Annotated in this window: 43 protein-coding genes and 1 riboswitch; of the genes, 24 read left to right on the forward strand and 19 right to left on the reverse strand. The window is 73.5% G+C overall.

The window, feature by feature from the left end:
* Positions 1-84 precede the first annotated feature (84 nt).
* Entirely contained in the window at positions 85-2,856 is a 2,772-nt protein-coding gene (locus C3492_RS39950) for an AAA family ATPase (protein WP_103817502.1), read from the reverse strand.
* A 652-nt stretch (positions 2,857-3,508) separates the two neighbouring features.
* Here C3492_RS39950 and C3492_RS39955 point away from each other — a divergent pair.
* Both C3492_RS39955 and C3492_RS39960 read left to right on the forward strand, forming a co-directional pair.
* Positions 3,509-4,705 carry an epoxide hydrolase family protein gene (locus C3492_RS39955; RefSeq protein WP_103817503.1) on the forward strand — a complete coding sequence of 399 codons (1,197 nt, stop codon included), beginning with the start codon at positions 3,509-3,511 and terminating at the stop codon, positions 4,703-4,705.
* 120 nt (positions 4,706-4,825) lie between these two features.
* Entirely contained in the window at positions 4,826-5,134 is a 309-nt protein-coding gene (locus C3492_RS39960) for a hypothetical protein (protein WP_103817504.1), read from the forward strand.
* Positions 5,135-5,274: 140 nt separating this feature from the next.
* Here the strand turns inward: C3492_RS39960 and C3492_RS39965 are convergent, their stop codons facing one another.
* Together C3492_RS39965 and C3492_RS39970 are read right to left on the reverse strand one after the other, a co-directional pair.
* On the reverse strand, positions 5,275-6,639 hold the full coding sequence (locus C3492_RS39965) for an APC family permease (protein ID WP_103817505.1): 1,365 nt from the start codon (positions 6,637-6,639) through the stop codon (positions 5,275-5,277).
* 74 nt (positions 6,640-6,713) lie between these two features.
* A complete protein-coding gene (locus C3492_RS39970; RefSeq protein WP_103817506.1) occupies positions 6,714-7,583 on the reverse strand; it encodes a carbon-nitrogen hydrolase family protein in 870 nt (289 codons plus the stop codon).
* A gap of 80 nt (positions 7,584-7,663) precedes the next feature.
* On the opposite strand from C3492_RS39970, the gene C3492_RS39975 reads away from it, so the two are divergent.
* The gene (locus C3492_RS39975) at positions 7,664-8,476 is read left to right on the forward strand and encodes a FadR/GntR family transcriptional regulator (protein WP_103817507.1); all 813 of its coding nucleotides are present in this window, start codon (positions 7,664-7,666) and stop codon (positions 8,474-8,476) included.
* 1 nt (position 8,477) lies between these two features.
* Here C3492_RS39975 and C3492_RS39980 read toward each other — a convergent pair whose 3' ends face one another.
* The 3 genes from C3492_RS39980 to C3492_RS39990 all read right to left on the reverse strand — a co-directional run bounded on the left by C3492_RS39980 (position 8,478) and on the right by C3492_RS39990 (position 11,923).
* Positions 8,478-10,241 (reverse strand): SpoIIE family protein phosphatase, encoded by a 1,764-nt coding sequence (locus C3492_RS39980; RefSeq protein WP_181140803.1) that lies wholly within the window; start codon positions 10,239-10,241, stop codon positions 8,478-8,480.
* Positions 10,242-10,576: 335 nt separating this feature from the next.
* Positions 10,577-11,347 (reverse strand): SDR family NAD(P)-dependent oxidoreductase, encoded by a 771-nt coding sequence (locus C3492_RS39985; RefSeq protein ID WP_103817508.1) that lies wholly within the window; start codon positions 11,345-11,347, stop codon positions 10,577-10,579.
* Positions 11,348-11,476: 129 nt separating this feature from the next.
* Positions 11,477-11,923: a DUF2267 domain-containing protein gene (locus C3492_RS39990; protein ID WP_103817509.1), complete on the reverse strand. Its 447-nt coding sequence runs from the start codon at positions 11,921-11,923 to the stop codon at positions 11,477-11,479.
* A gap of 204 nt (positions 11,924-12,127) precedes the next feature.
* On the opposite strand from C3492_RS39990, the gene C3492_RS39995 reads away from it, so the two are divergent.
* The 8 genes from C3492_RS39995 (at position 12,128) to C3492_RS40030 (ending at position 19,741) form a co-directional block, all read left to right on the forward strand.
* Positions 12,128-12,559 carry a CBS domain-containing protein gene (locus C3492_RS39995; RefSeq protein WP_181140804.1) on the forward strand — a complete coding sequence of 144 codons (432 nt, stop codon included), beginning with the start codon at positions 12,128-12,130 and terminating at the stop codon, positions 12,557-12,559.
* Between the two features lie 141 nt (positions 12,560-12,700).
* Positions 12,701-14,902, forward strand: a complete 2,202-nt coding sequence (locus tag C3492_RS40000) for an MMPL family transporter (protein WP_103817511.1) — start codon at positions 12,701-12,703, stop codon at positions 14,900-14,902.
* A 5-nt stretch (positions 14,903-14,907) separates the two neighbouring features.
* Entirely contained in the window at positions 14,908-16,107 is a 1,200-nt protein-coding gene (locus C3492_RS40005) for a sensor histidine kinase (protein ID WP_181140805.1), read from the forward strand.
* On the forward strand, positions 16,104-16,742 hold the full coding sequence (locus C3492_RS40010) for a response regulator transcription factor (RefSeq protein WP_103817512.1): 639 nt from the start codon (positions 16,104-16,106) through the stop codon (positions 16,740-16,742). The genes C3492_RS40005 and C3492_RS40010 overlap by 4 nt, the downstream gene beginning before the upstream one ends.
* A 143-nt stretch (positions 16,743-16,885) precedes the next feature.
* Positions 16,886-17,221, forward strand: a complete 336-nt coding sequence (locus C3492_RS40015; RefSeq protein ID WP_103817513.1) for a MerR family transcriptional regulator — start codon at positions 16,886-16,888, stop codon at positions 17,219-17,221.
* 229 nt (positions 17,222-17,450) lie between these two features.
* Positions 17,451-17,654: a cold-shock protein gene (locus C3492_RS40020; RefSeq protein WP_007383480.1), complete on the forward strand. Its 204-nt coding sequence runs from the start codon at positions 17,451-17,453 to the stop codon at positions 17,652-17,654.
* Between the two features lie 178 nt (positions 17,655-17,832).
* Positions 17,833-19,356, forward strand: coding sequence for a DEAD/DEAH box helicase (locus C3492_RS40025; RefSeq protein ID WP_103817514.1), 1,524 nt, complete (start codon positions 17,833-17,835; stop codon positions 19,354-19,356).
* Positions 19,357-19,444: 88 nt separating this feature from the next.
* Entirely contained in the window at positions 19,445-19,741 is a 297-nt protein-coding gene (locus C3492_RS40030; protein WP_103817515.1) for an SCO5918 family protein, read from the forward strand.
* Between the two features lie 288 nt (positions 19,742-20,029).
* On the opposite strand, the gene C3492_RS40035 is transcribed toward C3492_RS40030, so the two are convergent.
* Positions 20,030-21,223: an NAD(P)/FAD-dependent oxidoreductase gene (locus C3492_RS40035; protein WP_103817516.1), complete on the reverse strand. Its 1,194-nt coding sequence runs from the start codon at positions 21,221-21,223 to the stop codon at positions 20,030-20,032.
* Between the two features lie 114 nt (positions 21,224-21,337).
* The gene (gene sigJ / locus C3492_RS40040; RefSeq protein ID WP_103817517.1) at positions 21,338-22,282 is read right to left on the reverse strand and encodes an RNA polymerase sigma factor SigJ; all 945 of its coding nucleotides are present in this window, start codon (positions 22,280-22,282) and stop codon (positions 21,338-21,340) included.
* 99 nt (positions 22,283-22,381) lie between these two features.
* On the opposite strand from sigJ, the gene C3492_RS40045 reads away from it, so the two are divergent.
* The 5 genes from C3492_RS40045 to C3492_RS40065 all read left to right on the forward strand — a co-directional run bounded on the left by C3492_RS40045 (position 22,382) and on the right by C3492_RS40065 (position 26,247).
* Positions 22,382-22,762: a nuclear transport factor 2 family protein gene (locus C3492_RS40045; RefSeq protein WP_103817518.1), complete on the forward strand. Its 381-nt coding sequence runs from the start codon at positions 22,382-22,384 to the stop codon at positions 22,760-22,762.
* A gap of 196 nt (positions 22,763-22,958) precedes the next feature.
* Complete coding sequence (ctaD, locus tag C3492_RS40050) at positions 22,959-24,683, forward strand: cytochrome c oxidase subunit I (RefSeq protein WP_103817519.1); 1,725 nt, start codon at positions 22,959-22,961, stop codon at positions 24,681-24,683.
* Positions 24,684-24,709: 26 nt separating this feature from the next.
* Positions 24,710-25,030, forward strand: a complete 321-nt coding sequence (locus C3492_RS40055; RefSeq protein ID WP_103817520.1) for a cytochrome C oxidase subunit I — start codon at positions 24,710-24,712, stop codon at positions 25,028-25,030.
* A gap of 87 nt (positions 25,031-25,117) precedes the next feature.
* The gene (locus C3492_RS40060; protein ID WP_103817521.1) at positions 25,118-25,528 is read left to right on the forward strand and encodes a hypothetical protein; all 411 of its coding nucleotides are present in this window, start codon (positions 25,118-25,120) and stop codon (positions 25,526-25,528) included.
* An 11-nt stretch (positions 25,529-25,539) separates the two neighbouring features.
* Positions 25,540-26,247, forward strand: coding sequence for a hypothetical protein (locus C3492_RS40065; protein WP_258056182.1), 708 nt, complete (start codon positions 25,540-25,542; stop codon positions 26,245-26,247).
* Here C3492_RS40065 and C3492_RS40070 read toward each other — a convergent pair.
* A complete protein-coding gene (locus tag C3492_RS40070; protein WP_258056183.1) occupies positions 26,129-27,160 on the reverse strand; it encodes a L,D-transpeptidase in 1,032 nt (343 codons plus the stop codon). The genes C3492_RS40065 and C3492_RS40070 overlap by 119 nt on opposite strands.
* A gap of 188 nt (positions 27,161-27,348) precedes the next feature.
* On the opposite strand from C3492_RS40070, the gene C3492_RS40080 reads away from it, so the two are divergent.
* Entirely contained in the window at positions 27,349-27,867 is a 519-nt protein-coding gene (locus tag C3492_RS40080; protein ID WP_103817523.1) for a SigE family RNA polymerase sigma factor, read from the forward strand.
* A complete protein-coding gene (locus C3492_RS40085; protein WP_103817524.1) occupies positions 27,857-28,534 on the forward strand; it encodes a L,D-transpeptidase in 678 nt (225 codons plus the stop codon). Before C3492_RS40080 ends, C3492_RS40085 begins: the two co-directional genes overlap by 11 nt.
* Before the next feature lie 59 nt (positions 28,535-28,593).
* Here the strand turns inward: C3492_RS40085 and C3492_RS40090 are convergent, their stop codons facing one another.
* The gene (locus C3492_RS40090; protein ID WP_103817525.1) at positions 28,594-29,613 is read right to left on the reverse strand and encodes an Lrp/AsnC family transcriptional regulator; all 1,020 of its coding nucleotides are present in this window, start codon (positions 29,611-29,613) and stop codon (positions 28,594-28,596) included.
* A gap of 266 nt (positions 29,614-29,879) precedes the next feature.
* Here C3492_RS40090 and C3492_RS40095 point away from each other — a divergent pair, with 266 nt between their 5' ends.
* The gene (locus tag C3492_RS40095; RefSeq protein ID WP_103817542.1) at positions 29,880-31,361 is read left to right on the forward strand and encodes an MFS transporter; all 1,482 of its coding nucleotides are present in this window, start codon (positions 29,880-29,882) and stop codon (positions 31,359-31,361) included.
* Between the two features lie 108 nt (positions 31,362-31,469).
* On the opposite strand, the gene C3492_RS40100 is transcribed toward C3492_RS40095, so the two are convergent.
* The 3 genes from C3492_RS40100 to C3492_RS40110 all read right to left on the reverse strand — a co-directional run bounded on the left by C3492_RS40100 (position 31,470) and on the right by C3492_RS40110 (position 33,939).
* Positions 31,470-32,417, reverse strand: coding sequence for an MIP/aquaporin family protein (locus tag C3492_RS40100; protein ID WP_103817526.1), 948 nt, complete (start codon positions 32,415-32,417; stop codon positions 31,470-31,472).
* 88 nt (positions 32,418-32,505) lie between these two features.
* On the reverse strand, positions 32,506-33,171 hold the full coding sequence (locus tag C3492_RS40105) for an SDR family NAD(P)-dependent oxidoreductase (protein WP_181140806.1): 666 nt from the start codon (positions 33,169-33,171) through the stop codon (positions 32,506-32,508).
* Between the two features lie 81 nt (positions 33,172-33,252).
* Positions 33,253-33,939 (reverse strand): DUF6445 family protein, encoded by a 687-nt coding sequence (locus tag C3492_RS40110; RefSeq protein WP_103817528.1) that lies wholly within the window; start codon positions 33,937-33,939, stop codon positions 33,253-33,255.
* Between the two features lie 225 nt (positions 33,940-34,164).
* Here C3492_RS40110 and C3492_RS40115 point away from each other — a divergent pair, with 225 nt between their 5' ends.
* Positions 34,165-34,935, forward strand: a complete 771-nt coding sequence (locus C3492_RS40115; protein ID WP_103817529.1) for a DUF4142 domain-containing protein — start codon at positions 34,165-34,167, stop codon at positions 34,933-34,935.
* Here the strand turns inward: C3492_RS40115 and C3492_RS40120 are convergent.
* Together C3492_RS40120 and C3492_RS40125 are read right to left on the reverse strand one after the other, a co-directional pair.
* On the reverse strand, positions 34,932-36,590 hold the full coding sequence (locus C3492_RS40120) for a glycoside hydrolase family 13 protein (RefSeq protein ID WP_103817530.1): 1,659 nt from the start codon (positions 36,588-36,590) through the stop codon (positions 34,932-34,934). The genes C3492_RS40115 and C3492_RS40120 overlap by 4 nt on opposite strands.
* A gap of 79 nt (positions 36,591-36,669) precedes the next feature.
* Positions 36,670-37,020, reverse strand: a complete 351-nt coding sequence (locus tag C3492_RS40125; protein WP_030640383.1) for a metalloregulator ArsR/SmtB family transcription factor — start codon at positions 37,018-37,020, stop codon at positions 36,670-36,672.
* Positions 37,021-37,101: 81 nt separating this feature from the next.
* Positions 37,102-37,285: riboswitch (cobalamin riboswitch) on the forward strand.
* Positions 37,286-37,312: 27 nt separating this feature from the next.
* Between C3492_RS40125 and C3492_RS40130 the strand changes: the two genes are divergently transcribed.
* Positions 37,313-38,395 (forward strand): HoxN/HupN/NixA family nickel/cobalt transporter, encoded by a 1,083-nt coding sequence (locus C3492_RS40130; RefSeq protein WP_258056184.1) that lies wholly within the window; start codon positions 37,313-37,315, stop codon positions 38,393-38,395.
* Positions 38,396-38,397: 2 nt separating this feature from the next.
* Here the strand turns inward: C3492_RS40130 and C3492_RS40135 are convergent, their stop codons facing one another.
* Together C3492_RS40135 and thrS are read right to left on the reverse strand one after the other, a co-directional pair.
* Positions 38,398-39,360, reverse strand: a complete 963-nt coding sequence (locus C3492_RS40135; protein ID WP_103817532.1) for a nucleoside hydrolase — start codon at positions 39,358-39,360, stop codon at positions 38,398-38,400.
* Positions 39,361-39,408: 48 nt separating this feature from the next.
* Positions 39,409-40,635, reverse strand: a complete 1,227-nt coding sequence (gene thrS, locus C3492_RS40140) for a threonine--tRNA ligase (protein ID WP_103817533.1) — start codon at positions 40,633-40,635, stop codon at positions 39,409-39,411.
* A gap of 299 nt (positions 40,636-40,934) precedes the next feature.
* Between thrS and C3492_RS40145 the strand changes: the two genes are divergently transcribed.
* Entirely contained in the window at positions 40,935-41,723 is a 789-nt protein-coding gene (locus tag C3492_RS40145; RefSeq protein ID WP_103817534.1) for a hypothetical protein, read from the forward strand.
* A 4-nt stretch (positions 41,724-41,727) separates the two neighbouring features.
* Here the strand turns inward: C3492_RS40145 and C3492_RS40150 are convergent, their stop codons facing one another.
* The gene (locus tag C3492_RS40150) at positions 41,728-43,071 is read right to left on the reverse strand and encodes a helix-turn-helix domain-containing protein (RefSeq protein WP_103817535.1); all 1,344 of its coding nucleotides are present in this window, start codon (positions 43,069-43,071) and stop codon (positions 41,728-41,730) included.
* A gap of 115 nt (positions 43,072-43,186) precedes the next feature.
* Here C3492_RS40150 and C3492_RS40155 point away from each other — a divergent pair, with 115 nt between their 5' ends.
* On the forward strand, positions 43,187-43,381 hold the full coding sequence (locus tag C3492_RS40155) for a hypothetical protein (protein WP_103817536.1): 195 nt from the start codon (positions 43,187-43,189) through the stop codon (positions 43,379-43,381).
* A 290-nt stretch (positions 43,382-43,671) separates the two neighbouring features.
* The gene (locus C3492_RS40160; RefSeq protein WP_103817537.1) at positions 43,672-45,645 is read left to right on the forward strand and encodes a hypothetical protein; all 1,974 of its coding nucleotides are present in this window, start codon (positions 43,672-43,674) and stop codon (positions 45,643-45,645) included.
* Positions 45,646-45,648: 3 nt separating this feature from the next.
* On the opposite strand, the gene C3492_RS40165 is transcribed toward C3492_RS40160, so the two are convergent.
* Entirely contained in the window at positions 45,649-46,776 is a 1,128-nt protein-coding gene (locus tag C3492_RS40165; RefSeq protein WP_103817538.1) for a hypothetical protein, read from the reverse strand.
* Positions 46,777-47,373 lie beyond the last annotated feature (597 nt).

The following is a 47,373-nucleotide window of genomic DNA, read 5'->3' on the forward strand; positions in this document are numbered from 1 at the left end:
GCTGTCCCGCTGCCTCACCCGCCTGCGCGAGGGAATGCTCAGCACCCGCTGAGGACACCGGGCCGTCGGGCGGACCGGGCCCGGTCACGGGGGCGGCAGCACCGAGCGCAGATGTCTGCGGGAGGGGACGCCGAGCTTGGCGAAGACATTGCCGAGGTGCCACTCCACCGTGCGGGGGCTGATGAACAGCCGGGCGGCGATCTCCCCGTTGGTGTGCCCGGCGCCGGCCAGCCGGGCGATCTGGGCTTCCTGGTGGGTGAGTTCGACGTCGGCGCCCGCGGTTCGCTTGCGTACGGTCTCCCCGGTCGCCAGAAGCTCCCTGCGCGCCCGCTCGGCGAAGCCGTCGGCCCCCATCCGGCTGAACGCCTCGTAGGCGGAGGTCAGCTGGACGCGGCTGTCCTGGCGGCGGCCCCGGCGACGCAGCCACTCGCCGTACAGCAGACGGGCGCGGGCCCGGTGGACGGCGATCCGGGAGCGCCCGAAATGGTCGATCGCCTCCCGGTAGAGCGCGTCGGCGGCCCGGTCGTCGCCGAGCAACGCACGCGAGCAGGCCCCCACGCCCAGGGCCCACTCGGTCCCGCTCGCGCGGGTGCGCCCGGTGAGCTCCTCCAGTGCCGCTCCGGCGGCCTCCGGTCGTCCGCCGCGGGCGGCCGCCTCGACCAGTTCGGCCAGGGCCCAGCCGTAGATGCCGAGATCCTCGTACCCGCACGCGCGCGTCGCGGCGGCCAGCGCGGTGTCGTAGCGGCCGAGGCCGTTGTGCAGCAGTGCGGTGGCGTACTCGGCGAGGCCGAGAGCGCGGCCCTCGCCCCGGACGCGCACTTCCGCGGCAGTGGTCCCGATGAGGTCCCGCGCCTGCGTCTGCCGGCCTCGCCAGGCGGCGAGCAGGAGATCCGTGTGCATCATGGGCGCGCCGCCCGCCGCCTCCGAGATGGCCGTGGCCTCGTCGATCAGTGCCGCGGCGGTGTCGAACGCGCCGGCGTGGACCCGGGAGCAGGCCTGGTAGGTCAGCGCCATGGGCAGGACGGCGAGCGCCCCCGCCTCACGGGCGATCCGCACGGCGCCGGCCGCCAGTTCGTGCCAGGCTTCGTCGTCCCACAGCTCCGCCGCGAGAGGCTCGGGTGTCACCTGGAACGCCAGCAGCAGGCAGCGCAGTTCCGCATCGGTGAAGCCGGACCTCTGCGCCTGCCGGACGGCGCGCAGTGCCCGCCGGACCGCGTGGACACCGGCGGCGTAACCCTCGATGGTCCGCTCGGTCATGCCCTCCAGGAGGGCGTCGACCATGCGCGGTGGCGTCGGCGGCGGGGGTCCGGCGCGCGCCGCCTCGGCCACTTCCCGCTGCCCGGGTCCGTCGCTCAGCCGGCCGGCGAAGATGGCCGCACCGGCCGCTTCCAGCAGGGTGTCACGGGCCAGGGCGGTGTCGAGAGGTGCCAGCCGGTGTGCCGCCGCGAGCAGCAGCCGGGGCGCGTCGCCGCCCCGTACCTGGGAGAAGACCAGCCGGGCGCGGAGCCGTTCGAGCCGGGCGCGGTGCAGGTCGTCGAGCGGGCCTGCCTCCGCCGACGCCAGCAGGGTACGGGCCTGGTCGGCCCCGCCGGCGTCGATGTGGGCCTGCGCGGCGGCCAGGGCGCGGGTGACGCGGTGTGCGGGGTCGGGCGTCAGTTCCGCCGCCCGCCGCAGGAAGGCGGCCGCCGCGGCGGCTCCTCCCCTGCCGTGGGCCCGGCCCGCCGACCGCTCCAGGTCCACGGCGACGCTTTCGTCGGGCCGGGCGGCGGCGTGCGCGCGGTGCCATGCCCTGCGATCGGGGTCGAGGCGGGCGTCGGTGGCCTCCGCCAAGGCCCGGTGCGCCGCCCTGCGGTCCGGCGCGGACGCCCCCCGGTAGACGGCCGAGCGCACCAGCGGGTGGTGGAAGCGCGTCCTGGTGCCGAACTCGACGAGTCCCGCGGCCTCCGCCGGCGCCGCGGCGCTCGCCGGTATCCCCTGCCGGGCGGCCGCGCGCCACAGCAGGCACACGTCTCCGGTCGGCTCGGCCGCGGCGGTCAGCAGAAGCCGCCGGCTGTCCTGCGGGAGTGATCGGAACCGCTGCTGGAAGGCGTCCTCGATGCGGCTCGCCAAGCGGCGCCCGCCGGGAAGCCAGAACCCTCCGGCCAGGTCCGCGGGGGCGCGGGGCAGATGCAGCAGGGCCATCGGGTTGCCGTGGGCCTCGGCGACGATCCGGTCCCGTACCAGCGGGTCGAGGGGCCCTCGGACGGCCGAGGCCAGCAGGGCGCGCGCGTCGGGTTCGCCGAGGCCGTCGACGACCAGCTCCCGCAGACCGGCCAGCTCCCCTTCGTCGCCCTGCTCCCGCAGCGCGAAGACCAACGCCACCGGTTCCGCCACCAGCCGTCTGGCGACGAAGGCCAGGACCCGCCGGGAGCCCTGGTCCAGCCACTGCGCGTCATCGACGAGGCAGGCCAGCGGCTGGGCCTCGGCGGCGCCGGCCAGCAGGCCGAGCACGGCCAGGCCCACCAGGAAACGGTTCGGCACCTCGCCGCCGCGCAGTCCGAACGCGACGGACAGTGCCTCGCGCTGCGGTTCCGGCAGCTCCTGGAGCCGCCCCAGCAGAGGCACGCAGAGCTGGTGAAGGCTCGCGAACGGGAGCTCCATCTCCGACTCGACACCCGCGATGCCGAACGTACGGAAGCCGGCGGCCCGGTCCGCCGCGTAGCCCAGGAGGGCGGTCTTCCCGATCCCCGCCTCGCCGCGAAGGACCAGGACCGCGCTGGTGCCCGCCCGCGCGGTGGCCAGCACCTGGTCCAGCACGGCCAGCTCCCGCCCCCGCCCCAGCAGTCCGACCGGGGTGTCGATGGGATGCGCCCCCATGATCGATCTCCTGATCCGCCGCCTGATGCACCGCCTGATGCGTCCCGCAGGGCTCGCGGCCGCCTGGGGGCCGCCATAGCCACCGTAGTGCGTTCCGGGTGTTCCGGACCTGCCGGCGCACTGCCGCGGGGGTCAGCCACCGGCCGAGGCGACGGGGGTCCGGCTCGGCCGAACCCGGGATCCGTGTACGGGACCGGCCGTGAGGCCCCATGCACGGAAGCACCCCAGGGCCCGGCCCGGACCCACCCAGGGATCCACACGCACCAGCCGCCGGGGCGCCTGCACGGGACCGGCCGTGAGGCCCCATGCACGGAAGCACCCCAGGGCCCGGCCCGGACCCACCCAGGGATCCACACGCACCAGCCGCCGGGGCGCCTGCACGGGACCGGCCGTGAGGCCCCATGCACGAGAGCACCCAGGGCCCGGCCCGGACCCACCCAGGGATCCACACGCACCAGCCGCCGGGGCGCCTGCACGGGACCGCACGCGGCGGCCCACGCACGAGAACCCCAGGGCCCGGCCTGACGACCCCGGGGGTTCACGCACGGGGCCGGCCCCGGGGTTCTCCCGGGGCCGAGTCGACCCCGCTGCGGGCCACCGTGGAGGTGCCGGCAACGCGAGGTCGCCGGCGACAGCAAGGAGAACCACACCCATGTCCACCAACCCCGGAACGTCGGCGATCCGGCCGTTCACCTTCGAGTTCCCCGAGGCGGAGCTCCAGGACCTGCGGGCACGCGTCCTGGCCACGCGGTGGCCCGAGAAGGAGACGGTCGCGGACCAGTCGCAGGGCACACAGCTCGCCACCGTCCAGGAACTCGCGCGCTACTGGGCGTCGGAGTACGACTGGCGCAGGGCCGAGGCGAGGCTGAAGGCCCTGCCGCACTTCATCACCGAGATCGACGGGTTGGACATCCACTTCATCCACGTCCGCTCGAAGCACGAGGACGCGCTGCCGCTGATCGTGACCCACGGGTGGCCCGGCTCGGTCGTCGAGCAGCTGAAGATCGTCGGGCCGCTCACCGACCCCACGAACCACGGCGGGAGCGCGTCGGACGCCTTCCACCTGGTGATCCCCTCCATGCCCGGTTACGGCTTCTCGGGCAAGCCGACCACCACCGGCTGGGGCCCCGAGCGCATCGCGCGCGCCTGGGGAGAGCTGATGAAGCGCCTGGGCTACACCCGGTACGTCGCGCAGGGCGGCGACTGGGGCGCGATCGTGACCGACCTCATGGGCGTGCAGGAGCCCGAGGGCCTGATCGGCATCCACACCAACATGCCCGGCGTCGTCCCGCCCGCCATCGACGCCGCGCTCGCGAAGGGCGACCCGCTGCCCGAGGGGCTGACGCTGTCCGACGAGGAGCAGACGGCGGTCGAGCAGCTCGACTTCGTCTACCGGCACGTCTACTACGCCTACATGATGGGCTCGCGACCGCAGACGCTGACCGGGCTCGCCGACTCCCCCGTCGGCCTGGCCGCCTTCCTGCTCGACCACGACGCGGCCAGCCTCGCCCTGATCTCCCGCGCCTTCGCCGGGCACGCCGAGGGCCTCACCCGCGACGACGTCCTGGACAACATCACGCTGTTCTGGCTGACCAACACCGCGGTCTCCGCCGCCCGCCTCTACGCGGAGAACAGGACCCCGTTCTTCGGCGTCAACGGTGTGCGCCTCCCGGTCGCCGTGAGCGTCTTCCCCGACGAGCTCTACCAGGCCCCGAGGAGCTGGGCGGAGCAGGCGTACCCGAACCTCGTCCACTACAACAGGCTCGACAAGGGCGGCCACTTCGCCGCCTGGGAGCAGCCGGAGCTGCTCGTCCGGGAGATCCGTACGGGCTTCCGCTCGCTGCGGTAGACCACCGTCGGGGCGGGGCGGCCGGGCACTCGACCCGCGGCCGCCCCGCGCCGGCGCACCGGCCCGCTCCCCGTAAGATCGACTTCGACCAACTCAAGCCGTTCACGGGGGAATCACCTCATGACCAAGCGCCTTTCCGCCCTGGCCGTCTCCGCGGCCGTCGTCGGCGGCTTCCTCATCACCTCGGTGCCCGCCCACGCCGCCACGCCGGCCGGCCGGGGCGCGGTCTCCACCAAGGCCGCCATCACCTGCAACAAGAACCAGATGCGGCAGCAGATAGCCGCCCTCAAGGACAAGGCCGCGAGGCTGAAGCAGCTCGGGGAGACCGCGGCGGCCAAGAAGGCGCTGAGCGAGGCTGCCGCCATCCAGAAGAAGCTCGACGCGTGCATCAAGGCCGATGAGGACGCCAGCAAGCCCTTCCCCGGCTGAGTCCCCGCTGCGACGCGCGGCGCCGCCCTGCCCGTTCCCCGGGTGGGTGGCGCCGCGCCCCTTTTCCGGCCCCGTGACGCCGGTTCACCCGGCCGGCCGGCACCGCGGGCACCGCACCGCGCCGCGGCCGGTCCCGGGATTCACACCCGCTCGGTGACGACCGGCTGCTCCTCCTCGAAGGTCAGCTCCGGCGGGGGCGTGCGGAAGCCCCGGGTCAGGTAGGCGAGGTAGCAGATGCCGAGGGTGAGCCAGATGACGCCGAGGACGAGGGCCTTGGTGTCGAGGTGGGTCAGGAGCCAGATGTCCACCGCGGCGCCGATCGCGGGGGCGATCACATGGCCCAGCGGGCCGGGGCGGCGGCCCGCGCGCCGTTCGCGCAGGTACGTGGCGATGACCGAGAAGTTGACGAAGGTGAAGGCGATGAAGGCGCCGAAGTTGATGAAGGAGGTGGAGGTCGCGACGCTCAGCCGCAGGGCGATCAGGCCGACCACGCCGGTGAGGAGGATGTTGAGGACCGGGGTGCGGTAGCGGGGGTGGATGTGGCCGAAGATCCGGCGCGGGAGGACGGAGTCGCGGCCCATGGCGTACAGCAGCCGGGACGTGCTCGCCTGCGCGGCGATGCCGGACGCGAACTGGGCCACCACCAGGCCGGCCAGGAAGACCGACGAGAACAGGTCGCCGCCGATGGTCCGGGCGATCTCGAAGGCGGCCGAGCTGGGGTCGTCGAAGGAGCTGCCGGGATGGGCCAGCTGGGTGGCCCAGGCGACGGCCACGAAGATGCCGCCGCCGATCAGGGCGATCAGCAGGATGGCCCGGGGCATGGTGCGCTGCGGCTCGATGGTCTCCTCGGTGAGCGTGGTGACCGCGTCGAAGCCGAGGAAGGAGTAGGCCGCGATCGCCGCTCCGGCGGAGATGCCCGCCAGGGTGGTGGCGTGGTTGGCGAACGGTGCCGTGCCGGCCAGCGCCCCGGCGCCCCCGACGTGCAGCACGTGCCGCAGGGACAGCGCGACGAAGATGCCGATCACCAGCACCTGGAAGGTCATGAGCAGGTCGTTGGCCCGCTCCGCCGTCTTGATGCCCCGCACGTTCAGGGCGGTGGTCAGCACGATGAAGCCGATGATCCACACCCAGAACGGCACACCGGGGAACTGGGCCTGGAGGTAGGCCCCGCCGATCAGCCAGATGACCATGGGCAGGAAGAAGTAGTCGAGCAGGGTGGCCCAGCCGATCAGGAAGCCCACCCGGGAGTCGATGGCCCTGCGGACGTAGGTGTACGCCGACCCGGCCACGGGGTGCGCGGCGGCCATCTTCCCGTAGCTGTGCGCGGTGAACAGCATGGCGAGCAGGGCCAGCAGATAGGCGGTGGGCACGGTGCCGCCGGTGCTCTCGGCCACGACGCCGAACGTGCCGAGCACGATCAGCGGGGTCATGTAGGCGAGGCCGAACAGGACGACGGATCTGAGCGTCAGCGCACGGGTGAGGCCCTGGGCGGTGGCGTTCTCCATAGCGGGCTCCATAGCGGGCTCCATGACGGGCTCCAGGGGGAGCACCGGGGGGACGGACGAGCGGATGGGGAGGCTCAGCCGGTGGCGGGGCGCCAGCGGCGGGGGTCGATACGGCCGCCGTACAGCGGCAGGTCGATCGGGGTGTCGGCGTCGGTGAACTGGTCCCACATGCGGTTGAGCCCCGCCGTGCCGAAGGTGCGCACGCGCGTGACGTCGTCCAGGTCAAGGACGTCGGTCAGCACGGTGGCGGCCGAGTCGGGGGCCTCGGCGCGCACCCGTCCCTCGGGGTCCACCACCAGGCTGCGGCCGGTGCCGACGGGGCCGGCGGTGTTGACGCTGAGCACGAAGACCTGGTTGGCGATGGCGTTGGCCCGGGCCAGGACGAGTTCCTGGGCGCGGTCGGCGGTGGTGGTCATGACCGGGTTGACGATCACCTCGGCGCCCAGCCAGGCCAGGTGGCGCGCCACCTCCGGGAACCAGGCGTCGTAACAGATCGAGATGCCGATACGGCCGGCGCCGGGCAGGTCCGCCACGACGAAGCGGTCGCCGGGGTCGTACGGCTCGTGCGGCCGCCACGGAAAGATCTTGCGGTACGAGGCGACGAGGCGGCCGTCGGGCGAGTAGACCGGCGCCGTGTTGAACAGCTCACCCCGCTCGCCGCGCTCGCACACGGTGCCCGGTACGAGCCAGATGCCCAGGTCACCGGCGAGCTCGGCGAGCTGCCGGGAGCGGGGGCCGTCCAGCGGCTCGGCGGCCTCCTGGAGCTGCCCGGCCGCCGACGGCGGACCGTCGACGCCGCACAGATGCAGTTCCGGGTACACGGCGAGGCGGGTCTGCGGGAAGCGGGCCAGCAGGTCCTCGACGTCCTCGGCGAATCCGGACAGGGGCGCCGTCGCCGGGCGGGGAGGCGCCTGGACGAGGGCGAGGGGGAGGGGGCGGGACATGGCCAGGAAATTAGCTCAAGGTGAGCTGTTAATCAATAGGCTCATTTTGATCCGTATTCCGGCCTCGCTACATTGACGACATGCCTCACCCCCAGGACGGCCCCGACACGCAGCCGGCCGGTGCGCGGCCGGCCGCCGCGGCGGCCCTGCCGTTCAACGCCCCCGCGCTCGACGGCATACGCCGGCTCACGGCCCTGGACACCGTGCGCGCGCGCATCGGGCTCGCCGTCGACCTGGGGCTGCTCGCCCCGGGCGAGAAGCTTCCGCCGACCGACCGGATCGCCGCGGCGCTCGACGTCGGCGAGATCACCGTCCGCCGCGCCCTGTCCACGCTCTGCCAGGACGGCGTCCTGGAGCGCCGCCGGGGCCGCAACGGAGGCACCCGGGTCGCCGAGCGGCCCGCCCGGGGCGTGGTGGGCGCGATGGACTCCTACCGCGCGCAGAACAGCGAGGTCCATGCGCTCGTCGACCAGCGGCTCGTGCTGGAGTGCGGCCTCGCCCACCTGGCCGCTCGCAACGCCGACGAAGCCGCCCTGGCGCACCTGGAGCGGCTGGCCGACGAGATGGACCAGGTTCCGACCTGGGCGGAGTTCCACGGCTGCGACGAGCGGTTCCACCTCGCCGTCGCCGCCGCCACCGGCGTGCCCGCGGCGGCCGAGGCCTACCGGGGCGTGCTCCAGCGGCTGTACCGCTACTACCTGCCGTACCCGATGGACGCCCTGCGGGAGTCCAACCGGGAGCACCGCGCCCTGGTCGACGCCCTGCGGGCCGGCGACACCGCGGCGGCGGCCGACATCGCGCGCCGGCACGTGGAAGTGCTCCACCGGACCATGTTCGTGGGGCTGCTGGAGACGGCCGAGGGCCGCGGGCACGAGCCGCGCGGGACCGGCTGACTCACCGTCTCCTGGGCGCCGTACGACCCGGGTCGGACTGGGGCGGTGTGCGCAGGGCGAGGAGGGCCACGTCGTCGAGGCCGGGCGGGTGGACGCGGCGCAGGAGCTGGTCGGTGAGGGACGGCAGCGGGCGGTGGGCGAGGGCGGCGGCGTGCTGGCGCAGCCGGTTGAGACCCTCGTCGAGGGTGTGGCCGGGTGCCTCGATGAGGCCGTCGGTGTACAGCAGCAGGGTGCAGCCCGGGGGCAGCAGCACGCTGGCGTCGGGGCGGGGCGCGCGGACCCCCGTTCCCAGCAGGAGGCTGTGGCCTTCGGTGAGGTAGTCGGCCAGGCCGTCGCGGGTGACGAGCAGGGGCGGGGGGTGTCCTGCGTTGGTCCAGGTCAGCTGCCAGTTGCCGTCGCCCGTCCGGGTGAGCCGGGCGAGGACGAGGGTGGCCATCGTGACGTCGGTGATGGGCATGATCGCCTCGTCGAGCCGTTGGACGATACGGCTGGGCGGTTCCTGCTGGGACCAGGCGTAGGCGCGGAGCATGTTGCGCAGCTGGGCCATGCCGGCCGCGGCCTCCAGGTCGTGGCCCACGACGTCCCCGATGGCCAGGGCGGTGGAACCGTCGGACAGGGTGAAGGCGTCGTACCAGTCGCCGCCGACCTGGGAGGCGTCCGGGGCGGGCAGGTAGCGGACGGCCATCTGGAGGCCGGGGACCCGCGGCATCTGCGGCAGCAGGTGGTTCTGCATGGTCTCGGCGACCGCGCGCTGGCGCTGGTAGAGGCGGGCGTTGTCCAGCGCCACGCCGGCGCGGCGGGCGATGTCCTCCAGCAGGGGCAGGTCGGCGCTGGTGAAGTCCCCCGGCTTCTCGGCCCGGCCCAGGGTGAGGGCCCCGAGGACCTCCCGGGTACCGCGGATGGGGGCGATGGCGGCCGAGTGGATGCCCGTGGCCTCGAACAGGCGGCGCTGCTCGACGGCGATGCCGGAATCCGGGGCACGCCGGTACGTGGCCGGCCCGGCCAGGGCGGAGGCCACTCCGCGCAGCGCCCGGGACAGCGGCATCGGCGACTCCTCGGGGACCGGCGGCATCGGCCCTTCGAGGTTCTCGTGGTGCACCAGACGGTCGTCCTCGGCGTGTACCACGGCGGTGCGCCACACCTCGTCGTGCTCGGTGATCAGGTCGATGACGGCCCAGTCCGCCAGCCGGGGCAGCACCAGGGACACCAGCCGGCGCAGTGCCTCGTCGACATCGAGGGTGGAGGTCAGCCGGGTGGTGGTCTCGGCGAGCAGGGCCAGCCGCTCGAAGTCGGTCAGCGACTCGCTGGCCCGCTCCGGGCGCGGCTCGTCGGAGTCCGCCCGCTCGGGGGTGTGGAAGACGACGAGGGTGCCGGTCCGCCGGTCGCCGCCGTCGCCGAGGTCGTACGGGGCGATCATCCAGGAGACGGGCAGCAGGGAACCGTCACCGCGCAGGAAGTGCTCCTCGTGGCCCTGCGCCGGATTTCCGGCGTGGAACGCCTGCCGCATGGCGCACTGTGTCGTGGGCAGTGGCTGGCCCTGCGGCCCGCGGTGCAGCAGGTCATGGGCGTCCTGGCCGAGCAGGTCCGCGGCGGGCCGGCGCAGCAGGCGCTCGGCGGGGGTGTTCGCGGCGAGGATGTGGCCCTGGTCGTCGACGACGTACGCCCCGGCGCCGATGGCTTCCACCGCGTCGGCGAGCCGGGCCCGGGCACGGGGCTCGGCCCGCTGTCGCCGCCGGTCGGTCCCGGTTCTCTCCGCCCCTGCCATGTCGTGGCCTCCTGTGCTCGCGGGTCGCCGCGCGTGTACGTCGTCCGGTGCCTCCGGCGCCTGATCTTCCGTATGCCCCGTCGCGGCCGGGAACCCTCCTGCCCACGGACGCACCGGCCCGGACAGCCGCACGCGCCTGCCGCCCGGGTACCCGCCCCGGCCCACCCGGCGAGGCGGGCGGCCTCTCGTCACGGCTGCCCGGTCCGACTCACCGCTCGGTCCCGGTCCGGCGGAACGCCCGCACCCGGCGACGGGACGCCGACGACACCACCGCCCCGACCAGGGTCCCTCGACCAGCCGGCTGACCGGCTCCTCGGCCAGCCGGCTGACCGGGGCTAGGCGGCGATGACGGCGACGCTCGTCCTGCCCCCGTCGACGTCCACCACGGCTCCGTGCACGAAGGCCGCCTCGTCGCCGGCCAGCCAGACCGCGGCATGGGCGATGGCGTCCGGCGTGCCCGTGCCGCCGGCCGGCGTGCCCTTCATCATGACCTCGCCCGGGTGGGGCTCGCCGCCCTCCGGCGCCGGGGGAGCGATCACGCCCGGTGAGACGGCGTTCACCCGCACGCCCAGCGGGCCGAACTCCGCGGCCCACGCCCGGGTGAGCGTCTCCATGGCTCCCTTGGTCGAGCTGTAGAGCGCGGCGACGGGAACGGCCAGTCGCGTGATCCAGGAGCCGAGGTTGATGATCGCCCCGCCACCGGACTCCGTCATGCCGGGGACGACGGCGGCCGTGAGGAAGAACGGCGCCTTCACGTTCACCCCGTAGACCTCGTCGAACGTCTTCTCGTCGGTGGCGGTGGTGCCGGGGGCGGGGTAGATGCCCGCGTTGTTGACCAGGATGTCGATCCGCCCGCCCAGGGTCTCGCGGGCCCGGGCGGCGAGGTCCCGGGAGGCCTCGGCGCTGCCGTCGAGGTCCGCCGCCAGGAAGTCGGCCCGGCCGCCGGCCGCGCGGATCCCTTCGACGACCTGTGCCCCTCGTTCCCGGTTCCGGCCGGACACGATGACGTGGGCCCCCTCCGCGGCGAACGCCTCCGCGATCGCCTGTCCGATGTTGCTGGTCGATCCCGTGACCAGCGCCGTCTTGTTCCGCAGCCGTCCGCTCATGGTGCGATCTCCCTTGTCTCGCGGTGCGCGGACCACTGTGCGCCGCAGAAAATGGACCAGCAAGTCCATAATGCGCGGCCTACGGCGGGGCCGGGGCGGGCGGCTCAGGTGGGCGGCCCGCCCCGGAGGTCAGCGGTCCGCCGACCGTCCGGGCCGCGGACCGGGTTCGGTGAACAGCGGGCCGAACTCCTCCGGCAGGGCGCCGCGCAGGTCGGCCTCCAGGCCGGTGTCCGCGGCCGTGATCCGGGAGACCACCGTCTGCGCCAGGAACAGCGCCTGCTCCGGGGTGGCGTCCACGGGCCGGGCCACGTCGGCCAGCAACGCGTCGAGCGGGTCGGCCGAGCCGTGCGGCGCCTCGCCACCGCGCCGCTCCCCGGTACCGTTCCGCAGCGCGCCGATTTCCAGCGCGCCACGCTCATGGGGCGGCACGGCCTGCCGCAGGTGCTCCCGGTGCGGTGGGTCGAGACGACTGCTCAGCGCCGCGAGGACGAGGTGCACGGCGGCGTCGGCGGCCTCCTCGTCACCGAGGCGGGCCCGTGACGCCACCTCTTCCACCAGATGCCGATGGCTGATCATGCTTCCTCCCGCTGGTGCGGTCAGGTGTTGCCCGAGGGGTGGGAGTGACTGACGGGTGCCCATGGAGACAGACGCGTACACCGACGTACATATCGCACATATCCCAGCGAAGCAGACATGGATCGCCGTATTCGTGGTAGTCCGGCTAACGCACCGGCACGAACGAGAGCCGACACGACGAGACACGTATTCGGAGGTTCTGCCATGGCGACAGCACACATGGTGCGGGACGTGATGACCGCCCCGCCGGTCGAGGTGAGCCCGCAGGAGTACGTCGCCGACGTCGCCCGCCGTATGCGGGACGAGGACATCGGCGCGGTCCTGGTGACGGAGGAAGGCCACCCGCGGGGCCTGGTGACGGACCGGGACCTGACCGTGCGGATCCTCGCCGAGGGCGGTGACGTCAGCGGTGTGCACGTCGAGGACGCGTGCAGCACCGACCTGACCACGGTCACCCCGGACGACCCGATCGACCGCGCGGTCGGCCTCATGCGGGAGAAGGCGGTGCGCCGCCTGCCGGTGGTCGACCCCGACCGGGACCGCGTGGTCGGCATCGTCTCCCTGGGCGACCTGGCCGTCGAGCGGGACACCGACTCCGCGCTGAGCCAGATCAGCGCGGCGGAGCCCAACACATAGCCGAGTCGGCGACCCCGTCCCGGGGCCGGGCGCCCCGGGACGGGGGCGGGGTGAGCACGCACCCCGTCCACCGATCGGTGGACGGGAAGTTCAACCAGGTACCTCTGTCCGCCGGTTGGGCCCAGCGACAAGCCTTTCCGTATGAATTCACTCACCGTACGGATGGCGCGTTGGAGCGCCCGGCACCCCTGGCGGGCCGTGGTCGGCTGGCTCGTGTTCGTGGGGGTGTGCCTGGGGGTCGGCGGTGCCGTCGGCACGCACAACGCGACAACGGCCGACTACCGGGTCGGGGAGGCCGGGCGGGCGGAGGCGATGGCCGCCGAGGGCCACCTGGAACGGCTCTCGACCGAGCAGGTGCTGATCTCGGCACGGTCGGGTCCTCTCGACCGGGCGGCGGCCCGGGCCGCCGCCGAGGAGCTGACCGCGCGGATGGAGCGGCTTCCCGAAGTCGCCGGTGTGGCCGGTCCGGTGTGGTCCCGGGACGGCCGGACCCTCATGGTCGCGGTGGCCCTGAAGGGCGAGGAACGGGACGCGAAGGACAAGGTCGACGCGCTGGTCGCGCAGACGGAGGCGGTGGGCAGGGCCCGTCCCGCGCTGCTCCTCGAAGAGACCGGGAGTCCCTCCATCAGCAAGGGCGTGGACGAGCAGCGCGGCCACGACCTGGCGCTCTCGGAGAAGATCACCCTTCCCGTCACTCTCATCACCCTGCTGGTCGTCTTCGGGTCCGTGACCATGGCCGGGGTGCCGCTGCTGCTCGCGCTGTCCTCGATCGCGGCGGCCGTCGGCCTGTCGATGGTCGCCTCGCACCTCTCCCCCGACGCCGGGGTCGGCACGAACGTCATCCTGATGATCGGCCTCGCGGTCGGCGTGGACTACACCCTCTTCCACCTCAAGCGGGAGCGTGAGGAGCGCGCCCGCGCGGCCGGCCGGCTGAGCGCCGAGGCGCTGGTGGAACTGGCCGCGGCGACCTCCGGCCGGGCGGTCGTGGTCTCGGGGTTCGCGGTCGTGGCGTCCACCGCGACGCTGTACCTCGCCTCCGACGTCATCTTCTCCTCGCTGGCCACCGGCACGATCGTGGTCGTCCTGGTCGCGGTGGCCAGTTCGCTGACGGCGCTGCCCGCGCTTCTGGTGAAGCTCGGTCAGCGGGCCGAGCGCAGGGCGCTGCGCCGGGCCGGGCGCGGGAAGCCGCCACGCCGGACGCGTGGCGGCGACAGCGGCGGCCGGGTGTGGAACGCCCTGCTGCGTCCGGCGCGCAGGCACCCGCTGGCCACCCTGTGCGTCTCCGTCCTCGCCCTGCTGGCGCTCGCCACCCCGCTGGCCGGGCTGAAGATCACCGAGATGAGCCGGGACACGCACTCCCGGGACATCCCGGCCATGCGGGTCTACGACCGCCTCAACGAGGCCTTCCCGGAGCAGCGGGTGACGCACCAGGTCGTCGTACGCGCCGACGCCGCGCGCTCCGGCGAGGTCGCCGGGGCGCTGCGCGAGCTGGCCCGGCGCGCCGACGCCGACCCGCTGTTCAGCGGGGCCTCGCCCGTCCGGACCTCGGCCGACCACCGGATCAGCGTGCTGGAACTGAGGGTGCCGTACCTGGGCAACTCCGAGCAGGCGTACGACTCCCTCGGCCACCTCCGCGACACGTACCTGCCCGCGACCGTCGGCCGGGTCGGCGGGGCCGAGTTCGCGGTGAGCGGTGACGTGGCCCGGTACACCGACTATCCCGCCCACCAGAACGGCAAGCTCCCGCTGGTCCTCGGCGCGTTGCTGCTCGTGACGTTCGCGATGACCGCGTACGCGTTCCGCTCGCTGGTGCTGGCCCTCATCGGGGTCCTGCTGAACCTGCTCTCCGCGGCGGCCTCGCTCGGGCTGCTCGTCCTCGTCTTCCAGGGGACCTGGGCCGAGGGGGTGCTGGACTTCCACTCCACCGGCTCGATCGGGTCGCGCGTTCCGCTGTTCCTCTTCGTGATCCTCTTCGGACTCTCGATGGACTACCAGGTGTTCGTGGTGAGCCGGATCAGGGAGGCCGTGCTCGCGGGCGTGTCCACGCGGCAGGCCGTGCTCGACGGCATCCGCAGGTCGGCGAGCGTGGTGACCAGCGCGGCGGTGGTGATGACGACCGTCTTCGTGAGTTTCGTCTTCCTGCACATCATCGAGATGAAGCAGATCGGCTTCGTCCTCGCGGTCGCCGTGCTGCTCGACGCGTTCATCGTCCGGATCATGGTGCTGCCGGCCGCGATGCTGCTGCTCGGCGAGGCGAGTTGGTGGCCCGCGCGGACCGCGGGACGCGGCGCCGGGGCCCCGGCGCATCCGGCGGACGGGCGAGCGGTGGTCGACGTACGTTGATCGGTATGACCGCTCTCGCCGACCCCTCGTCCGGTGCCTTCTGGGCCATGTCGCTGCGCCGGTGGAACACGGTGTGCTGGGCGCTGTTCGGGGCGATGGCCGTCGGGCTGGTGGCGACCGCCCCGCCCGGCGGGAGCGCGTACCAGGCGCTCGGACTGCTCGCCTGCGTGGTGCTGTGCTACGCGGCGCTCGACCGCTTCCCGCGCAATCCCGTCGTCCGTCCGCACGTCTACCTCTCGGTGCTCGTGCTCGCGCTCGGCGGGCTGGCGTACCTGGGCAGCAGCTACGCGGCGCTGTTCATGGTGACGCTGCCGCACTACTGGATGTTCGGGCGCACGCCCCGGGTCTCGATGGTCTTCCTCGCTCTGGCCACCGGATCCACGCTGGCCGGGGCCCTGGTCCGGCAGGGCTGGTCGGCGGAGTTCTTCGGCGAGACGGTGGTCTCCACCCTGATCGTGGTCGCGGTGGGCGTGCTGATCGGCCTGTGGGCGCACTCGGTGGTCGAGCAGAGCAGCGAACGGGCCCGGCTCATCGAGGAGTTGGAGCGAACCCAGGCGCAGCTCTCCGAGGCGCACCAGCGGCAGGGCGCGGCGGACGAACGGGAACGCATCGCACGGGACATCCACGACACGCTCGCGCAGGGCTTCGCGTCGATCATCGTGCTCGCGGAGGCGGCACGGGAGGGCATGGCCGGCGATCCGGCGCGCAGCGTCCAGCAGTTGCGGTCGATCGAGTCCACCGCCCGGGAGAACCTGGCCGAGGCCCGGGAGCTGGTCGGCTCGGCCCGGCAGCCCGGTCCGGGCCGGGTAGCGGCCGGCTCGGTGGCGCGGACCCTGCGCCGTACGCTGGACCGCTTCGCGGAGGACACGGGGCTCACCGTGGTCGCCGACCTGGCGGACCTGGAGTGCGACCAGCAGACCCGGATCGCGCTGCTGCGCTGCACCCAGGAGTCCCTGGCCAACGTGCGCAAGCACGCGCGCGCCTCCACCGTCGGGGTGGTGCTGGCCCGGCGTCCGTACGGTGTCGAGCTGGAGGTCACCGACGACGGCACCGGGTTCGTGGTGGAGCAGTCGCGGGGCTTCGGGCTCGACGGCATGCGCAAGCGTCTGGCGGAACTGGGCGGGAGGCTCACGGTGACGAGTTCGGTGGGCGACGGGACGCGGATCCTGGCGGTGGTCCCCCTGACGGGCGAGGTGGAGGCATGAGCACGGGAGCACTGCGGGTCGTCGTGGTGGACGACCACGCCGTCATGCGGGCCGGGGTCCTCGCCCTGCTCGCCGGTGAGGACAGCATCGACATCGTCGGCGAGGCCGGCGACGGGCGCGCCGCGCTCGGCCTCGTGGAGCGGTACGACCCCGACGTGGCCCTGGTCGACCTGCGGATGCCCGTGCTCGACGGGGTGGCGACGACCACCGAGATCGTCGCCCGCCACCCGCGGACCCGGGTGCTGATCCTGACGACGTACGACACCGACGCCGACATCGAGCGCGGGGTGGAGGCCGGTGCCATCGGCTACCTGCTCAAGGACACCACCCGTGAGCAGCTCGTCGACGCCATCCACGCGGCGGCGCGCGGCGAGACGGTCCTCGCTCCCCGGGTCGCCGAGAAGCTGGTCGCACGGATGCGGCGGCCCGTGCACGACCCGCTGACCGACCGGGAGACCGACGTCCTCGACGCCGTCGCGGACGGCCTCACCAACGCCGAGATCGGCAGGCGCCTGATGATCGCCGAGGCCACGGTGAAGACGCATCTGCTGCGCCTGTTCGCCAAGCTCGACGTGAACGACCGGACGAGGGCGGTGGTGGTGGCCATGGAGCGGGGGCTGCTGCGGCGGCCGTAGCGAGGAAGTCTGTCGCGGCGGGGACAGATCTCCTGGGCTGCCGGAGTTAGGGTTGTCGGACGACGCGGAGGGTACCGAACACCTCGGGACACGGGTGCCGCACATGCCCGGGTTCCTCACCGCGTCCCCGAGACGAAGGTGCTATGCCCGCAGAGAACGCCCCCGCCGACAACCTGGACGACGACGACTACCCCGCCTACACGATGGGGCGGGCCGCCGACGTCCTCGGCACAACTCCCGCCTTCCTCCGGGCCATCGGCGAGGCCGACCTGATCACCCCGCTGCGTTCGGAGGGCGGCCACCGCCGGTACTCGCGCCGCCAGCTGCGCATCGCCGCCCGCGCCCGGGAGCTCGTGGACCAGGGCACGCCCATCGAGGCCGCGTGCCGCATCATCTCCCTGGAGGACCAGCTCGACGACGCCCTCCGCGTGAACCGGGACATGCGCCGCAGGCTCGACGAACGCCCTACGGATACCTAGATCCGCCGCTACAGAAATTCCGACCACGACGACATGAGAATACTTGGACGATCACGAAAACACATGGGGCTTCCGGCCGGCCTGTGTTAGCGTGATAGCAGTTGCAGTTTTGGTTGCCAGAGATTTTTTCTTTGCAGAGCTTTCCGGATTCTTCCGGAGGGGTAATCATCGCGGCGACTCGGCTCCGTAAAGTGCGGAGTCCGGCATTGCCCCCCAAGGGAGATTCAATATGGCATCTGGCACCGTGAAGTGGTTCAACGCGGAAAAGGGCTTCGGCTTCATCGAGCAGGACGGCGGCGGCGCCGACGTGTTCGCCCACTACTCGAACATCGCCACCTCCGGCTTCCGCGAGCTTCAGGAAGGCCAGAAGGTTACCTTCGACGTCACGCAGGGCCAGAAGGGCCCGCAGGCCGAGAACATCGTTCCCGCCTGACGCTGACGCGCTACATGGTGCTGGGGCCCGCGCTCTCGGGGTGCGGGCCCCAGCCCATTGTTTTCCCGGCCCGGGCCGGATTTTCGCATTTCCGTCGGCTCATTCTTGTGAATCCACGCGCGGCTCGTTCACCGCTGGGCGGAATTCCTCGATACGCCGCATCGAGGAAGGTTCCCTCATGAACCGCACCCGTCGCACCGGCGGCGACCCAGGCCGCTTCCGCGCGGACCGGACGTCCACCCGGACGGCCGGCGGCACGCGCGGCGGCCGCTCCCGTACGCAGGAGCAGGGCCGGCAGACCCCCCGTCCGGGCACCGGACGCAGGAGCGGCGCGGGCGCGCGCTCCGGCACCCGCCGGCAGGAGTTCGCCCTGCCGGTCACCCTCACCGAACCGCTGCCGGCGGTCGAGACGTTCGCCGAGCTGGACATGCCCGCACGCCTGCTGGCCGCGCTCGGCGCCGAAGGCGTCACCGTTCCCTTCCCGATCCAGGCGGCCACGCTGCCCAACGCGCTGGCCGGCCGGGACGTGCTGGGCCGCGGGCGCACCGGCTCGGGCAAGACGCTCGCCTTCGGTCTGCCGCTGCTGGCCCGTCTGGACGGGCAGCGGGCCCAGCCCCGGCAGCCGCTCGCGCTCGTCCTCGTCCCCACCCGGGAACTGGCCCAGCAGGTCACCGACGCGCTCACCCCGTACGCCCGCGCCCTCAGGCTGCGGCTCGCCACGGTGGTCGGCGGCATGTCGATCGGCCGCCAGGCGAGCGCGCTGCGCGGCGGCGCCGAGGTCGTCGTCGCCACACCCGGCCGGCTGAAGGACCTCATCGAACGGGGCGACTGCCGGCTGGACCAGGTCGCCGTCACCGTTCTGGACGAGGCCGACCAGATGGCCGACATGGGCTTCATGCCGCAGGTGACCGCCCTGCTCGACCAGGTCGCCGACGGCGGCCAGCGGCTGCTGTTCTCGGCCACCCTGGACCGCAACATCGACCTGCTGGTACGGCGCTACCTCCACGATCCCGTCGTGCACTCGGTCGACCCGTCCGCGGGCGCCGTCAGCACCATGGAGCACCATCTGCTGCACGTGCACGACGACGACAAGCACACCGCCGCGACCGAGATCGCCGCCCGGGACGGGCGCGTGATCATGTTCCTGGACACCAAGCACGCGGTCGACCGGATGGCCCGGCACCTGCTGTCCGTCGGGGTGCGTGCCTCGGCCCTGCACGGCGGCAAGTCCCAGCCCCAGCGCAACCGCACCCTCGCCCAGTTCAAGGACGGCCACGTCACGGTCCTGGTGGCGACCAACGTCGCCGCCCGCGGCATCCACGTCGACGGCCTCGACCTCGTCGTCAACGTCGACCCGCCCGGGGACCACAAGGACTACCTGCACCGGGGCGGCCGTACCGCCCGGGCCGGCGAGTCCGGCACGGTCGTCACCCTGGTCCTGCCGCACCAGCGGCGAGCGATGGACCGCCTGATGGCCGACGCCGGCATCACCGCGAGCACCGTCCGGGTCCGCCCGGGCGAGGCCGAGCTGCACCGCATCACCGGCGCCCGCACCCCCTCCGGCGTACCCGTCACGGTCACCGTGCCGGCCGCCGAACGGAGCGAGCGCACGGGGTCCGCCACCCGCGGTCGCCGGGGGCGCGCCGCCGGCCGTGGGGCGGCCGCCCGCACCCGCCGCTCCGCCCCCAGGAACAACTCGTAGTCCAGGTACCGGGATTCGCCCCCCTCGTCCGGGGCGAGCCTACGGTCGATCCCTCCGCTGTCCCTCCCCCAACCCTGTGGAGTCCGCCATGCGCTGTGTCATCGCCCGTTTCCCCTTCGACCTGATCAAGAGCGAGGTCGAGCAGTCGATGAGCGGCATCGCGCCCGAACCGGTCACCGGCGTCTCGGTGAGCATCGGCCGCCGCGTCTACCCCGTCATGCAGGTCGGGGAAGTGATCACCAAGCAGGACCGCCGCGACTTCACCTCGGGCGAGATGCGCCGGGCACTGACTCGGCTCGGCTTCACCTGCCACGACGCGCCCCCGGCCGCGTCGGCCACGCCCGCCCCGGCCACGCGCGCCGACGAGGACGCCTGGCGCTGGTGACCCTCCCGGGACCGCCGGTCGTTCCGTCCGGCCTGACGGCCGCGGCATCCCGGTTCACGGGTGTGAGCGGCGTGGGATGTGGCACCCGGACCCGGAGCGGGCCGGACCCGCGCACCGCGTCCCGTACGGCACACGGTTCGGCCACGAGCCGCGTGCCGTACGAGGGCGCCACGGCCCGCGCCCCCCGGTTGTCGCCGCGAACCGCCGACGACAACCGGTGTGGCCCGCGCGGCTGGCGCCGGACGCCGTCCGCCCGCCGCAGGCGGAGCGCCGGACCGGACCCCTGGCTCAGGCCGGTGCGTTCGCCGGTGCCACCGCGTCCGCCCGCTCCCGCACCACGCGCCGCCGCGGGGCCGGCACCAGGAGCGGGTTGGCGACGCCCCAGGCCGCGCCCTTGCAGACCAGTTCCTTGTACACGGCGGCGATCCGGCCGGTCAGGGCCGCCCGCACCGCGCGGTCGTCGGCGGTGACGTACTGGATCAGGCCTTCCTTGCGGCCCAGCGAGATGCACTGGTTGAAGTAGCGCAGCGGCACCTCCGGGAGTTTGCGGCCGGTCAGGCGCGCCGCGATGGCGTCGGCGGCCTGCCAGGCGGCGGGGACGCCCGAGGCGCACGACATCCGCAGCGGCTTGTCGCCGGGGCCCATCGCCAGGGCCGCGTCGCCGACGGCGTACACGTCCGGGTGCGAGACCGAGCGCATGGACCGGTCGACCACGATCTGCCCGGTGCCGGTGACCTCCAGGCTCGTGGCCCGGGCGATCGGGTGGACGGCGAAGCCGGTGGTCCACACGGTGACCGCGGCCGGGACCGAGGCGCCGTCGGCGGTGGTGACGTGGTCGGCCGCCACGGCGGTGACGGTGGTGTGCTCGTGCACGGTGACGCCGAGCCCGGCGAAGACCTTGCGCACATGGGCGCGGCCCTTGTCCGAGAGCCAGTCGCCGAGGCCGCCGCGGGCGGCGAGGGTGACATCGAGGTCCGGGCGGGCCTCGGCGATCTCGGCCGCCGCCTCCAGACCGGTGAGTCCGCCGCCGACCACGACCACCGGCTGCCCGGCCGACAGCCCGGCCAGACGCTCGCGCAGCCGCAGCGCCCCGGCACGGCTCGCGATCTCGTGGGCGTGCTCCGCCACGCCCGGGACGCCCTGGTCGTTCCAGCCGCTGCCCAGGGCGTACACGAGGGTGTCGTACTCCAGTTCCCCGGCGCTGTCCGCGCCGGTGACGGCGACGGTCCTGCGGTCGACGTCGACGCCGGTGACCCGCGCGAGCCTCAGCTCCACGCCGGTGCCCGCGAACATCTCGCTGAACGGCCGGGGCCTGAGGTCCTGGCCGGTGGCGAGCTGGTGCAGCCGGACGCGCTCCACGAAGTCGGGCTCGGCGTTGACGAGGGTGATGGCGACGTCTTCGGGGCGCAGCCGCCTGGCGAGGCGTCCGGCGGTGATGGCTCCGGTGTATCCGGCTCCGAGGACGACGATGCGGTGCTGCATTTCCTGACTCCTGTCTTGAGCGGATTCGCCCCTTGAACCGGGCGGCCCGCCGTTTCCTGACAGGAACGCGGTGTGAAGCACCTCACATCGGGTCGGGGGGCGCGGAGCCCGGGGTCAGAAGGCGTGGAGCAGGGGTTCGCCGTGGTCGGTGGCCGCCCAGTGCCGGGTCGCGCGTTCGAGCTTGTCGGGGTTGGCCTGGCCGCGGAACGCCCGGATGCCGTCGGCGGTGACCTCCAGGCAGATGACGCCGATGACCCGCCCGTCGAGGACCGCCACGACGGCCGGCTCGCCGTTGGCGGTGGTGGCGTAGACCGCGGGCGAGCCGCCGACCAGGTTCTGCTTGGCCTTGCCGGGCTTGAACAGGCCCCGCATGAACTTCGCGACCGCGAGCGCGCCCTCGAACGCCTTCGTGCGGGCCGGAACCTTGCCGCCGCCGTCACCGATCGAGACGGCGTCCTGGGTGAGCAGCCGGATCAGCGGCTCGGTCCGGCCGCTGGTGGCGGCGGCGAGGAACTCCTCGACGATCCGCCGGGCGGCGGCCTCGTCGATCTCGGTACGGGCCCTGCCGTCCGCGACGTGCTTCTTGGCCCGGTGGAAGAGCTGCTGACTCGCGGCCTCGCTGATGTCGAGGATCGCGGCGATCTCCCGGTGCGGGTAGTCGAACGCCTCCCGCAGCACGTACACCGCCCGCTCGCCCGGGGACAGGCGCTCCAGCAGGGTGAGGACGGCGTACGACACCGACTCGCGCTGTTCCGCGGTGTCGGCCGGGCCCAGCATCGGGTCCCCGGCGAGCAGCGGCTCGGGCAGCCACTGGCCCACGTAGGTCTCGCGCCGCGCGCGGGCCGAGGTGAGCTGGTTGAGGCAGAGGTTGGTGAGGACCTTGGTCAGCCAGGCCTCGGGGACCTCGATGTGGTCGGAGCCGGCGGCCTGCCAGCGCAGGAACGTTTCCTGCACGGCGTCCTCGGCCTCGCTCGCGGAGCCGAGCAGGCGATAGGCGATGGCCTCCAGCCGGGGCCGGGCCGCCTCGAACCGCTCCACGTCGCTCAGGGTCAGGGCCATGCCAGGGATCCTAGCCGCCACCACCCCCGCCGGGCCGGGACCGCGGGTTCCCGCTGAGAGGCCGTCAGCGGGCCCCGGCGCGGCTGGTATGACTGCTGCATGCTGGAAGAAGCCGCGCAGTCAGCGATCGACATGTTCCTCTCGGCGTTCAACGCCCGGGACGACGGCCAGGTGATCTCCCTGCTGTCCCAGGCCCTCACCTCGGACGTGGTGTTCTGGGGTCCGCTGGGCCGCAGCGAGGGAGTGGAGGCGGTCGAACGGTTCGTGCTGGACATCCGCCGCCACCCCGCCGGCGCCGGCACGATGGTCCGCTGTTCGGCGGTGGACATGCCGGGCGAATGGGCCCGCTACCAGTGGGTCTTCACCACACCGGGCGGCGGACCGCGGCTGGCCGGGACGGACGTGGTGCACCTGCGGCCCCGTACGAACCTCATCGACCAGGTGATCGTCTTCGCGGGGGACATCGAGCCCGCCCCCTGACGAGCCCCTCTGAAAGGTCGTTCCCCACCGGGCTCCCGGCGGGGCCGGGGTCCGTTGGGCCGGTCGGGTGTATCCGTCATCCGAATGGCCGTACCTCGCACGCCCAGAGGCCCGGGGGCGGGCTCGCGTGGTGAGGATGGCGGGTGACCGACGTCCTGTCGTGGGCGGACGGCGAGCATCGGGAGACGGACGACTTGTGAGCATCCTCAACGAACCCCAGGGCGGTGGCGCCCCAGCCGAGGACTCGTACGAGAACGAGCTGCCGGTCCGGCGCAAGCAGCCCGGCAATGTCGTGGTGAAGTGGCTGACGACCACCGACCACAAGACGATCGGCACCCTGTACCTGTCGACCTCGTTCGGATTCTTCCTGGCCGGCGGGCTGATGGCGCTGATCATCCGCGCCGAACTCGCCCGTCCCGGACTTCAGATCGTCTCGAACGAGCAGTACAACCAGCTGTTCACGATGCACGGCACCGTGATGCTGCTGATGTTCGCCACCCCCCTGTTCGCCGGCTTCACCAACTGGATCATGCCGCTCCAGATCGGCGCGCCCGATGTGGCCTTCCCGCGGCTGAACATGTTCGCCTACTGGCTGTACCTGTTCGGCTCGCTCATCGCGATGGCCGGTTTCGTCACCCCGAACGGCGCGGCCGACTTCGGCTGGTTCGCCTACACGCCCCTGTCCGACGCGATGCGCAGCCCCGGAGTCGGCGGGAACATGTGGATCCTGGGTCTGGCCTTCTCCGGCTTCGGCACCATCCTCGGCGCCGTCAACTTCATCACCACGATCACCGCCATGCGCGCGCCCGGCATGACCATGTTCCGCCTGCCGATCTTCACCTGGAACGTGCTGCTGACCAGTGTCCTGGTCCTGTTCGCGTTCCCGGTGCTGGCCGCCGCCCTGTTCGCGCTGGCGGCCGACCGCATCTTCGGCGCCCATGTGTACGACGCGGCCAACGGCGGTCCGATCCTGTGGCAGCACCTCTTCTGGTTCTTCGGCCATCCGGAGGTGTACATCATCGCGCTGCCGTTCTTCGGCATCGTCACCGAGGTCATCCCGGTGTTCTCCCGCAAACCGATCTTCGGCTACATGGGCCTCGTCGCCGCGACCATCGCCATCGCCGGCCTGTCGGTCACGGTGTGGGCCCACCACATGTTCCCCACCGGCGCCGTGTTGCTGCCGTTCTTCTCCTTCATGACCTTCCTGATCGCCGTACCGACCGGGGTGAAGTTCTTCAACTGGATCGGCACGATGTGGAAGGGCTCGTTGTCCTTCGAGACACCGATGCTGTGGGTGACCGGCTTCCTCGTGACGTTCCTCTTCGGCGGCCTGACCGGTGTCATCCTGGCCTCCCCGCCCATGGACTTCCACGTGACGGACAGCTACTTCGTGGTGGCCCACTTCCACTACGTCGTCTTCGGCACGGTGGTCTTCGCGATGTTCGCCGGCTTCCACTTCTGGTGGCCCAAGTTCACCGGCAAGATGCTCGACGAGCGTCTCGGCAAGATCTGCTTCTGGACGCTGTTCACCGGCTTCCACGGCACCTTCCTGATCCAGCACTGGCTGGGCGCCGAAGGGATGCCGCGCCGGTACGCCGACTACCTGGCCGCCGACGGCTTCACCGCGCTGAACACGGTGTCGACCATCAGCTCCTTCCTGCTCGGCCTGTCGATCCTGCCGTTCCTCTACAACGTCTGGAAGACGGCCAAGTTCGGCAAGCCGGTCGGCGTGGACGACCCGTGGGGCTACGGCCGCTCGCTGGAGTGGGCGACCTCCTGCCCGCCGCCGCGGCACAACTTCCTCACCCTGCCGCGGATCCGCAGCGAATCCCCGGCGTTCGACCTGCACCACCCGGACATCGCGATGCGGGAGCAGGAGGGCCACACCGTCGCGATCCCGAGCGACCGGGGCCAGGGGTGAGCGGTCCGCCCCAGCAGGGGGCCGGAGTGAGCGGCGACCTCGGCAACGAGGTCGAGGGCTACCTGCTGTGGCAGGCCAGGGTCGCGGAGGCGGAGCAGCGCGCCAGGGAGTTCACCGGCTCCCTGGACTGGCTGACGACGGCGCAGCGTGAGGAGGTCGAGCGCCGGTACGTCGCCGACAGTCTGCTGCGGGCCCGGGCCGACCTCGAACGCGTCGCGGCCCGGTGCGTGTCGCTGCGGGCCGAGTACGAGCAGCGGTACGCCGAGCTGCGGCGGCGCTGCGTGGGCGTGGCGCTCGCGGTGTGCGCCGGTCTCACCGCCCTGTCCGCCCTGCTTCTCGCCCTCTGACCCGCGCCGGCCAGTTTGCCGGGGCACCCACGGGTCACCCGGGACCCATGGTGTCCAGGGGGGACACGAGGTGACCGGAGGAAGCCGATGAGCGCGGTGACCGTCGCCCGGGCCCAGGGCCTGTTCAATCTCGTCGGCGGTGGGTGGCCCCTGGTGCACCTGCGCACCTTCGAGCGGGTCTTCGGACCGAAGACCGACGTCTGGCTCCAGCGGACGACGGCGGGGTTGCTCGCCACGACCGGCTGGAGCCTGCTGCGCACCGGTCCGGCCCCGGAATCCCTCGGCCAGGCGCGCCGGGCGGGCATCGGGTCCGCCGTGACCCTGCTGGCCGTGGACCTCGTCTACGTACCCCTCGGCCGGATCCGCCCCACGTACCTGCTCGACGCGGCGATGCAGGCCGGCTGGCTGGCGGCCTGGTGGCGGTACGGGAGGCCGTGGTGCGGGCAGTCCGGCGGGAAGCCGCGGGGCGGCGCCCGGTCCGCGCCCCGTCCCCGTTGACGGGTGACGCGATGCCCGGCCGGCGGACGCGGACGCGTTTCGAGGGATGGATCGTCGGGACCGGCACGGCGTCCGGCACCCGTGTGGTGCTGGGCCACTGGACCCGGTCGCCGTTCGGACGGTTCAGCGACGTCATGGTCGAGCGGTCGGACGGGCACCGGCTGCTGCTGGCGCCCTCCCGGCGGACCGCCGACTTCATCGCCGCGACCTACGTCTTCGACGACGTGGAGGTCACGCCCGTCGACGTACGGGTGGCGGGCCGGCACTGGGAGATCACGGCCGGCCCGCTGGACCTGCGCCTCACCACCGGCCGGCGCGGCCTCACGGGCCGGCTCCTGCGCGCCGTGCCCGCGCCGCTCGCCGCCCGGCCGGCCTGGACGGTGCTGACGTACCCGCCCGCGAGGCTGCTGCTCGGGGTGCGCACCCGGGGAAGCGCGGGCGGCGGGCGGCACGAGTGGTACGGCGCCCTCGACCTGCTCCCGGTCGTGTCGGCCACCACGGTATACGACGGCCGGGACCAGGGCCCGCTGGCGCCGGTCACGCCGCCCGTGCGGTTCGGGTTCGGTTCCACGCCCCGCGCACCCGGCGCCGTACGGGTGGTCACGACCGTGGCGCTCCCCCGGTCTTCCGGGCCGCGCCGTGGGCCAGCCACTCGGACCAGCCGAGGTTCCAGTCGCCGTAGCCGTTGCCGGCCTCGACGGTGTCCTTCGAGCCGGTGACACGGATGACGTCGCCGGGGATGACCCGCTGGTAGAAGCGTTCGGCGGTGCCGTCGGTGGCGAGGCCGACGCAGCCGTGGGTGACGTTGGACCGGCCGGCGTAGGTGTCGGCGTTCGGGTTCTGGTGGACGTAGGTGCCGGACGCGGTGACGTGCACGGCCCAGGCGTAGTAGCCGTGGTAGGCGTCGCCGAGGCCGACGGTCCGGGAGTCCATGTAGACCCGGGGCTGCTTGTCCATCACGACCATGGTCCCGTTCCAGGTGTCCAGGCCGGGCCGGCCGGCGGTGACGGGGATGCGCGTGGTGGGCCTGCCGTCCTCCGTGACGGTCATCGTGTGGCGGCGCACGTCGACGGTCGCGGTCAGGGAGCGGCCGATGCGGAAGTGCCGTACGGCGTGGGTGCCGACGCGCAGGGTGACGCGGGTGCCGGACCTCCAGTAGGCGGGCGGGCGGTAGTCGACGCGCTGTCCGTCGAGCAGGTTGCGGTCCTTGACCCAGCTCCAGGCGCCGGTGACGGCGGGCTCGGTGCCGACGGTGAGCCAGTGTTCGACGGCCGCCCGCCGGGACCGCGGGACCGGCTCCGGGAAGGTCACGGATATCGGCATGCCGACGCCGACGGTGGCGCCCTCGCCGACGTTGACCCGGGCCCGGGCGAGCGCGGCCGGCTCGGGCACGGCGGGCGCGGTCCGGCTGGGCGCGGCCGTGGGCCGGTGCGCGTTCCGGGTGGCCGGACCGGTGGTGGCGGAGGTCGCGGCCGAGGAGGTGGTGGCCGCGCAGCCGGTGGCGGAGAGGACGAGCGCGCAGGCGGCGGCGAGCGCGCCGAGGGCGGCACGCGGGCGGCGGAGCGAGCGGAGAGCGGCAGAGCGGCCGGCCGGGTGGTCGTGCGCGCGGCCGGTCACCTCGTGTGTGGACACGGAATTTCCCCCTGGGATGTGTGCTGACACGGCCTCTACGCACCGCGAGGGGGACCTGGTTGCACCGGCCCCCGGAATTTCTGCGGCTCCGGAGCGCGGGGGCGGACGGCCCGCGCCGCGCCGTAGGATCGGCCTCCCCACGACGGGGACACGGGGACACGGGGACGACGGGGAACACGGGGGGCCGGATGACGGAGGAGGAGTTCGACGCGTTCTACGCGGCCGCCTTCCCGCGCCTGGTGGGGCAGTTGTACGCCTTCACCGGCGACCACGCGGAGGCCCAGGACGTGGTGCAGGAGGCCTTCGTCCGGGCCTGGGACCGGCGGACGTCCTTCGACGCGGCCGAGGCGCCGGAGGCGTGGATCCGCACGGTCGCCACCCGGCTGGCGGTCAGCCGCTTCCGGCGGGCCCGGCGCTGGCTGGAACTCGTCCGCAAGGACGCGCCGCCGTCGCAGACCCCGGGCCCCGGCCCGGAACACGTCGCCCTGGTCGCCGCCCTGCGCCGACTGCCCCCGGCCCAGCGGCTGGCCGTGGTCCTGTTCCACGTGTGCGACCTGAGCGTGGACCAGATCGCCGCGGAGACCGGCTCGCCCGCCGGGACGGTCAAGGCCCGGCTGGCCCGTGGCCGCGCGGCACTCGCCCGCCATCTGTCGCCCGAGGAGGCTGAGACCATGACCGGGACGAAGGAGGCCACGCATGCCTCATGACCCGTCGGGCCCGGCCGCGCCCGGGGAAGTCGCCGACCGGCTCACGCGGGCGCTGGGCGAGGTGGCCGCCCGGGGCAGGCGCTCCGCCCCCGTCCCGGGAGCGGCCGTGCGCGGCCGGGCCGTGCGGCGCCGCCGTACCCGCCGGGCCGGGCTGGCGGCGGCGGGGCTCCTCGTCGCGGGTACGGCCGTCCTCGCCGGTACGGCGCTGCTGGACGGCGCCGACCGGTCTGTGCCGCCGCCTGCCGCGACCGCGTCCACCCACGCTCCGGCACCGCCGCCGACCCCCGACGACGGCACCGTCCACGAGATCAGGATCGACCTGACCGCCCTCGAACTGCGTGCGGGCGGGCGGACGTTCCCCCTCTCCGCGCCCGGCATGAACCAGCCGTTCCGCGATGACGCCGTCGGCCGGGTCACCGAACGCCTCCGGCACGCGCGGTTCAGCGCGTCACCGACGGGTGAGGTGGAGCAGCACGACTGGGTGCTGGCCTTCCTCGGCCCCCGGCAGCAGCAGCACTACCTCTACGGCACCGACGGCACGGCCGACGTCCCCGGCCGCCGCCCCTCCACCCTGGGCCTGATCGCCCTGCGCTCCGCCGACGCCCGCTGGCTGTACGAGCACACGGCCGTCGGCACCAAGGTCACGATCACGGGCAGCGGGACGTGAACGCGCCGGCACCGGCCGGTCACCCGGCGCCGGGATGATCCGGACGACAGGGCCGCCGGCTAACCCGGTGCGGAGTGGATCAGGCGGCCGTGGGCGATGAGGGACGCGGCCTGTTTGAGGCGGCGGACGCGGATGCTCACCTCGTAGGCATCGATGCCGGGCAGGGGCGCGAGGCGGGTGGTGAGGTAGCGGTAGAAGTCCTCGGGGTCGCGGCTGATGACGGAGAGCATCAGGTTGTGCCGGCCGCTGATCGCACCGGCGAAGGCGATCTCGGGGTGCCCGGCGAGTTCCCGGCCCACCGCGCGCAGCCGGGCCGGGGCGACCCGGAGCCAGAGCGTGGCGTTCAGGTGGTGGCCGAGCCGCTCCGGCAGCAGGTCGACGTCGTACAGCAGCGTGCCCGAGGACTCCAGGGCGGCCAGCCGGCGAGCGACGCGGGCGACGCTCCAGCCGGTGCGTTGGGCGAGCCGGGTGTGGGTGGTGCGGCCGTCCTCGGCGAGCGCCGCGAGCAGCGGGGCGTCCGCGTCGGTGGGCGTGAGGAGGGGCCCGGCCGGGGGTGGCGGGCGGTCGCCGGTGAGGCGCCGGCGCTCCTCGGGCGTGAGTCCGGGGCCGTAGCCGGTCCAGTCGGCCGTCCCGACGGGGTCCGCGGGTTCCAGGAACGGGTGGATCAGCAGGTCGATGGTGATGTCCAGGACGGCGGCGGACCGGGGCAGCCGGCGCAGCAGGGCGTCGCCGCCGTGTCCGTCGGGGCCGGTGCCGAAGGGCGCGCGGATCGTGCAGATGATCTCCGAGCCGCCGGAGGCGAGGTTGGCGTAGGCGATGTCGGGGCGGCGGGCGAGGGACTCGGCGAGCGGCTCGACGCGGTCCGGGTGGCACCGGATCCGGGCCACCCACTGCGCCCTGCCGTGCACGGCGGGGTCGACCAGGCCGACCACCCGCAGCACGCCGTCGCGGCGCAGGGCCTGGTAACGGCGGGCCACGCTCTGCTCGGAGACGCCCACCACCTCACCGATCCGCCGGAACGGCGCCCGGGGCGCGCATTGCAGGGCGTGGAGGATTCTCGCGTCTACGGGGGACAGCACGGGCGAATTCTCGCAGATGTGTCCGGAGTGCTGGAGGTTTCTGCGCGCGTGCTGGTACGGAGGCGGGGATTCGCGCCGCTCCTGCGGATCCTTTCAGCGGCCCCGCGAAGGCCCCCGTCCGCATCCGATCACCCTCCGGAGACCCAGTGACCGCCCGCAACCCGGCACCCCCCGCATCCCCCGCGCCCCCGGCGCCCCCGGCAGCCCCGGCAGCCCCGGCAGCCCCTGCAGCCCCTGCGGCGGACCGGCGTACGGCCACGCTCGTCATGGCCTGCCTCGGCGTGTTCGTCGCCTATCTGCCCGTCACCACGGTCGCCGTCAGCCTGCCCGCGATCCAGCGGGCGCTGCACGCGAGCACCGCCCAGCTCTCGTGGGTGCAGGACGCGTTCGTGCTGCCGATGGCCGCGTTCATCCTCACCGCCGGCGTCTTCGGTGACGTCCACGGCCGCAAACGGGTCTTCCAGGCGGGCCTGGTCTGCTGTGCGGCGGGCGCGGCGGTCGCGCTGTGCGCGCGGGACATCCACACCCTGTGGACGGGCCAGGCACTGGCCGGACTCGGCTCGGCGGCCCTGCTGCCCACCACCCTGGCCCTGATCAGCCACGCCGTGCCCGACCCGCGTGAGCGCGGCCGGTTCATCGGGCTGTGGGCGACGGCCCTGCTCGCGGCGCTGGCCACCGGCCCGCTGGTGGCGGGCCTGATCCTGGACCACGCCTCCTGGCGCTGGATCTACCTCGCCCCGCTCCCCCTCGCCGTCCTGGCGTTCGCGACGGCCGCCCGGCTGCTGCCCGACTCCCGGGCCCCGCACGGCCGCAGACTGGACTGGCCCGGCCAGATCACCGCCGCGGTGGCGGTGACCGCGCTGGTCTACGGCGTGATCGAGGGCGGCGCCGGCTCCTTCGGCGATGCGCGGGTGCTCGGCGCGCTCGCGGTGGGCGCCGCCGGTGTCGTCGCGTTCGTGTCCGCCGAGCGCCGCGGCGCGAGCCCCATGCTGGACCTGACGCTGTTCCGCAGCGCGGGTTTCACCGCGACCGCGCTGGTGGCCGCGATCACCTTCCTCGGCCTGATCGGCTTCTTCTTCGTCCTCAGCCTCTACTTCGGCCTGGTCCAGCAGCTCGGCACGCCGGCGGCGGCCGGCCGGATCGTGCTCGTCCCGCTGGCCGCGATCGTCGCGGGCGTCCCGGCGGGCCGGCTGCTGCACCGGGTCTCCCCGCGCGTGATGATCACCACCGGTCTGCTGCTGACCGCCGCGGCCCTGCTGTCCCTGACCACGCTCGGCACCGGCACCTCCTACGCCTCCATCGCCTGGCGCCTGACGCTGCTGGGCCTGGGCATGGGCACGGTCACCACACCGATGACGGCGACCGCGGTGGCCTCGGTGCCGCACCGCCTGGCCGGCATGGCCTCGGCCGGCAACAACGCCTTCCGGCAACTGGGCGGCGCCCTCGGCCCCGCCGTCCTGGGCGCCCTGCTCACCTCCCGGGCGGTGCGCGCGCTGCCCGGTCACCTGGCGGACGCGGGCGTCACCGGGGACACCCGCCGGACGGTCGTCGCCACCGTCGACGCGGGTGGCCCGGGCGCGGTGTCCGGGCTGCCGCTGGGCGCGGAGGCGGGGCGGGTGTACGACGCCCTCGCCGCGTCCCTGCTGGACGGCCTGCGCCTGTGCCTGCTGGTGTCCGCCGGCCTGGTCCTGCTGGCGGCCCTCTGCGCGGTGACGCTGCTGCGGGGAGGGGAACGGTCCCGCGGGTGACCTCACCCGGGTCGCCGACCAGGAGAGCGACGAGAGCGACCCCGCCGGCGGCGGACCGGGTGCGGCGCGGGGCGCCCGTGCCCGGATCCGGGCCGGCGCGCCTGGCGACTACTCCTCGTCGGTGGTCCGCACCGGGGTCGACCTGCCCGGCTCCGGCAGCTGGGCCAGCTCGGACCGCAGGAGCAGCACGTCACCGATGAACAGGTCGTAGATCACGATCCCGATCAGGCCGCCGATCAGCGGACCGACGATCGGGATCCACCAGTAGGCGCTGAACGAGCCGGACACGCTGCCTGGGAACGCCAGGCTGCCCCAGCCCGCCGCGTAGGTGAGCAGGCGCGGCCCGAAGTCACGGGCCGGGTTGATGGCGTAACCGGCGTTGGCGCCGTAGGACATGCCGATCGCGGCGACGACGAACCCCACGATCAGCGGGGCGAGATTGGCCTTCACGGCCTGGTTGCGCAGGTCGAGCACGGCCGCGATCAGCATGAGCAGGAAGGCCGTGCCGACGATCTGGTCGATCAGCGGCCCCCAGATGCCGCCGTGGAAGTACGGGGCCGGGAACGTCGCGAAGATCGAGAACGTGGCGTTGGTGTGCCCGTTCACCTTCGGTCCCGTCACGGCGCTGTCGTAGGCGTCGATCGCGTTGTGGTAGACGAGGTAGACCAGCGCGGCGCCGGTGAGGGCGCCGACGACCTGCGCGAACCAGTACGGCAGCACCTTGACCCACGGGAAGCCGCGGCGCACGGCCATGGCCAGGGTCACGGCCGGGTTGATGTGGGCGCCGCTGACGCCTCCGGCCACGTAGACGCCGAAGACGACGGCCATCGCCCAGCCCCAGGTGATCAGGAGCCAGTCACCGGCCGCGAGGAAGATGGTGGTGGGGGTCGCCGCCCGGCCCGAACCGGGCAGTGCCGCGACCGCCATCGCGACCACACCGCAGCCGAAGGCGATGAGGACGAACGTTCCGAGGAACTCCGCCAGGCACTCGCCGAGCAGTCCGCCCCGGCTTCTGAGCCGGGAGGGTTTGACGAGCGGAGGGATGTCGACAGCCATGGAGGCCCCCTTTGAAGAGAGCGAAGCGGCCAATAGCCCCATATTGGCTCACAACGTCACTCCCCGCAGGGTGACCGCTCCCGGCCGGTCAGCCGCCGAGGTCGTCGGCGTAGTGCCGGAACCCGTGCCGCTCCCGGTGCAGGGTCCACAGCCTCTCCGCGAGCACATCCGGGTCCTTGCGCGCGTGACCCGCCGTGATGGCCCCGGGAATGATCAGCTGGGCCACGTGGATGCCCTCGCCCGCCAGCCGGTCGTGCAGCAGGTGCCCGTACGCGCTCTCCGCCGCGAAGGCGATCGAGGTGCCGGCCCGCTCGGGATGCGGTACGGCGGCGCTCCCGCCGTTGACCAACAGGATCGTCCCGCGCCCGAGCCGTCGCATGCCCGGCAGGACCTGCTGCACGGCGGCCACCGGCCCGTACACGGAGAACTCGATCGGCCCCACCAAGTCCCGGTGCCGGGTCTCCAGCACGGGCCGCATGAAGTCGCGGTGCGGCACCGGGCTGTACTGGAGCACCTCGACGGTCCCGAGGGCGTCGGCCAGTTCGCCCAGCGCCGCGGCCAGCCGCTCGGGCCGGCGCACATCGGCGGCGAACCCGCGGGCGGTGACGCCCTCGGCCGCGAGCGCGTCGACGATCGCGTCCAGCCGCCCCCGGTCCCGGGCGACGAGCCCGACGGCGAACCCCTCCCGCCCGAACCGCCGCGCGACGGCGGTCCCCAGCCCCGGCCCGGCTCCCACGATGGCGACACTGCTCATACCGGTCATCCGTACCGCGGACGCGGCCTCCTCACACCGCCCGCGGCCGCACGCCGGGGCGGGCGGGACCGGCCGTACCGGTCAGGCCATCCAGAAGAACACCGCCGTCATCCGCTTCTCCTCCAGCGTCCGGCCGGAGTAACCGGTCGCGCTGTGCACCAGGTTGGCGTGGTAGAGCAGCAGGCGGTTGTACCGGTGCGGGACGCGGACGTCCTCCTCGAAGTGGTCCGCCGGGACGTACCGCGTCCCCAGCGCCTCGACCAGGTTGGTGTGCGGGGCCTGGACGATGTTGCCGCCCAGCCGGCCGCCCGGCAGTGACTGGCGGTAGAAGGCGGTCCCGCAGTCCCCCGGCACCCCGGGGTTGAGGTAGAGCACGGCCGCGTACCGGCACAGCGCGCGCGAGTCGGTGTGCGGGCGGGGCTCGCTCTCGCCCTCGCCGACCACCTGGACGCAGTTGTGGTTGAGGGTGCCGCCGCCCGGCGCCCGCTGCACCCACAGCTCCCGCGCCCCGGTCGCCTTCTTCACCAGCCGCTCGATCCGGGCCAGTTCACCCGGCTCCAGGCCGGGCATGGCGCGCAGGCCGGGCCAGGTCTCGGAGGTGTACGGATACCCCTCGACCCAGTCGTCCTTGGCCAGGCACCGCTGCCGTACGGCGTCGACGTCCGGCAGGACGTCGTCCAGCACCCAGTAGTCGCGGCCCTTGGTGGGCTTGCGGTAGGGCAGAACGGGCAGCGCGGCGGGGGGCCGCGGCGGTGACGGTGGGGGCATGCGGTGAATCTAGGGGCGGCCCCGGTCTGCCTTCTCCCGAGGAGTGGTCAACCTTGGGCCGGGGAGCGGTCAACCTTCCGCCAACCGCACCCGGGAGATTCTTTACCCACGGGCACTGAGACGGACGGCCTCCGCGTCCGTACTGCTGTGCGTCCGAACGACGGGCGGGACCCACAGGCAGGAGGAACGGTGCGCTTTTCGCGGAACGCGACGGGAACTCTCTTCGTGGGCGGTGCGATGGCCCTGACCCTCGCGGCCCTCGCCTACCCGGGCATGCTCGGGCTGAGCACCGTCTCCAGCTCTCAGTCGCGGATCATCGCGCAGACCCAGTGGGGGCCGCTCACCGAGGCCGACCGGGACTTCGTGGTCAAGGTGCGGGCGGCCGGCCTCTGGGAGTACCCCCTCGGCCAGATCGGGCTCCAGAAGGGCTCCAGCAAGGGGGTCAAGACGGCCAGCGAGCACCTGATCGACGGGCACGCCGCGCTGGACGCCTCCTGCCGCAAGATCGGCCCCATGCTGAACATCACGCTGCCCAACGTGGCGAGTCCGCAGCAGGTCGGCTTCGTCAACCAGTTGAAGGGCGAGAGCGGCACGCAGTTCGACACCGACTTCGCCAACATCCTGCGGATGACGCACGGCTCCATCTTCAACACGATCGCGAAGATCCGCTCCACCACCAAGAACTCGCTGGTGCGGGCCCTCGCCGACCAGGCCAACGACACCGTCCTGGACCACATCACGGTGATGGAGAAGACCGGTCTGGTCGACTTCGACCAGACCATCTTCAACCAGACCACCCCGCCGAAGCTGCCCTCGTCCGACCTGACGCCCCCGGCCCCGCCGGCGGGCCAGCCGGAGGTGGTGCTCACCCCGCCGCCGACCGCCACGTCCACCCCGCTGGACCTCGGCGCCCTCGGCGGCGGCACGGGCGGCGGTGCGGGCGGTGCCGGCACGGGCGGTGGCCTCACCCCAAGCCCCGCTCCGTCGGCCGGCTAGGCCAGCCACACCGTGGTGTCCGGCGGCAGGACCCTGCCCTGAGGCAACGGCCCGCTGCTCAGCAGGACCTCGCCCGGCGGCAACGGTACGGGCTCGGTGCCGAGGTTGGTGACGTTCCGCCAGTTCTCGGTGCGGCCGAAGTCCAGGACGTCCGCCGGCGCGTCCGGCGCCCAGGTCAGCGTCTCGCCCTGGAGGAGCTTGCGGCGCAGCCGCAGGGCCGAGCGGTACAGCTCCAGCGTGGAGCCCTCGGTGCCGGCCTGCGCCTCCACGGCGTAGGCCGCGAACGTCGCCGGCTGCGGCAGCCAGCCGGGCCCGGGCCCGAAGCCGTACGACGGTCCGGTCGTCGTCCACGGCAGCGGCACCCGGCAGCCGTCGCGGCCCTTGCGGACATGGCCGGTCTGCTCCCAGATCGGGTCCTGGAGCACCTCGGTGGGCAGGTCGGCGACCTCGGGCAGACCGAGTTCCTCCCCCTGGTAGAGGTACGCCGAACCGGGCAGCGCCAGCATCAGCAGGGTCGCCGCCCGGGCCCGGCGCAGTCCGGCCGCCGTGTCGATCGCGGGCGCGGTGCCGCCGGACAGCAGCCAGGCGGCCGGGTCGGTGCCGGCCGGCAGCACGAGCCGGGAGGCGTGGCGTACGACGTCGTGGTTGGACAGCACCCAGGTCGCGGAGGCCCCGGCCGTCCGGGCCGTGACCAGCGAGGCGGTGATGACGTCCCGCAGCTCCTCCGCGTCCCAGCGCGCCTCCAGGTACTCGAAGTTGAAGGCCTGGCCGAGTTCGTCCGGGCGGGCGTACAGGGCGCGGCGAGCGCCGGGGACCCACGCCTCGGCGACGGCGGTGCGCGGCGGGCTGTAGGCGTCGAAGATCTTGCGCCAGTCGCGGTAGATCTCGTGGACCTCGTCCCGGTCCCAGTACGGGTGACTGCCGGGTGGCACCAGCGGCAGGGCCTGCTCGCCGGTCGCGCCGATGCCGCCGATGTCCCGCAGCGGATCGGTGAGGTCCTTGGCCAGGCCGTGGGCGACGTCCACGCGGAAGCCGTCCACGCCCCGGTCGGACCAGAACCGCAGGGTGGTGCGGAAGTCGGCGCGGACCTCCTCGTCGTCCCAGTTGAGGTCGGGCTGTTCGGGAGCGAACAGGTGCAGGTACCACTCCCCGTCGGGCACCCGACGCCAGGCGCTGCCGCCGAACACCGACTGCCAGTCGGTGGGCGGCAGTTCCCCGTGCGCACCGCGCCCCGGCCGGAAGACGTACCGCTCCCGGGCGGCGGAGCCGGGCCCGGCCCGCAGCGCCTCCTGGAACCAGCGGTGCAGGTGGGAGGTGTGGTTGGGGACGATGTCCACGACGACCTTGAGTCCGAGCCGGTGGGCCTCACCCACCAGGGCGTCGAAGTCGTCCAGGGTGCCGAGGCGCTCGTCGACCCCGCGCGGGTCGATGACGTCGTAGCCGCCGTCGGCGAGTTCGGAGGGGTAGAAGGGGCTCAGCCACAGGGCGTCCACGCCGAGGCCGGCGAGATGGCCCAGCCGCTCGGTGATGCCCCGCAGGTCGCCGAGACCGTCACCGTCGGCGTCGGCGAAGCTGCGCGGATAGACCTGGTAGACGACGGCCTGCCGCCACCAGTCGGGGTTCCTGGACGAGAGGTCCGGCGAGAGGTTGGCCATACGGGCTCCCAGGGACGGACGACAGTACGGAATCTGTATCTGTCCACATTGCCCGGAAAGGGAACCTTGCGCGGGCCGTTCAGCCCACGCAGTGCTCCAACAGCCCCCGGACGTCCGCGTCCACCACCCGGTACCGCACCACGCGCCCCTCCTTCTCCCCCGCCACGACCCCGGCCGCCCGCAGCAGCCGCAGGGCCTGGGAGACGGCGGGGTCGTTCATCCCCGTGGCGATGGCGAGGTCCGACACGGCGAGCGGCCCGGTGCGGTGCAGCGCGACCAGCAGCGCCAGCCGGTTGGCGTCGGCGAGCAGCGAGAATCGGTCGGCCCAGGTGCGCAGGCGCCCCGCCTCACCGATGGCGGCGATCGCCTCGCACACCCGGTGCCCGTCGATGGAACGACGGTCGGCTCGGTCGGCAGGCACGAGATGCATGGGGCCAGTCTGGCAGGCCCCCTCGCTGTGATCTTGGATACCTGCGCAGATACGCAGCTATGCAGGAAACCGCGTACCCCTCTACGGTGGGCGGGCCGTGGTGTTCGGGAAGTCGATGGAAGGTCGACGCGGCCCTCGCCACTGTGATCGGGGAGTTCCCGTTCCGTCCGGCACCGCCGGGCCACTGGTCGTTGGACCGGGAAGGCAGGAACGGCGGACGTACGACCCGTAAGCCAGGAGACCGGCCACGGCAGCTCACGAAGTGATCCACGAGGTGCTGGAGCGTGAACCCATGGCCGATGCCGCTTCTTTCCGCTGGCGACGCGAGGACACCGTCAAGACGGTGGGACTGCTGGCGGTGATCGTCGCCCTGCACGTCGTCGCGTTCGGGATCCTCTACGTCCTCGTCGCGCCCGAGCACTACAAGGTGGGGACCGATGTCTTCGGGGTCGGGCTCGGCATCACCGCCTACACGCTCGGCATGCGGCACGCCTTCGACGCCGACCACATCGCGGCGATCGACAACACCACCCGCAAGCTGATGGCCGACGGCAAGCGGCCGGTGTCGGTGGGGTTCTGGTTCGCGCTCGGCCACTCCAGCGTGGTGGTGCTGCTGGCGCTGCTGATCGCGGGCGGCACCTCGCTGGCCGGCAAGGTCATGAACGAGGGCTCCACCACCCACCAGGTGCTCGGCTTCCTCGGTACGACGGTCTCCGGCACGTTCCTGTACCTCATCGCCGCGCTGAACCTGGTCGCCCTGCTGGGCATCCTGAAGGTCTTCCGGGCGATGCGCGCCGGCGCGTTCGACGAGAAGGAGCTGGAAGCACACCTGGACTCGCGGGGGTTCATGAACCGCGTCCTCGGCCGGCTGACGAAGTCCGTCTCCCGGCCGGGGCAGATGTACCCGCTCGGCTTCCTCTTCGGCCTCGGCTTCGACACGGCCACCGAGGTGACGCTGATGGTGATGGCGGGCTCGGGCGCGGCGGCGGGACTGCCCTGGTACGCGATCCTCTGCCTGCCCCTGCTCTTCGCCGCCGGGATGAGCCTGTTCGACACCCTCGACGGCACGTTCATGAACTTCGCCTACCAGTGGGCGTTCTCCAACCCGGTCCGCAAGGTCTTCTACAACCTCGCCATCACCGGCCTGTCCATCGCGGTCGCCTTCTTCATCGGCACCATCGAGCTGGTCGGCGTCCTGCACGAGAAGTTCGGTCTGCACGACGACGTCACCGACTGGATCGCCGGCCTCGACCTGGACAACGTCGGCTACCTCATCGTCGGCCTGTTCGTGCTGGTGTGGGCAGCGGCGCTGGCGTACTGGAAGGTCGCCCGGGTGGAGGAGCGCTGGGCGGTCTCCCCGTCCGCCGCCGAGTAGTCCTAGCGCGCGACCGTCTCCAGGTACAGCTTCACGTACCGGTCGGCGTTCACCTCCAACGCCACGTCGATCAGAGCGCGTTCGTGGCCGCCCTCATAGATCTCGGACTCGCCGAGGCGGGGACGGCGGTCGACGACGGTCTGGCCCCGGGTGGGGCCGGGGGCGAGGGAGACCTCGACCGGGAGCAGGCGGGTGGTGATGCCCTGCGGGTCGGCGACCGCGCACACCGCGCCCGCGTCGCCGAGGCCGCCCGCCTCCTCCGCCTGAGGCGGCTCGCCCTGGTGGGCCGGCCGGTGGGCGAGCAGCTCACCGGCCAGCCGGGTGCCGGGCTCGCTGCCGGCGCGCAGCCGGTGGACCTCGCCGCTGTCCACGACGACCTGCTGGAAGACGTCCAGGCCGTACATCGTGATCGGCACCCCGGCGGTCAGCAGGATCGCCGCCGCCTCGGGGTCGTGCCAGACGTTGAACTCCGCGACCGGCGTGGCGTTCCCGGTGGCCACCGCCCCGCCCATGAACACGATCCGCTCGATGTTCCGGGTCACCTCGGGGTGGGTGCGCAGCAGCAGGGCGATGTTGGTGAGCGGGGCGGTCGGGATCAGCGTCACCGGGCGCGGGGAGGCCAGGATCTCCCGGCGCAGCAGGGTGACGGCGTCGATGTCCACCGGGGTCCGGGTGGGCGCGGGCAGGCCCAGGTCGCCCATGCCGTCGGCGCCGTGCACCGGGGCCGGGCGGGCCGGCTCCAGCAGCGGGCGCTCGGCGCCCCGGGCCACCGGGATGTCGGGCGCGCCCGCCTGCTCCAGCACGGTGAGGGTGTTGCGGACCACCCCGTCCACGTCGGTGTTCCCGGCCACGCAGGTCACCGCCCGGAGGTCGAGTCCCGGGTGGCGCACGGCGAACAGCAGGGCCAGGGCGTCGTCGACGCCGGTGTCGCAGTCGATGATCACGGGGATGGGCTGACCGTCCACGGCGGACTCCTTCCGTCGTGCCGACCTTAGATCAGTCCCGGCCCGGGATCAGTCCCAGAGCCGGGTCCCCCGCCCCGCCACCCGTTCGGCGACGCGCCGCAGGAGTTCGGCGGTGGGCAGGGGACCGGGACGGCGGCCGTCCCGCAGGCGTACCGCGGTCAGCCCGGCCTCCGCCTCCCGGGCACCGATCACCGCCTGGTACGGCACCAGGCGGGCCGCGCGGACGCGGGCGCCCAGGGTGCCCTCCCCGGGCCCGGCCAGTTCGGCGCGCAGGCCCAGGGCGGTCGCCTCACGGACCAGTGCCGCCGCCGGACCGGTCTGCTCCTCGGCCACCGGCAGCACGGTCAGCTGGACGGGGGCCAGCCAGGCCGGGAACGCGCCGCGGTGGGTCTCGACGAGGTGGGCCACGGCCCGCTCCACGCTGCCGATGACGCTGCGGTGCACCATCACCGGCCGGTGCCTCGCTCCGTCGGCGCCGGTGTAGCGCAGGCCGAAGCGGGCGGGCTGGTGGAAGTCGATCTGCACGGTGGACAGGGTGGACTCGCGGCCCGCCGGGTCCGCGATCTGCACGTCGATCTTCGGGCCGTAGAACGCGGCCTCGCCCTCCGCCTCCTCGTACGCGACCCCGACCTCGGCGAGGACCTCCCGCAGCAGCCCGGTCGCCCGGCGCCACAGCTCCGGGTCGGCGACGTACTTGCCGCCCGCGCCGGGCAGCGAGAGCCGGTGGCGTACGGCCCGGATGCCGAGGTCGGCGTGGGCGCGGGCGATCAGCTCCAGGGCGGCACGGGCCTCGGCCACCGCCTGGTCCGGGGTGCAGAAGACGTGCGCGTCGTTGAGGTGGATGGCGCGGACCCGGGTCAGGCCGCCGAGCACCCCGGAGAGCTCGGCGCGGTGCATGGCGCCCAGTTCGGCGAGGCGCAGCGGGAGTTCGCGGTGGCTGCGGGGGCGGGAGCGGTAGATCAGGGCGTGGTGGGGGCAGAGGCTGGGCCGCAGGACGACCTCCTCGGCGCCGAGCCGCATCGGCGGGTACATGTCGTCGCGGTAGTGGTCCCAGTGCCCGGAGATCTCGTACAGCTCCCGTTTGCCGAGCGCGGGCGAGTACACGTGCCGGTAGCCGGCCCGGCGTTCGGCGTCCCGGACGTACTCCTCCAGGGTGTGCCGGACGACGGCCCCGGCGGGCAGCCAGTAGGGCAGGCCGGCGCCCATCAGGGGGTCGGTGTCGAAGAGGCCGAGTGCACGGCCGAGGCGGCGGTGGTCGGGCAGTTCGTCGTTCATCCGGGGTCTCCTCGGTGCGGGAGGCGCGGGTCCCGGTGCACGGCGAAGCCCCGGGGCGTGCGCCCCGGGGCTTCGGTGCTGGTCAGGTGTCAGCGCGCCGGGACGGTCTCCGGCGTCGTCGTGCTCGACGGGCACAGGTGGGCGCGCTGCATGGACGGCACCGTACCGGCCCCGCGCGGACCGTGCCACGGAATTCCCGCCGCCCCCTCACCCGTACGGCCCGGAGCGCTGGTGGGCAGGTCAGGGCGGTGGTGCCGTGAGACCAGGCACCCCGGCCGCACGCAGCCCAGGAGGCACCGATGTCCCCCGAGATACCCCACCTCCCCCGTGCCGTCGTCCTCTCCCTGATCGGCGCCGGACTGCTGACCGCCGGCGGCTGCGCGGCCCTCGGCCTGAACCCCCCGGCGAGCGCGCCCCATCCGCTGCCCACGCTCGACCGGCCGGCCCCGACGCCCACGACGTCCGCGCCGACCGGCGGTTCCTCGCTCAGCGACGAGCAGGCCCAGGCCGCGCTGATCACCCAGACCGACCTCGGCGATCCCTGGATCCCCACGCGCGGCGCGGCCACCTGGCACGACGGGCTGCTGAAGGCGCACACCACGGCCGGGGAGTGCCAGCGGCTGCTGGACGCCCTGTACAGCGACGAACTGCTCGGCGGACCGGCCCGCATCGCCGTCGGCCTGGACGACGCCGGCACCGACGCCCAGCTCCGCTACCAGATCGGTGCCCGCCGCCCGGCGGACGTCGACGCCGTGCTGGCCTGGCTGCGGACGCTGCCGGCGCGGTGCGCGCGGTTCACGGCCACCACCGAGCTGGGGCTCGTGGAGGACGTACGGGTCGTGGACGCCCCGCTGCCCGAGGTCGGCGACGCCCGCCAGGGGCTGCGCGTCACCCTCGCCGGTACGACGCCCGACGAGCAGGAGTTCCTGCTCACCCTGGAGGTGGCCGCCGTCCGGGTCGGCGAGGACGCCTTCGCGCTGACCAACGGCAGCCTGGGTGACGTACCGAACGGCGCGACCCAGGCGGCCGTGCAGATCGGCGCCCTGCGCCTGGCCGACATCCGCAAGCTGGGCCGGGCGCAGGTGTGAGGCCTCACAGCGGCGGCTGGGCGGGGGCCGGGCCGAGGGTGGTGGTGCCGGGGGCGGTGCGGTGGCCGAGGCCGGTGCGGTAGGCGTCCAGGGCGGCCTCGACGCGGCCCGTACGGCGCAGCAGGTCGCCGAGGAGGCGGCACAGGTCGGCGAGGTCGCCGGCGGCGCCCGCGCGTTCCAGGAGGCTGAGGGCGCGGACGTAGTGCTCCTCGGCGGCCTCGGTGTCCCGGGCGTCCTCGGCGATGATGCCGAGGAGGCGGTGCGCGCCGGCGGCGTGGACGGCGCCGCGCTCGGAGGAGAAGTCGCCGAGGACGCCCTCCAGCAGTTCGGCGGCCTCCCCGGACTTGCCCCGGCGGTGCAGGACGTCGGCGAGTTCGACGGCGGCCTGGCTGCGGTACAGGGCGGCCCGGGTCTCCGACAGCATGGCGTACGCCTGCCGCAGTTCGCTCTCGGCACGCTCCAGTTCGCCGTTCTGGGCGCAGACGTAGCCGCGCATCCAGTGGCAGTTGGCCAGCTCGGTGCGCAGGCTCAGCCGGCGGTACAGCTCGGCGGCCTTGGCCAGGGAGGCGTCGGCCTCGGCGGCCCGGCCCTCGGCGAGCAGGGTGCGGGCCACCGACCGGTGCATCCGGGCGATCAGCGCGGGGTCGCCGGCCTGCGGGGCGAGCGCGAGGGCGAACTCGGCGGCCTGGGCGGCGCGGGCGTGGGCGCCCATGTCCATGTACGGGCCGATGATGCTCGCGTAGAGCAGCAGGAGCGCGTCGGGGTCGTGCAGCCCGCCCCGGTTCAGCTCGTCGAGCGCCGTCTCCAGTAGGTAGACGGCGTAACGGAGTTCACCGGCGAGGTAGTGGGCGACGGCCCGGCCGCGCAGGGCGGGCACGCGCACCGGCAGGGTCTTGTCGGCCAGCCGTTCCTCGGCCTGCTCGAAGTACTCGCGCGCCTCGGTCAACCGCCCGGTCTCCAGGGCGCATTCCCCGAGCCCGAGCAGGGCGGCGGCGTGCTCGTACCCGAGCGCGTGGGCCTCGGCCTCCGCACACAGCACGGCGTACTGGGCGGCGGCCTCCTCGGCCCGTCCGTCGGCGAGGACCCGCTGGGCCTCCGTGAGCCGCAGCCGCAGGTCGGTGGCGAGGTGGGCGGGCCGGCCGACGGCCAGTTCCTCGAAGGCGACCCCGAGCCGGTCCGCGATGTGCCGCAACGCCTCGTCGGAGGCGCGCACCCGCCCGGCCTCCAGGGTGGAGATGTAGGCGGGTGTGTACGCGGGCTCCGCCAACTGTCGCTGGGTGAGCCCCCGTTGACTGCGCAGCCGTTGTACCCGCCGCCCGATGACCTCCGGGTCGTCCCGCTCCCGCATGCCGCCTGCTCCCCCCAACTGGCCTGACACCCCTTGCCGTTGCGCTCCGGCAGCCCCTAGGTTAAACGGCGAATTAAACATGCTTAACACGCCGCTGTTGTGTTGCGAGGTCGCCGTGCCCGGACGTACATCCGCACCCTACGCACCGCCCCACTCCCGCACCCGCCCGATCGGCCGAACCTCCACCGCACGAGCGATCACCGCGGCCGTCATCGCCGCCGCGGCCCTCCTCCTCGCGGCGAACGCCGGCCCGGCCCGCGCGGCCGCCACCACCCCGCCACCCGCGACCGCCCAGCAGGCGGATCGCTGACGACCACGGGCGCACGGGCCGCCGCGACGGCGCGTCAGGGCACGCGTCGTCGACCTCGTCGCGTGGTCGCGCTGACGTGAGCCGACAGCCCTCCCCAAGCACCGCCCGGCCGCCGCGCCACCCCCGGGCGCGGCGGCTGCCCCCCGCGCGCTTTTGTCAGTGGCATGACCTAGTCTTTCCACACTCGCCGCACGAGGCACACACGGTTCATCCACAGGGGGCGGACGCATCGCCCTGCCCGCGCGGCGCCCATGTCTTTCTTTCATTCGTTCCGGGGGGTTCGAATCAGCGTGCGCAAGCGCTCTCTCACAGCTGCCACCACCCTGGCGGTCCTCTTCAGCTCGGCCGCCCTCGCCGTCACCCCGGCCTTCGCCGACTCCACCCAGACCCTGCCCGTCAGGACGACCGGTGACATCGTCGTCGACGCCGTCCACCAGCAGGTCTTCGTCAGCGACCCGCTGAACGGCAAGATCGTCGTCACCGACTACGCCGGCAAGGTCGTCAAGCAGCTCACCACCAACCTGTCCGGCGTATCGGGCCTGGAGCTGTCCGCCGACTCCGGCACGCTCTACGCGGCCGTGCAGGACCTCGACTCCATCGCCGTCTACGACACCGACACCGACACCGAGACCGCCCGGTACCCGGTCGGCGACAAGCCGCTCAGCGTCGCCCTCGCGGGCGGCAAGCTGTGGTTCGGCTACGGCGGCGACGCCGCGGGCAACATCGGCTCCGTCGACCTGGCCGCCGAGGACCACACGGTCACGCTCGGCCAGGACAACAGCTGGTACTCGGCCCCGCTGCTGGACGCCGCGCCCGGCTCCGACACCCTCGTCGCCGGTGCGGTCGGGCAGAGCCCGGTCGAACTGGCCTCGTACGACGTCGCGTCGGGAGCCGCCACCAAGCTGGCGAGCACCCGCGAGGCGGGCAGCAACCTCGGCGACCTCCAGGTCACCCCTGACGGCAAGGACGTCGTGGTGGCCAGCGGCGCGCCGTACTACCAGCAGGTGTTCCGGACGTCCGACCTCAACGAGGACGGCAAGTACGTCACGGACGCGTACCCCAACTCCGTCGCCATCGCGCCGAACGGCACGGTCGCGGCCGGCATCTCCGGCTCCTACGAGCCGGACGTCTACATCTTCAGGCCCGGCACCAGCGAGGCGGTCCGCACCTACGACTTCCCCAACACCGGCAACACCAGCGGCTCCGACCTGCTGGCCCGGGCCGGCCTGGCCTGGGCCCCGGACGGCTCCCGGCTGTTCGCGGTGACCAGCAACAGCCAGGGCGTGTTCTCCCTGCGCGTCCTGAACGCGCCCACCAAGGCGGTCTCCACCGTCACCGTGGACGCGCCGGCCACCGCCGCCCGTGCCAAGAAGCTCACCGTCAAGGGCAAGGTCGCCTCCAAGGTGGCCGTCCCGGCCGGCACCAAGCTGACCGTGACCCGCACCGACCTGGAGTCGCCGAAGGGCAAGGCGCTCGCGGCGGCGGTCACCAAGGCCGACGGCACGTTCTCCTTCACCGACACCCCGCCGGCCGGCGGCAAGGTGAAGTACACGGTGGCCTACGCCGGCGACGCCGCCCACGCGGCGGCCTCCGGCTCGGACTCCGTCGACGTCTCCCGCGCCAAGCCGACCCTGACCGTCAACAACAACGGCAAGGTGTACTCGTACGGCAAGGACGTCAAGTTCACCGCCCACCTGGGCAAGACCTCCAAGAACCGCACGGTGGAGATCTGGGCCGACCCGTTCGGCGGTGACAAGCCGAACAAGCTGGTGAAGTCCGGCAAGGTCAACTCCGACGGCAACCTGTCGGTCACGCTGGACCTCAAGCGGGACACCAAGGTCACCGCGAAGTTCGCGGGCGACTCCCGCTACAAGCCGGCGTCCGCCGCCAGCACCGTCGGCGCCCGGGTCAGCGTGTCCACCTCGGTCAGCAGCCACTACAAGGCGAAGTCGGCGTGGGGCCACACGTACTACTTCTTCCACAAGACCAAGGACCCGCTGATCACGACGAAGATGTCGTACTACCCGGGCCGGGCGCAGAAGTTCGAGTTCGAGGTGTACTACCAGGGCCGCTGGTACCCGGGCGACCCCGCGTACTTCAAGCTGGGCTCCGACGGCGTCTCCAAGGTCCGCATCACCGGCGACCACGGCGAGGACGTCGGCTGGCGGTTCCGGGTGCGCTCGTCGTACATCAACGGCTCGTCCGGTGACATCGTGAACTCCACGACGCACGGCGCCTGGAAGTACTTCACGTTCACCAAGTAGGGGTCACTGGGCGGCCTGGAGCCGGCCGAGCTCCCGCTGGACGCTCTCCAGCGCGCCGCGCCGGCGTCCCGGCACCCGCAGCCGCACCTCCGCGAGCGCGGGCCCGAGTTCACGGGCCCGCGCCGTGTCCTTGATACGGGTCCACTGGTGGTGGGCGCGGTCCACGGCCGCCTCCACGGCGGGCGCGTCCACCGCCTGCCCGGCGGCCAGCCGTGTCCCGGCGACCGTCAGCCAGGCCCGGCAACTGCGCACCGGGTCCCCCGCGAACATCGCCAGATCGGCCCGCACCTCGCTCCAGTGCAGCGCCTGCTCGGAAGCGGCGCCGTACCCCCGCACCGCCTCCGCCTCGTACCGGGCGGCCATGGCGTCGGCCTCGGCGTGCCGGCCGGCACGCACGGCGTCACTGATGGCGGCGTGCGGGTCCTCGGGGCGGGGGGAGGGGAGCGGGGCGGTGAACGTGGTGAACGCGGTGGGGGAGACGGGGGACGCGGGCACGGCGTAGCCCCCCGCGTCGGCCAGCAGCAGATCGCCCGCCGTCTCCTGCGGGATCCGGCCCACCGCCTGCTGGTGCAGGACGTCCAGCGGGGGCCGGTGGCCGCTGCGCAGCAGCGTCGCCACCGTCTTCATGTACGCCGGCTCCGCCGGGCCCCGCCGTCCCGCCGCCGGGGCGACCCGGCCGTACACGGCGGTGTTCCGGCCCGAGTCGAGGCCGCGCTCGGTGACGTACCGCCACGCCTCGGCGTCCGCGTGCAGGTCCACGACGAGCGCGGTGTCCCTGGCGGAGCGCAGGCGCAGTTCCTCGCGGATCCAGTGCCAGGGCAGCGCGGTGTAGCGGACCGTGGCCGGTGTGGTGCGGGCCAGGGCGAGGTGGGGCTGGTGCTGCCGGCGGTCCAGTTGCAGCTGGCCGGTGACGTACACGGTGAGCGGGCCGGGGGAGGCCGCGGCCGCCCGCAGCCGGGTGAGGACGGCCTGCGGTTCCAGCGGATCGGCGAGTTCGATGACGTTCGCGGTGCCGGTGCCGGACAGGACGGCGGGGGCGACCGCGGCCAGTACCGGCAGGACACCGGCCGCGTCCACCAGGCGCCCCCGGCCCAGCGGCGCGGCCGCGAGCAGCAGCACGGTTCCGGGCATCGTGCCTCCCCCAAGTCACCCTGTGGACCCCGCGACCCCCGCGTACCCGGGGCCCCATGGATCCGTTCTCCAGCCAGCACCGTAACCGCTGCGCCTGCAAACCGACGCGTCCCCCCGGCGAACATCCCGCTTCGGTGTCTCCGCCGCTCCCTCCGGAACCCCCCGCTCCGCAGGCCCTCGGCACCCTTCACGCCCCCTGCGCCCCGCGCCCTGCGCCCCGCTCCAAGCCCCACCGCCCGAAGCGACCCCACGCACCGCAAACCCCGGCGCCCGAAGCTCCCCCACGCACCGCAAACCCGGGGCCCGCCAGTCCCGGCACCCGAGGCTCTCCGACGCACCGCAAACCCCGCCGCCCGAAGCTCCCCCACGCACCGCAAACCCGGGGCCTGCCAGTCCCGGCACCCGAGGCCCCCCACGCGCCGCGGACCCCGGGCCCGCCAGTCCCGGCACCCGAGGCCCCCCACGCGCCGCGGACCCCGGGCCCGCCGGTCCCGGCGCCCGACGAGCTCCCGGGCCCGGCACCCCCGGTGCCCAAGGCGCCTCCGACGCCCCGCAGGCGCGCCGCAGCCGGGGTTCCCCGCCACGCGGGGCGCCCGT

This window comes from Streptomyces sp. Ru62 (assembly GCF_002920615.1).
GTDB lineage: Bacteria > Actinomycetota > Actinomycetes > Streptomycetales > Streptomycetaceae > Streptomyces.

Bases quoted from the DNA above. Each gene is read 5' to 3' on its own strand.
- C3492_RS40105 (WP_181140806.1), bottom strand. From the start codon at position 33,171: ATGAGCAGTGTCGCCATCGTGGGAGCCGGGCCGGGGCTGGGGACCGCC.
- C3492_RS39985 (WP_103817508.1), bottom strand. From the start codon at position 11,347: ATGAGCGGACGGCTGCGGAACAAGACGGCGCTGGTCACGGGATCGACC.
- C3492_RS40045 (WP_103817518.1), top strand. From the start codon at position 22,382: ATGCTGGAAGAAGCCGCGCAGTCAGCGATCGACATGTTCCTCTCGGCG.
- C3492_RS39970 (WP_103817506.1), bottom strand. From the start codon at position 7,583: ATGTCCCGCCCCCTCCCCCTCGCCCTCGTCCAGGCGCCTCCCCGCCCG.
- C3492_RS40060 (WP_103817521.1), top strand. From the start codon at position 25,118: ATGAGCGCGGTGACCGTCGCCCGGGCCCAGGGCCTGTTCAATCTCGTC.
- C3492_RS39990 (WP_103817509.1), bottom strand. From the start codon at position 11,923: ATGATCAGCCATCGGCATCTGGTGGAAGAGGTGGCGTCACGGGCCCGC.
- C3492_RS40165 (WP_103817538.1), bottom strand. From the start codon at position 46,776: ATGCCCGGAACCGTGCTGCTGCTCGCGGCCGCGCCGCTGGGCCGGGGG.
- C3492_RS39980 (WP_181140803.1), bottom strand. From the start codon at position 10,241: ATGGCAGGGGCGGAGAGAACCGGGACCGACCGGCGGCGACAGCGGGCC.
- C3492_RS39955 (WP_103817503.1), top strand. From the start codon at position 3,509: ATGTCCACCAACCCCGGAACGTCGGCGATCCGGCCGTTCACCTTCGAG.
- sigJ (WP_103817517.1), bottom strand. From the start codon at position 22,282: ATGGCCCTGACCCTGAGCGACGTGGAGCGGTTCGAGGCGGCCCGGCCC.
- C3492_RS40150 (WP_103817535.1), bottom strand. From the start codon at position 43,071: ATGCGGGAGCGGGACGACCCGGAGGTCATCGGGCGGCGGGTACAACGG.
- C3492_RS40035 (WP_103817516.1), bottom strand. From the start codon at position 21,223: ATGCAGCACCGCATCGTCGTCCTCGGAGCCGGATACACCGGAGCCATC.
- C3492_RS40010 (WP_103817512.1), top strand. From the start codon at position 16,104: ATGAGCACGGGAGCACTGCGGGTCGTCGTGGTGGACGACCACGCCGTC.
- C3492_RS40020 (WP_007383480.1), top strand. From the start codon at position 17,451: ATGGCATCTGGCACCGTGAAGTGGTTCAACGCGGAAAAGGGCTTCGGC.
- C3492_RS40030 (WP_103817515.1), top strand. From the start codon at position 19,445: ATGCGCTGTGTCATCGCCCGTTTCCCCTTCGACCTGATCAAGAGCGAG.
- C3492_RS40095 (WP_103817542.1), top strand. From the start codon at position 29,880: ATGGCCTGCCTCGGCGTGTTCGTCGCCTATCTGCCCGTCACCACGGTC.
- C3492_RS40000 (WP_103817511.1), top strand. From the start codon at position 12,701: ATGAATTCACTCACCGTACGGATGGCGCGTTGGAGCGCCCGGCACCCC.
- C3492_RS40015 (WP_103817513.1), top strand. From the start codon at position 16,886: ATGCCCGCAGAGAACGCCCCCGCCGACAACCTGGACGACGACGACTAC.
- C3492_RS40120 (WP_103817530.1), bottom strand. From the start codon at position 36,590: ATGGCCAACCTCTCGCCGGACCTCTCGTCCAGGAACCCCGACTGGTGG.
- C3492_RS40085 (WP_103817524.1), top strand. From the start codon at position 27,857: ATGCCTCATGACCCGTCGGGCCCGGCCGCGCCCGGGGAAGTCGCCGAC.
- C3492_RS40125 (WP_030640383.1), bottom strand. From the start codon at position 37,020: ATGCATCTCGTGCCTGCCGACCGAGCCGACCGTCGTTCCATCGACGGG.
- C3492_RS40025 (WP_103817514.1), top strand. From the start codon at position 17,833: ATGAACCGCACCCGTCGCACCGGCGGCGACCCAGGCCGCTTCCGCGCG.
- C3492_RS40065 (WP_258056182.1), top strand. From the start codon at position 25,540: ATGCCCGGCCGGCGGACGCGGACGCGTTTCGAGGGATGGATCGTCGGG.
- C3492_RS40130 (WP_258056184.1), top strand. From the start codon at position 37,313: ATGGCCGATGCCGCTTCTTTCCGCTGGCGACGCGAGGACACCGTCAAG.
- C3492_RS39995 (WP_181140804.1), top strand. From the start codon at position 12,128: ATGGCGACAGCACACATGGTGCGGGACGTGATGACCGCCCCGCCGGTC.
- C3492_RS40080 (WP_103817523.1), top strand. From the start codon at position 27,349: ATGACGGAGGAGGAGTTCGACGCGTTCTACGCGGCCGCCTTCCCGCGC.
- C3492_RS39960 (WP_103817504.1), top strand. From the start codon at position 4,826: ATGACCAAGCGCCTTTCCGCCCTGGCCGTCTCCGCGGCCGTCGTCGGC.
- C3492_RS39950 (WP_103817502.1), bottom strand. From the start codon at position 2,856: ATGGGGGCGCATCCCATCGACACCCCGGTCGGACTGCTGGGGCGGGGG.
- C3492_RS39965 (WP_103817505.1), bottom strand. From the start codon at position 6,639: ATGGAGAACGCCACCGCCCAGGGCCTCACCCGTGCGCTGACGCTCAGA.
- C3492_RS40110 (WP_103817528.1), bottom strand. From the start codon at position 33,939: ATGCCCCCACCGTCACCGCCGCGGCCCCCCGCCGCGCTGCCCGTTCTG.
- thrS (WP_103817533.1), bottom strand. From the start codon at position 40,635: ATGAACGACGAACTGCCCGACCACCGCCGCCTCGGCCGTGCACTCGGC.
- C3492_RS40005 (WP_181140805.1), top strand. From the start codon at position 14,908: ATGACCGCTCTCGCCGACCCCTCGTCCGGTGCCTTCTGGGCCATGTCG.
- C3492_RS39975 (WP_103817507.1), top strand. From the start codon at position 7,664: ATGCCTCACCCCCAGGACGGCCCCGACACGCAGCCGGCCGGTGCGCGG.
- C3492_RS40145 (WP_103817534.1), top strand. From the start codon at position 40,935: ATGTCCCCCGAGATACCCCACCTCCCCCGTGCCGTCGTCCTCTCCCTG.
- C3492_RS40100 (WP_103817526.1), bottom strand. From the start codon at position 32,417: ATGGCTGTCGACATCCCTCCGCTCGTCAAACCCTCCCGGCTCAGAAGC.